Here is a 49,303-nt window from a genome sequence, read left to right on the forward strand (position 1 = left end):
GTAAATCAGTAATTGCCGCAACCCAGGTTTGTGTTAAGCGTCCGGCGGGATTATAATCTCCAAATAAAACATCGGCCAAAGCAGTTCCGGTTTCCTGACTGTTTTGCGTCATATGTACAATTGCCGGAACGTGTTCTTGTGTCCAATTTATGGTATATGGAAAACTGCTTATCAATGCTACAACTGTTTTAGGATTTGCCTGATAGACTATTTTAATCAAATCTTCCTGCTCTAAAGTCAGCGATTGGCGATCTACAGATTCCTTACCTTCGCTTGGCACGGGACAATTTGCCCAGCCTGCGTTACAAACCGGATGATTTCCTACGATGACAATAACTGCATCTGCTTTTTTGGCTATTTCAGCCGCTTTGCCGTCTATATTATTTTTGGCGTAAAGTATTTCGACGTTATTGCCTAGTTTATTTTTAATTCCCTGCAAAGGTGTAATTGTATAGGGAGGAGTTCCGCTGTACCAATCTAAAAGCACTTCATCCGCACGATTTCCTATTATGGCAATCGTTTTTAATTTATCTTTTTGTAAAGGCAAAAAATTAGCATCATTTTTAAGCAAAACAATAGATTTTTGTGTTGCTTCCAAAGCGATTTTTTTATGCGCTTCTGTTCTCCATGGGTCAATTGTATCTTTTCCTGTTCCGATTTTTGCATACGGATTTTCATCCGAAACATCCAACATTCCCAGTTGAATCATTACCCGATAATCGCCACGAATCACGGCATCAATATCTTTTTCTTTTAAATATCCATGCGAAAGTGCTCCATAAACTGCTTCTGTATATTCATCCAAAAACTGATTAATTCCTGCTTTTATGGCCGCTGCAGCTCCCAGATATTTATCAGCATAATATTTATGATCTGAAAGCAACAATTTGAATGCGCCTCCATCGGTACAAATAATGCCGTTTTGTCCCCATTCTTTTTGGGTAATGTTTTTGAGCATCGGGTGTACCATTGCCGGAATGCCGTTTACTTTATTGTAAGCCGCCATATAAGCACGGGATCCACCCTCGACAACACCCATTTGAAAAGGCAAAGCATAATATTCTCTCCATAATCTTTCATCAAAATCAGATGAAGTATACGTTCTGCCATCTTCGTTGCTATTGGCCAGAAAATGTTTCATTAATGAAGCTGTTTGCCAATATTTTGGATTATTTCCCTGCAATCCTTTTACGAATGCAACGGTCATTGTTCCATTAAAAAAAGCATCTTCTCCGTAACTTTCTTCCGTACGACCCCAACGCGGATCTCTTGCAATGTCTGCATTTGGAGCCCGAACGACTAATCCGCCACGATGGTATTTTTGAAAAGCATAGCGCGCTTCATAACCTTCAACCTGTGCCACTTTCTGAAGTAAATCAACATCCCACGTTTCTCCTAATCCGTAAGCCTGAGGAAAAGTAGTTGTTGTTACTGGCAATTTATTTTTTCCACCCCATTCACCCGGTCCGCCAAGTGCCAAACCGTGCAAACCTTCTACATGACCTGTTCCTGTAACGCCTAATCTTTTTATCGACGGATTTGTGCTCAAAGCCTGAACTTTTTCATCGAGTGTCATCAACGAAAGCAAATTATCAATACGCTTTTCAGTATCTAATTTAGAATCCTGAAAAGGATATTGTTTTTGCTGCGACAACATCAAATTGACCGACAAAAGAAAAACGATATGCAGAATGAGATTTTTCATTTAAAAAGTCGTGGTTATTTAAACCTGACAGGTTTTAAAAACCTGTCAGGTTTGACAATCTATATCTATATTTCTAAAATTATAGTTTCTTGAATCTAATTGCTGTTCCGCCAGCGCCTCCTAAATGTAATTTTAGTGAATCTGAAGCCTTAACGGTTTTCTTAGAAATTGCGATTTCAGCAGGATTATGTGTTTCATCAGTTCCTACTGCATCAGCATAAATCTGCGCTTCGTAAGTTGCATTTGGATCTAAAAATGATAAAGCAACATTTACGTCTCTTGCGTTTTCGTTTGTGATTGTTCCTAAATACCAATCGGCACTGTTTCTGTCTTTACGAACAGTTGTAATATATTGCCCAATTGATCCTTCTAATACTTTTGTATCTTCCCAATCTGTTGGAACATCTTTTAAGAATTGTAAAGCCGGTTTTCCTTCGTAGTTTTCAGGTAAATCTGCCATCATTTGGATTGGCGCATAAATTGTAACATACAATGCCAATTGCTGCGCTGCTGTTCCGTGCACTCTTTTTCCAGGGAAACCTTGTTTTACCTCAACATCAAAAATTCCGGGCGTAAAGTCCATTGGCCCTGAAAGCAATCTTGTAAATGGAATAATCGTTAAGTGATTTGGCGGATTTCCTTCGCTCCAAGCGTTGTATTCTTGTCCACGCGCTGCTTCTCTCGAAACCATGTTCGGGAAAGTTCTTCTTTCTCCGGTATCTTTTATTGATTCATGGTATAAAACAGCTAAATCATATTGCGCTGCTTTTTCTAAAATATATCTGAAATAATTTACTCCAAATTGTCCAAAGTGGTTCTCTTTCATGTTCAGTTTAGAACCTACGTGACCAATTTTAACCGAGTGCATTCCAAGTTTTTTATATAATGCAAATCCTTCATCAACTTCTTTTAAGTAATTAATTAAGTTGGAACCTGTTTCATGATAACCAATAAGTGCAACGCCTTTTTTGTTTCCGTAATCCACCACTTTTTCTAAGTCGAAATTGTCGGCACTTTTTGTGAAACTAAACATGTGCATGTGGTTTTCATACCAAGCCGGTGTCCAGCCTTTGTTCCATCCTTCGATCAACAAATGATGAAATCCTTCTTTTGCTGTAAAATCGATATATTCTTCGGCATGTTTGGTTGTTGCGCCTTGTTTGTCGCTTTCCCAAAATGTATATTTCCCGATGTGCATTCCCCACCAGATTCCGAAATATTTGTATGGTTTGAAATAGCTTGTGTTTTTTAATTTATTTGGATCATTTAGATTTAAAATTAAATAAGAAGTAATTAATTCTGATGGATTTTCTCCAATTTGAATCGTTCTCCAAGAAGAAGTGAATGTATCTTTTACACGAACTTTTATACCATCTGCCCACGGCACTAAATCTGATTTCAGTTGCGTTCCGGTTGTATTAACCAAAGTCATACTCGCAAAATCTACCAAATTTGCTTCGTGAAAACTTAATGCTAATCCGCTTTTGCTTTCGATTGTAAGTGGAGTCAAAACAGTATCAAGGGTACTTACTGCTGCATCTTTAAAAAGATATTCGTCGCGGTTTTCTCTGTTTGCCGGAATCCACCATGCTTTTCCATCTTCTTTTAAGTTAAAAGTCGTTTTTTCATCCATAATGAAAATACTGTCTTTTACATTTTGTTTTGGATACACATATCTAAAAGCAACTCCGTCATCAAACGCACGAAATTGAATTTCTAATTTTCGTTTGTTTCCGCTTTTTTGCTGTAACTGAACAGAAAGCTGATTGTAATGGTTTCTGATGTTTTTCTTCTCGCCCCAAACTTGTTCCCAGGTTTCATCAAAAGAAGTATTTTTTACACTTTTTACTTCAAAGTCAGAACTTAAATTTTCATTTCCTTTTAATAAAAATCCCATGTCAGATGGTGTAATCACTTCGGTTTTTCCGTGTGATACAGCATATTTTGGAGCATTTTTTACTAACTCAAATTTGATTTTATTCTGCCCGTTTGGCGAAGCCAATTCATAAGCATTTTTATTTTTCTGACTGTATCCAATCGTAACAGAAAGTAATACGGCGGAAAGAACTAGGTTTTTTTTCATGATATTTTTTCTTGAATTCTCAAATAAATCGAATGAAGCGCTCAAAACTTCATCCGATTTAAAAACTAAACTAAAACTTATTTTTTATCCTGTTGGGGATGTTTTTTTTTGCCACTCCCGATAGCTATCGGGATAAAAGATTTAAAAATGATTTTCTTTAAAATTCTTTGCCTGTTTTTCACGCAGATTTTGCAGATTCAGCAGATTTTTAATTTTTAATTCTTGTAATCTGTTCATTAAATTTTTTAAACACATAGAATCAAAGTTCATTGGAAACTTAAAAAGGCGTTCCACTAGTTTAAACAAACATAGACTATGTGTGAGAAACTAGTTTCTTTTTACTTTCTTTTACTCACTAACAAAAAACCTATGTTTCTATGTGTTAATATTTTTTTGCCACGAATTTCACGAATTATCCCGAATTTAATTTGTGCAAATTCGTGCAATTCGTGGCAAATTTTTTTATTTTATCCACTCTGTTTTTAGAGTTGTTTTTCCTTGAAATGGGTTTGAAGTTACATCAAAATTGTTTCCGTTTTTGTTTACTGTAATTTCCTGAACGGCGTCTCCGTCCGGTAAAAATACTTTGGCTTTCGCCGAAGTTGTTTTGTCGCTCGCGTAAACTTTCAACGTTAATTTGCTCCAATCCATATCTTTTGTAGATTGTGCTAAACCGATGTGTGGCAATGCAGTTCCGTCTTTTACTAAAACTACAATTGGCACTTCGCCTGCTTTGATTTTATGCCATCCTGATTGGTATACTTTTTTAGTTTGGTAATCAATCCATGTTCCTTCCGGAAGATAAACATCTCTTTCTGTAACTTCTTCAAAAAGTGGTGCTACCAGCATGCTTGAACCAAATAAATATTCATTATCAACCAACCAAGCTCCCGGATCATTTGGATATTCTACAAATAAAGCACGCATCATTGGCAATCCTTTTTGAGAACTTTCTTTGGCCTGAGCATAGATATATGGCATTAATTCGTAACGCATGTTATCTGCTTTTCTAAATCCTTCCAGGAAATCTTTGCTGTACAACCAAGGCTCGCGCGGAGGCTCACCATGGCTTCTTACATGTGAAGTAAACATTCCGAAAGGCGCCCATCTTCTGTATAAATTCTCTGGAGATTTTGTTGCAAATCCTCCCACGTCATGACTCCAGAAACTGAATCCACTTAATCCTAATGAAAGTCCGCCACGTAATTCTGCCGACATTGCGCCGTTTGTTGTTTCAGCATCTCCACCCCAATGTAATGGATAACGCTGAGATCCAGCCCACGTACTTCTCGCCCAGATTAAAGTATAACCTTTTTCTTTTTGGGTAATTTCGGCAACAGCCTTATTATATCTCAATGGATATAAATTGTGTTCATAAAAACCTGTTCTTCCAGAATGGTAAATTCCGTCTGGCGGAGCAGCTTCTCCAAAATCTACTTTGAAAACCGCAACGCCCTGATCGAATAAATGTTTCAGTTTTCCCTGATACCAGGTTACGGTTTCAGGATTTGAGAAATCCAGAACGGCATCTTCATACGGAAGATTTCCTTTGCGGTCTCTTACGGCTAAATTCTTGTCCATGATTTCGTTAAACAACGTATTCTTTGGCGTGAAATAAGGCAATTGCCATAAACAAACCTGGAAACCGTCTTTTTTCAAATCGGTCATCATTTTTTGTGCATCCGGGAAACGGGCTTTTGCAAACTCGTAATTGTTTCTCCAGTCTACATCAAACCAGCCTGTATCAAAGTGTATTACATCTGTTGGAATTTTATATTTACGTAAATCTCTTGCTACGTCTCGTCCTTCTTTTTCAGAAAAATAAGTAATACGGCTCATCCAAAAACCAAACGACCAAAGTGGTGGCATTGCAGCTTTTCCGGTTAAATCTGTATATTGATCTAAAACGTCTTTTGGTTCTCCGATGAAGAAAAACAAATCGGCTTCGTCGTCTCCAATATACATTTCATTGGCACTTGAATAATATCTTCCAAAGTCAACTGTAATTGGTGTTGAGTGATGCATAAAAACTCCGTATCCGCGGCTGCTCATGTAAAACGGAACAGGTTTGTACATGGTTTCATTTTGGATTCCGTTGGCGTCATCTGCCCACAGAACTACTTTTTGTCCACGTTTATTGAATTGTGTAAAAGATTCTCCACAACCAAATATTTTTTCGTCCGGCTCTAAGCTAAAAGCCGCGCCCATACTTCTTGAATAATCGCTGTTTCTACGAACGTAAGAAAACGGAAGTGTTGGCGTATACGTGTTTTTAAAATCGGTATCGTGAAGCGTGCTTGTCAGCAGTTTTCCCTTTTCATCATAAATCTTTACGTGCCAAGGCTTTACTAAGATTTCTACAACTCCGTGTTTGCTGGTGTATTTATGGCCGCCCTCGATTTTAGAATATTTCCATAATTCCGGGTGATTTGGTGCAACACCATTTACCAGCATCAAAGATTCTTTTTGCGGATGAAATTGCGGTCCTGAAGTTGTTTTTATTCTGATAGTTCTATCAGAAATAAACTGAATCTCAAACGGCAATAAAGGCGAAGCTTCGTATTCTGTTGCAGGAAATTCGTTTGCAGCAACAGAATCCGGCTTCATCATCATATTGTTGAAAGCCTGACGTGTTTTATAATTGTATCGCAAATATTTTATTGTCCCTTTTCCTGTAGCAGGATCAAACGCTTTTAGTTCATCGGCAAAATAAAAGGTGTTCAGGTAATTCTGAAAATCTTTGCTGATATCTATCGGAGCATTTAGCACATCGGCATTTTGAATTTGCGCCGACGCTTTTGGCGAAAGCAATCCAAAACCCATGAATAGAGATAATGAGGCTATCTTTATTTTTTTCATTGTGTGTTTTTTAGTTAGTTTGTTTATAGTGGTTATTCTGCTGTAATTACAATTGTCGAAGGTTTTAATCCATTCGCTTTAGCGGTTAATTCTAATCGTCCTGTTTTATCTCCAGATTGAACAATTACCAGACATTTTCCGTTAAGCGCTGTATGTTTTGAACCTTTGTACGATTCGTGACTTACAGGATCTCCGCTTGAAACCCCAACGATTTTTCCATTTCCTTTTAAAGAGAAGTTGATTTCGTTATTGGCATTTGGTGACAAAGTTCCTTTTTCGTCTAAAATATCTACGGTTACAAATGATAAATCATTTCCGTCTGCTTTAATAGTACTTCTGTCTGCTGTCAATTTTAAATTTGATGGATTTCCGGCAGTTTTGATTTCTTTTTCTAAAACCACTTTTCCGTTTTTACGAGAAACAGCTTTTAGAGTTCCCGGCTGATATGGAATTCTCCACATTACGTGTAAATCATCTCCTTTTTTGCTTCTGATTCCAACTGATTTTCCGTTAAGAAAAAGTTCCACCTCATCGGCTTTATTATAATAGGCCCAAACATCTACGGTTTGTCCGATTTTCCAATTCCAATGTGGAAAAATATGAAGCACGGTTTTGTCTGTCCATTCGCTTTGGTACATATAATATACGTCTTTCGCGAAACCGGCTAAATCTACAATTCCGAAATAAGAACTGATCGACGGCCATTCGTACGGAGTTGGTTCTCCGATATAATCGAAGCCTGTCCAGATGTACATACCAGAAAGATAATCGTATTTTTTAATTATTTTCCAGGTCGCTTCATGCGTTGAACCCCAAGGCGCCTGAACCTGATCGTAAGCCGAAACCGTGTTTCCTGGATTTCCACCAGTAAATTTAAGGTCCCATCTTACCGGCCATTTTTTAATGGTGTCTGAAACGGCATCATAATAACCGCGGGTTTGTAAACCTGAAGTTGTTTCTGTAGCGATAAAAGGAATTCCCGGGAAATTCTTTTTATGATGTTCATACGTTTGATGCGCATAATTGTATCCGATAAGGTCTAAAACTCCAGATTTTGCGATGGCATTAAACTGAACATTCTTTTTTTCGAATTGTAAAGTTACGGCATCAATATTCATGTTTACCGGCGGATTCATCGCTGCGGTTAACGGGCGTGTTTTGTCGTATTGACGTGTAATGGCTGCTAATTCTTTGGCAATTTCAACCCCTTTTTCATTCCATTGTTCGGGAATTTCATTTCCGATACTCCAAACAAAAATACTTGGGTGATTTCGGTCGCGCAGCAATTGATCTATTAAATCTTTCTTGTGCCATTTGTCCCAATCATTACCATAATCGTATTTGGTTTTGGTTTGTTTCCACATATCAAATGCTTCATCCATGACAATGAAACCCATTTTATCACAAAGGTCCAAAAGTTCCGGAGCAGGCGGATTATGAGAAGTTCTGATTCCGTTTACGCCCATTTCTTTCAGGATTTCCAACTGGCGTTCGATCGCGCGCGTATTGATTGCAGCACCCAAAGGCCCTAAATCATGATGCATACAAACTCCTTTTATTTTGACCTGTTTTCCGTTAAGGATAAAACCTTTATCAACATCAAACTTAAAATCTCTGATTCCGAAATTGGTTTTGTATTGATCTACAATTTTATCGTCTACCGAAATTTCTGTAACTGCTGTATACAATTCAGGTTTTTCAACTGACCATAAAACTGGTGTTTCAACCTGAGTTTCCTGTTTGATAGTTTGATTGGCATTTGCACCAATGGTTATATTTTGTGTAACGGATGTTACTTTGGTATCTTCTTTAAAAATAGTAGTTGTTACTGTTGCCTTTTTTGAAGCTGAATATTTGTTTTGAATGGTAGTTTCAAATTGTACCGAAGCTTTTTCGGCAGTTACTTTTGGAGTTGTAACATAAGTTCCCCAATTTGCAACATGTAATTTATCTGTGGTTTCGATCCAGACATTTCTAAAAATTCCTGATCCTGAATACCAGCGTGAATTGGGTTGTTTTGAATTGTCAACCTTTACAATAATTTCATTGCTTTTTTCCCCATAATTTAAATAGGGAGACATGTCATATTGAAAGCCAATATAACCGTTTGGACGTTTTCCTAAAAAATGTCCGTTTATCCAGACTTCGCTGTTTCTATAAACACCATCAAAGGTAATTGATATAACTTTACTACTATCAGAAGTGTTTAATTTAAAAGTTTTCTTATACCATCCCAGACCTCCATTAAGCGCTCCGCCTCCATATCCGGCTGGACTTTTCTCATCAAATTTTCCTTCAATGCTCCAGTCATGTGGCACGTTTAAGGTTCGCCATTTGGTTGAAGTTCCAATGGTATCTTTATCAACTAAACTATCATTTAGATGAAAACTCCAATCTGAATTAAAAGAAACTTTGCGGTTAACAAAAGTGTCTTCTTTTTTGCTGCAAGAACCAAAAAGAAGTATTGTTACTAATGTTAATAAGGAAAGTAAACTGCTTAAATTCTTTCTTTTACGCATTGGTATTGTTTTTTGTTTGGAAATTGAAGTTAGAAATAAAAATGATTGTTTTATTTCTTAGAAAATAATTTAAGTCTCAGTTTTAGAGAACGTTACAAACGTTTTTAAAACTGAGACTATAGAATTAAATAATTATAGTGTATTTGTTTTAGCAATTAAGTGATAAGATAAATAACCTCCATCAGCTCTGATAGCTATAAAACTTAAAGTAGTTTCTGTTAACTCAACCAGTCTTACATTTGTAAAACTAAATGAAGAACTAAAATATGTAGCATCATTTGGGTGTAGCATTTCGAGTCCGCCATTAAAAATTAACCTGTCATTTTTTGACTGATCTGAAAATGAAAAGTTGAATGTTCCAGTTTTAGTCGTTTTTTCTGTACTTCCTAAAGTTGGATTAGTTTGTGTTACTGATACATTATAACCTCCTTTAAGGTCGAAAGTAATTTCTCCCCAATCTTTATTCTCTAAGTTTGCCCAAGGAATTTCTGAAAGCAATGGCCACCAGCCTGCAGGGCTAAGTGTACTGTTTACGTATTTTGCATCAACAAATTCAAGAGGTTTTACCATGTTTAATACCCATGTTTTTCCTTCTGTTCTGTTGGCAAGAAGTCCCCATCTTTCATCACTGAAATAAGCTTCGTCATTTTCTGCTACTGTAACTGTTACCGGAGCTGCTTCAACTGCACCACCTCTTGTATAAGCAGTATAAAAAATCTTATACGTTCCGCCAAAAGGCAAAATGATTTTATCATCACCTTTGTTAGAGTGTCCTAACTCATTTCCTTTACTGTCGATATAATGCCAATAAGGAATTACATTTGGATCTTCATTTTTAATCGCTACTTCGTGATCGTTCGCAGGATTTTGAACAATCGAAAATTTAGTATTAGCCGGCGTTAATGTAATGGCATCTAAACTTTCGCGGTCTTCTACAGGCTCACATGAAAATAAAAATGAGCTTATGGTTATTGCTGCTAGTAATATATATAATATACGTTTCATAATCATTTGTTTTTTAGTTATTACCAACCTGGATTTTGTTTGATAGTGCCATTAGAAAGTACAATTTGAGATTGTGGTAATGGGAACCAGCCTAAAGTTTCTGGTCTAAAAGTTACAGCAAAATCAGATCCACCATCAGTATTGTCAATTGCAGCTTTAGCAACAGTCATATCCTGTCTGATTAAGTCAAAATAACGTTGCCCTTCTAATGCCAATTCTAATTGACGCTCTGTCATAATAGTTTCTTTAGAAACAACAACTCTGTTAGTAGTACTTTTAAAAGCTCTGTCACGAACTTTATCTAAATCTGCTTGTGCTAACCCTAGATTTGAAGCTAAATTCAATTCTGCAGCCATCAGCAATACATCAGCATAGCGAATCATTGCAAGATCCTGATAGTTGTCAATTTGAAAATTTCCACCATTTGTTTCAACAATTGCTGTACCTGCTGCGTCGGTAATAGGGCAATATTTTTTCCACGAATATCCTGTATACTGACGTTGTTCTCTTGCTTCTGCATCAAAACTTAAACTTTCTTCTGCATAAGCAATAATAGTTGCATCTCTACGAGTATCTCCTCCCTCATATGCTTCATATAATTTAGGGTTAACGGTTGCTCCTCCCCATCCTGTAGCATATTTATTATTAACACTTCCACCACGTGGTGCAATGTTTACCTGGAAACGGTTTCCTTCATGTAAGTCCCAATTTCCTTTTCCAGAACTATTAAAACGAACAGCCCAAACCATTTCTGTATTATCTTCTCCTGCAAAGTTTGCGAAAGAAGCTGCTAACCAAAGATTAGCAAAATCCGGAACCAATTCGTGTCCGCTATTGCTTACTACATCATTTATGTATGTAATCGCCTGATCTTTGGTAACAACACCAGCTAAGTCAGGTTTTTCATAATAATCTGTGTAGAATAAAAAAGTTCTTGCCAAATAAGCTTCTGCTGCCCATTTTGTGATACGTCCGAAGTTTGCATTTCCTTTTTTAGAATAATTCTCAGGGCCTAAATTATCTGCAGCAAATTTTAAATCGTTAGCAATTAAGGCATAAGTAACCTCTGCCGCCTGTCTTGGTAATTGAAATTCGCTTGTAGTCACGGTGTGATCTAACGGAACAATTTCTCCAAACATTTTAGCAGCCTGAAAGTGAAAGTGCGCTCTTAAAAAACGAGCTTCAGCTTCGTATTGTGTTTTCAGGGCAGTTTGAGATCCCCAATTTACTTTATCAAGATTTTCTAATAAAATATTAGCTCTGTAAATTCCTAAATAAGAGTTGGTCCAGATAAGTGCATTCATATCTTTATCTGTCGTATACTGAAAGCGATCCCATTGTAAATCTGTTGTTGGATCTGCAATACCAAATCCTCCAAAACAATCATCAGATGCCTGTTCGCTCACAATCAATTGTGTTCCGTATGCTTCTCTTTGCAACACATCATAAACAGCAACTAATCCTTCAAAAGCGTCAGATGGCGTTTTATAAAAATTGTCTGTTACCTTATCTGTATAAGGTTCGTTTTCTAAAAAATCTTCCGAACAAGCTCCTAAAACCAATAAGCTTGAAAGCGCAAATAATTTTATATATGTTTTCATCGTTTTCATAAATTAAAAGTTAACATTAAGACCCATCATATACGTTCTTGGCTGTGGATAAAATCCAACATCAATTCCTCTTGCCCATTCTTGTCCTACAGTAGTATTTCCGAAACCAATTTCCGGGTCCATACCTTTATATTTTGTGAAAGTGTAAAGGTTATTAGCAGCAACATACAATCTGAATTTGCTAAAGAAATTTAACTTGTTTGTTAATTTTGTCAAATCACATCCGATAGTAATATTCTTAATTCTGAAGAAATCAGAATCCTGAACATATAAATCCGAGAATTTAGTATAGTTTCCATTAGGATCTGTTCCGTAAGTTACTCTTGGTGTTGTGTTAGAAGTTCCTTCAGAAGTCCATCTGTTTAAAACTTCAGTTGTGTTATTTGTATAAGCACGGGTATAATCATGAATTCCAAAAACGTTTTGACCACCTGCAGATCCGTAAGTATTAACCGTTAAGTCAAATGCTTTGTACGATAAATCAAAATTAACGCCATACGTATAATCAGGATTTGGGTTACCAACTTCTGTTTTATCATTAGCATCAATTTGTCCGTCTTTGTTTAAATCAACAAAACGAACGTCTCCTGGTTGTGCATTTGGCTGAACTCCCGCTGCAACTTCTGCTGCATTTTGAAAAATACCAGCTGTTTTTAAACCGTAGAAATATCCCATTGGTTTTCCAACTTCAACACGGTTCATCTCGTCTAAACCTTGAAACAATAAGTTAGATTCTCCGTGAATGATTCCTTCGTTGTTTGCAATTCTAAGTACTTCATTTTTGTTATGAGAAACGTTTGCATTGATACCAAAATTCCAGTTTCCGAAACTTTTACGGTATCCTACTGCAACCTCAAAACCTTTGTTACTTACATCTCCACCATTAACATAAGGTGCAGAAGCTCCTGCATAAGTTGGAATAGAAGCCAATACTAACCAGTCTTTTGTTTTTTTATCGTAGTAATCAAATGTCAAACTAAAATTAGTAAACAATGTAGCATCAAAACCAAAATCTAATTGCTCTGAAGTTTCCCATTTTAAGTTAGGATCTGAAAGCTGATCAGGGCTTGAACCTACTAGTAAAGTTTCGTCTCCTGTGCCAAAATGATATGTTTTGTCTTTTGAGCTAATGGTTGACATGTAAGCAAATCTTCTTGAGAATTGATCGTTACCATTTTGTCCCCAGCTCGCTCTAAGTTTAAATGTGTTTACAACTGCATTTTCTTTAAAGAAAGCTTCGCGGTCTAAATTCCAACCTGCAGAAAATGAAGGGAAAATTGCATATTTGTTATTTGGTCCAAATTCTGAAGATCCATCTCTACGTACTGTTGCAGAGAATAAATATTTGTTGTTGTAGTCGTATAACATACGTCCAAAGTAAGATTGGATTGCATAATCTGTACGATTCCCTTTCACCACATTTGATGTTGGATCTTTAGCATTATCCAAATAAGCATGTTCGAAATCAGTAAAAATTAAATTTCTACCCTGACCTTCCATATAATCTGCAGTATTCTTTTTTGCAGAAGTACCTACCAAAAAGTCAAAATTATGTGCGCCAGCAATTGTAGTTTTATATTGAAGTGTGTTTTCAAAAATCCATCCTGAACTTTTTGTTCCACTTTGTGTAACACTTGAAACTGTATTGTTATCACTTGAAGATAAAGAATAAACAGGTCTGAAAGAACGATAGTTACTATCTGTCATATCGACACCAAAACTAGTTCTGAAAGTAAAATCTTTAAGGAATTTTAATTCTGCAAAAATATTCCCAACATAACGGTTAACCTTTGTTTGGTTGAAGTTATTGTAATAAAGTGAACCAACCGGGTTACTTACGTCTGCAGAAATAGTTGATTTAGCAAAATTTCCATCAGCATCATAAGCCGCGTCAATTGGAGCCGCGTTTAAGAAACTTCTAATTCCGTTGCTGTAAATACCATCATCTGCAACTCCACTGGATTTTGTATTTGACAAAGTGAAGTTTTCTCCAATTTTCAAATGATTTTCAATTACTTCTGATGTTGAGTTCACACTAAAAGTAATACGATCGTATTGAGACTGGCTGTTTGCACCACCAATCATACCTTCCTGACCATAGTATGAAACACCTGTAGCAATAGTTGATTTTTTATCACCGCCTGTAATTAAAAGAGAGTGATTTTGTTTCATTGCTCCTTCATTAAACAAATCATCCTGCCAATCGTGATTTGGCAATGCTGCAACCTGAGCTGGCGTGTATAATGGCGTAAGTCCAGAGTTTACACGAGCTTCATTCATGATTGTAGTATACTCTTGCGTATTCATCAAATCAAGTTTTTTAGCAACTTGCTGAAAACCTGTATAAGAATTAAATGACACATTCATTTTTCCGTCTTTACCTTTTTTAGTTGTAACTAAGATAACCCCGTTGGCCGCTCTTGCTCCATAGATAGAAGCCGCAGAAGCATCTTTAAGTACATCGACCCTTTCGATAACCGAAGGATCAAGATAGGAGATACCGTTATCAACAACAACACCGTCTACTACATAAAGCGGATCACTTTTTCCTGCTGTACCGGCTCCACGAATGTTAACCACCATGTTAGCACCAGGCTGTCCTGAAGATGAAGTAACATTTACCCCAGATGCCTGACCTTGCAAAGCATTTGTAACATCAAGACTCGCAACTTGCTGAATATCTTTTCCAGATACAAGTGAAGTTGCAGCAGTGTTAACCTTTTTCTTTTGTGTACCGTAACCAATAACTACAATTTCTTTTAGTTCTGCAGTTTCAGCCTGCATCGTTACGTTTATTTTTTTATTTTCTCCAACAGTGATTTTTTGTGTTTTATATCCCATAAAACTAAATACCAGTACATCACCGGTCTTTGCTTCAATTTTGTATAATCCATCAAAATCAGTAGCAGTACTTGTCTTTGTTCCCTGTACCAGAATAGTGGCACCCGGAACTCCCATGTTATCATCTGCCGAAATAACATTTCCGGTTACAAACTTGGATTGCTCTTGGGCAAAACCAGATTGTATCATAAATAAGCTAAGCAATAGTGCCATATAATATGGCAGCATTGTTGTTTTTATACAATATTTGCTTTTCATAATAATTAAGAATTGGTTTAAATTTATAGTTAGTTACCTGTAATTATTTAATACGCATTCGAAATAATCTGTTCGAATAATTCTTGTCTGCCGCTTAATGGCTGAGGCTCTCCGCTTGCACGTGCAATTTTGCTTAAGTCTTCCAGAGACAATTCTCCGTTTTCAAACTTAGCTCCGTTACCACTGTCAAACGAACTGTAACGCTGTGTGCGTAATTTTCTGTAATCTGTATTTTGTAGTATATGATCTGCGCAGATTAATCCTCTTGCAAAAACATCCATTCCTGAAATGTGTGCAATGAATTTGTCTTCTAAATCGATTGAATTTCTTCTCACTTTAGCATCGAAGTTTACACCTCCACCCTGAATTCCTCCACCTTCAAGGATAACCAACATAGCTTGTGTTACTTCTTGAAGATTGATTGGGAATTGATCTGTATCCCAACCGTTTTGGTAATCACCACGATTCGCATCAATGCTTCCTAACATTCCGGCATCAACAGCAACTTGTAATTCATGTTCGAAAGAATGTCCCGCAAGTGTTGCGTGGTTTACTTCAAGGTTTAATTTGAAATCATTTTGAAGTCCGTATTTATTAATGAAACCTAAAGAAGTCGCCGCATCAAAATCGTACTGATGTTTGGTTGGTTCCATTGGTTTTGGTTCGATTAAAAAGTTTCCTTTAAAACCTTCTTTACGGGCATAATCTTTACAAGTATTTAAGAATCTTCCCAAATGGTCTAATTCTCTTTTCATGTCTGTGTTTAACAAACTCATATATCCTTCACGACCTCCCCAGAAAACATAATTTTCTCCACCAAGCGCAATAGTAGCATCGATCGCGATTTTTGCCTGAGCTCCGGCGTAAGCCAAGACGTCAAAGTTTGGATTTGTCGCAGCACCGTTCATGTAACGTGGATTGCTGAATAAATTTGAAGTTCCCCACAACAATTTAATTCCGGATTCCTGTTGTTTTTGTTTCGCATATTCAACCATTGTTTGAATACGAGTTTCAAATTCTGCCAAAGTTGGCGCATCATCCACAACATCAACATCATGAAAACAATAATATGGCAAACCTAATTTTGTCATGAATTCAAAAGCCGCGTCCATTTTGTCTTTAGCTCTTAAAATAGCATTTTCATTTTTATCCCATGCAAAAGTTTCAGTCGAAGCTCCAAACGGATCTCCACCTGTATTACATAGCGTATGCCAGTAAGCCATTGAAAAACGCAAATGTTCTTTCAAAGTTTTTCCTGCAACGACACGATTTTCATCGTACCATTTAAAAGCTAACGGATTGTCACTTTCTCTGCCTTCGAACTTAATTGTATCGATGTTTTTAAAATATTGATTGGTTGTGCTCATTATTATTGTTCTATTTTAATTTGATTTTTCCATTCCTGATAGAAATCCTGATATTGTGATGTCAGGATTTTGTTGGGTTCAATTCGGTCTAAACACTGCAATCCTGAAAAAGCTTCGTCAAGCGAATTGTAATATCCTAATCCGTAAGCGGCGCCTCTTGCAGCTCCTTCTGCTCCCGAAGTATTGTATAATTCTAAAGTAGTTTGGGTTGTATTGGTGAAGATTTCCCTGAAAACCGGACTTAAAAATAAGTTTGAATTTCCTGCTCTAACTACAGTTCCGGAGACACCAACTTCTTTCATCACATCAAAACCATAATTCATGGCAAACACAATTCCTTCGCAGGCGGCGCGCACCAAATGTGATGGTTGGTGAATATTGAAGTTTAAATTCTGAATTCCTGATGTTGCATTTTTATTATTGAAAATACGTTCAACACCATTTCCGAAAGGATAAAAACGAAGTCCGTTGCTTCCCGCCTCAACTTTTGCAGCTTCGGCATTTAATTTTTCGTAGGCAATTAAATCAGCTCTGTCAACAGACATGATTTTACGCAGCCATTGATATAAAATTCCAGAACCGTTGATGCACAGCATTACGCCATTTTTCTTTTCGGTTTCTGTATTGTTAACATGTAAAAAAGTATTGATTCTGTTTTGTTTGTCGTAAGCATCCTGATCGCTTACTGCATATATAACTGCAGACGTTCCGGCTGTTGTAGCAATTTCGCCTGGTTTCAAAACATTTAACGACAATGCATTATTGGGTTGATCTCCCGAACGATATGTAATTTTTGCATCAGGATTTAATCCTAATTCCTGAGCAATTTCAGAATGAATTGTAGCCTGAATTCCAAAGTTTGAAACAATTTCAGGAACGATATCTGATGACAATCCCATTTGAGAAAGGATTTCAGTTGCCAATTTTCCTTCTGAAAAATTCCATAAAGCTGCTTCTGATAATCCCGAAGTACTAATTTGAGCTACTTTTGATAATTTCGCAGCAATAAAATCGCCAGGAAGCATCATATATTTTGCTTTTGCAAAAACTTCAGGCTGGTTCTCTTTTACCCATTTTAGTTTTGAAGCCGTAAAATTTCCCGGACTTCCCAAAATTTGTTTTTGGCAGTTTTCGGCACCAATTTGAGCATAAACGGCATCACCAATAATAGCAGCGCGGCTATCGCACCAAATTATCGAAGAACGAACCGGATTCAAATTTTCATCGGTTAAAACCAAACCATGCATTTGATAGGCAATCCCGATTCCTGCAATTTTCTTTAAATCAATATTAGATTTAGCTCCCAATTGTTTAATTCCGTCTTTTACATATTGCCACCAGGACTCAGGATCTTGTTCTGCCCAGCCAAATTGTTGCGCGATAATGGGCATTTCAAAATCTGGAACGCTTACTGCACCAATAGTCGTTCCTTTCTCAGGATCGAAAACTGATAATTTTATTGAAGAGCTTCCTAAATCAATTCCTAAAAAAAACATTTGTGGTACTTTTTAATTAGTTATAGATTTGTCCTTTTTTCAACTTATAGTCAAACTGAACTTATCTTATGGTTATTTTGACTACAAGTGTAAAACATTTTTTCTATATTAACAAAATATTAGATGTTTTTTTTGGCAATTCAGATAAATTGATGTTCATTTTTACAGATACAACAAAAAACGAAATAAAAGTGAAATAAAAATTGCCAAAAAAATAGCAAATTATGAATTTGACAATCAGACATTTAAGAATCAAAATTTGAAAGTGAAAAAATTATCAATAAAATAATACACTGATTATCAGAAAATTGTTACGTTAAAAAAAATATAAAGCTTTTACGAAGGCAGTTATTCATTTTATTTATTTAATTTGTCAAAATTTTAATAGCATATGGTTAAAAATGTAGAGGATAATTCAGTTTTGAAGGAACAAACTGCAATGAATGCAATCACGATTGACTGTGTAATATTTGGTTTTGATAAAGGAAGTTTAGAAGTACTTTTGGTACAGCACGGAGAAGGGATTAGCAAAGGAAAATGGGGGCTTCCGGGAGGATGGATTTATAAAAAAGAAAGTACAGACAACGCCGCACATCGTTTATTGAATGAACTTACCGGTCTTGATAATATTTACCTTGAGCAGTTAAAAGCATTTGGCGACCCCGATCGTTTCCCGCTTCGACGCGTTATTACGATTGGTTATTATGCTTTGGTAAAACGCGAAGATTACAATATTAAAGCAGGTTTTACGGCATCTGATGCCAAATGGTATAAAATAAATAATATTCCGGATTTGATTTATGATCATAATGAAATCCTGGCCTATAGTTTAAAACATCTTCAAAACAGAGTTCGTCAGGCTCCGCTTGGATTTAATTTATTGCCTGAAAAATTTACTTTACTGCAATTAATGCATTTGTATGAAGAAATTTTAGGAATCGAAATGGATAAATCTAATTTTCGCCGAAAAATTCTTCACATGAAATTATTGGTTGCTTTAGATGAAAAACAACAAGATGTGTCACACAGAGCCGCAAAATTGTATAAGTTTGATCCTGATATTTATAAAAAACTGACTGAAAAAGGATTTAACTTTGAATTTTAATGGCCTCTTCTTCTTCTCAAAATATTTCTGAAACGAATACCAATATAACTGTAGCTAAAAAAACAGTTATACATGGCATCACGATTGACTGTGTTATTTTTTCTTTCGATAAAAAAAACCTTGAAGTGCTTTTGGTACAACATGCCGGAGGAGCAAGTGTTGGAAAATGGGGGCTTCTGGGTGGAGATTTATATTTAGACGAAAGTATTGATGATGCTGCCCTTCGAATAGTATATGAATTGACCAGTCTTGACAACATTTATCTGGAACAGCTAAAAGCTTTTACGGATCCGGATCGTGTAAAAAGCACAAGAGTTATAACCGTTGGTTATTATACTTTATTAAATAGGGAAGATTATGATATTAAAGCCAGCATTTCTGTAATTGAAGCCAAATGGTATAAAATTAAAGATATTCCGGATTTGATTTTTGACCACAACGAAATTCTCGAATTTAGTTTGATGCAATTGCGTAATCGTGTTCGCCAGGCGCCAATTGGTTTTAATCTTTTGCCGGAGAAATTCACTCTTTTGCAGCTAATGCATCTTTATGAAGAAATACTAGGAATTGAATTAGACAAATCCAACTTTCGCAGAAAAATTTTGCACATGAAGTTATTAGTTGCACTCGACGAAAAGCAACAAGATGTCTCGCACAGAGCAGCAAAACTATATAAATTCGATCCTGAAATTTACAAAAAACTGACTGAAAAAGGTTTTAATTTTGAATTCTAAAAAAATGCCCGAAGAATCTTCGGGCATTTAAGTTTTTTAAGGCATACAGACAATTATTACATTACAGTAACCTTCTACAATACCTTGAAATTGACTCGGGTCCTGATCTCCTGAATTGGCTGCAATTCCTCGTCCGCTTGCACAAATAGAAGTAGGAACATCTCTGGGACCGCAAACGGTTCCTATATTACCACCTTTAATTCCTTTTAATTCTTCTTTTGAAAGTCTGCCGAATTTTTCAGCAAGTTTCATGGTTTGCTTTTCCATAATTTGTTGGTTTAATTAATTAGTAAAAATAGAAACCATAATTGATTAGCCTTATGGTCATAATGAATACAAGTATAATTATATTTTCTGTAACCGACAATTATTCGTACAAAAAATAGCGATTTATCACTTAAAACTAATTTCTGATTTTTATTTGGCAAACATTCAATCAATTAGATACCCAAATAAAAACATTCCTTAAGATTTTGTTGCGTATCACATTCCTGATAATGGTTATTTAAGATTCTAAAAGACAACTTTATAGCCTTAAAATTCAAAATCGAAGAACTACATTCCAGAATCCAAAACTTTCCGCTATCTTTGCCCCTTAATTACATGCTCTAAACGCAATTGCTGCAGAGTAAATTTATACCCGAAATACTTAAAAACTCGTATAGAGAATTGACATTATAAAATGAAGAAGATACGTAACTTTTGCATTATTGCACACATTGACCACGGTAAAAGTACATTGGCAGACAGACTATTGGGCGCCACACAAACCGTTACAGCTCGTGAAGAAAAAGCACAATTGCTTGACAACATGGATCTGGAGCGCGAGCGTGGAATTACCATTAAAAGTCACGCCATTCAAATGGAATATACTTATAAGGGAGAAGAATATATTTTAAATTTAATTGACACTCCTGGTCACGTTGACTTTTCATACGAAGTTTCTCGTTCAATTGCTGCCTGTGAAGGTGCGCTTTTGATTGTTGATGCTGCACAAAGTATTCAGGCACAAACGATTTCTAACTTATATCTTGCTTTAGAAAATGATCTGGAAATTATTCCGGTTTTGAATAAAGTAGATTTACCAAGTGCTAATCCTGAAGAAGTTAGTGATGATATTATCGATTTACTAGGTTGCAAATTAGAAGATATTATTCATGCTTCGGGAAAAACAGGTTTTGGTGTTGAAAATATTTTGGCTGCCATTATCGAAAAAATTCCTGCTCCAAAAGGAAATAAAGACGAACCATTACAGGCTTTAATTTTTGACTCGGTTTACAACCCGTTTCGTGGAATCGAAGTTATTTTTAGAGTTGTAAATGGTGAAATCAAAAAAGGACAGAAAATTAAATTCATGGCCACTGGAAATGAATATTTTGCTGACGAAATTGGAACATTGAAATTAAATCAGGTTCCAAAAAATGTCATTTCTGTTGGAGATGTTGGATATTTGATTTCCGGAATTAAAGAAGCAAAAGAAGTAAAAGTTGGTGATACCTTAACGGACGCAAAAACACCAACCACAAATATGATTACAGGTTTTGAGGATGTAAAACCAATGGTTTTCGCCGGTATTTATCCTGTTGATACTGAAGATTATGAAGATTTGCGTTCTTCGATGGAGAAATTGCAACTGAATGATGCTTCGTTAGTTTTTACACCTGAAAGTTCTGCAGCGTTAGGATTTGGTTTCCGTTGCGGATTCCTAGGAATGCTTCACATGGAAATTATCCAGGAACGTTTAGAGCGTGAGTTTGATATGACTGTAATTACTACAGTTCCTAACGTTTCGTATTTGGCTTATACCAAAAAAGATCCTGAAACTCCATTCGTTGTAAATAATCCTTCTGATTTACCTGAACCTTCTCGTTTAGACAGAGTTGAAGAACCTTATATTAAAGCAACAATTATTACAAAAGCTGATTTCGTAGGAAACGTAATGAGTTTGTGTATAGAAAAACGTGGTCAAATCACCAACCAAACATATTTAACAACAGAACGTGTTGAATTAACTTTTGATATGCCTCTTGCCGAAATTGTATTCGATTTTTACGATCGTTTAAAAACAGTTTCTAAAGGCTATGCTTCTTTTGACTACTCTCCTATCGGAATGAGAACTTCGAAATTAGTAAAACTGGACGTTCTTTTGAATGCCCAAACAGTTGATGCACTTTCAGCTTTGATTCACGAAGACAACGCTTACAACATCGGTAAAAAAATGACCGAGAAATTGCGCGAATTGATTCCGAGACAACAGTTTGATATTCCGATTCAGGCTGCGATTGGAGCCAAAATTATCGCTCGTGAAACGATTAAAGCACTTCGTAAAGACGTTACCGCAAAATGTTACGGTGGAGATATTTCGCGTAAGCGTAAACTTTTGGAGAAACAGAAAAAAGGTAAAAAACGTATGAGACAAGTTGGAAACGTTGAGATTCCGCAAGAAGCTTTTATGGCTGTTTTGAAATTGAACGACTAGTCTTTTAGAAGAAAGAATAAAGAGAATAATATAGATGAACCCGATGACGAAAGTTGTTGGGTTTTTTGTTTGTTTTTTTAAAGATTCTCTCAGTAATACAATTGCAGAAACTGAACCGCTGCGGGACTTTCCTTGAAATATAAATTATAAAACACTTATAAAAAGCAGATTTTTCGCAACAAAAAACCATCAGTAAATACTTATAAAAAAAGCAATTTTTAACTCTATTGCTTTGAATATTAATTCATATGATCGTGATTGAGAAATGTTTTAAGATAAAAAATATAACTTTAATCTTACAAACATTAAAAGCTTTTATTATGAAAACGAAATTTTTATTTATTTTATCATTGTTGACTTTTTCATTTGCAAATGCACAACAAGTCGAAGCTGACGAAGAAATGAATTCGGCAAAAGGTGTCACTTTTCAAAATGGTGATATGTTTCTCGAAGGTTCAATTAAAATTAGTACCGGAGGAGATGAAGATTATTATGGCTTTAGTCCAAAATTTGGTTACTTTCTAAATGACAAAGTAGCGATTGGAGCTAAATTAAATTATGAAAGCAGTAAAACAGAATCAACTGACACCAAAATCAATGTATTTGGCGTTGGAGCCTTTGCGCGTTACTATTTTCTTGAATTGGACAAAAAACGTTTTAAAGCATTTGGAGAAGCCGGATTAGGTTTTGGAAGCAATAAAACTGAATTTGAAGGAGTAGAAGACACGGATAATAGTATTACGGCAGATCTTAATATTGGTCTGAATTATTTTATCACCAAAAACATTGCAGTAACCTTTACATTGGCAAATGTTTTGTCATACAACAGTGTTTCTCCAGAAAACGGACCTTCATCAGATACTTTCAATTTGAACATCAATTTATTTAAAAACATTTTTGATCAGCCAGAATTTGGATTATTGTACAGATTTTAATGATTAATTAGTTTCGGATATTAAGCATAATCATGAAGATGTAAAACATTCAAACAAAAAACCCCGATAATTCGTTATCGGGTTTTTTGTTGCAATTTTTAGAACATAATATGATCCACAAAGCAGATTGTAGAGACGCACACGTTGTGGATAAAATGTTCTATTTTTAAAATGCATTCAAATTGCTGATAATTTTTAACAGTAAATCTGTCCTAATTTGGAACAGATTTTTTATTTCTTAAACTCTGAAGCTTTGTATCTTTGAAGCTTTACAAAAACTCAGCAACTTAGAACCTTAGTAACTTAGCATCTTAAAAAAATGGACGAAACCCCAAAACGATTTGATCGAATTGTTGCTATTCTGATTCAGTTACAATCTAAAAAAATTGTAAAAGCTCAGGAATTAGCAGATCGTTTTGACTGTAGTTTGAGAACGATTTACAGAGATATTCGAACTTTGGAAGCATCGGGAGTTCCTATTTATAGTGAAGCCGGAGTTGGTTATGCTTTGATGGAAGGTTACAGATTACCACCCGTTATGTTTACGCGTGAAGAAGTAAGCAGTTTTATTGCTGCCGAAAAACTGATGCAAAAATTCACGGATCCATCTTTGGGAAATCATTACGCATCGGCGATGTATAAACTGAAATCGGTTTTGAGAAGTAATGACAAAGACTGGCTTTCGAATATTGAATCGAGGGTTGTGATGCAAACTGCAGAACCCATGTTTAATGATAATTCGCCTAATACGCTGGCGCTTCTTTTTGAAAGTATTGCCGAGAAAAAGCAAATTTTGTTATCCTATAAAACCTTTGATAAAGAAGAAGTAACGCAGCGAAATATTGAACCTGTCGGCGTTTTTCACGACCATAACAATTGGTATTTTCTGGGTTATTGTCATTTAAGAAAAGATTACAGGCAATTTCGAACCGACAGAATTCAAGCAATAAAAAAAACAGACTGTGATTTTACGATCGAACATGATTCATTAGAAACATACTTAAATAAAACAGAAACAATTCCAACGACTAAAGTTCGAATTTTGATCGAAAAGAAAATCGCAAGATATCTTGTAACCGAAAAAAAATATCACGGTTTTGTTTCAGAAAAAGAAGTCGACGGAAAAATTGAAATGACTTTTATGTCCAGCAGTGTCGACAATGGTTTTCCGCGGTGGTTTTTAATGTTTGGAGATTATGCTACAATATTAGAGCCCGAAAGCCTTAAAACTAGAACTTTAGAATTATTAGAAGTCAACAGAAAAAGACTTTTATAAAAAAACTCCCGAGAAAATATCTTCGGGAGTTTTTTATTTTATTGCTGAGTTTTCACAACATTATAAAAATTATAATCTGTATTTGAGGCATCTGTAATTCCGATGTTTCTTCCAATTGTTACAATCTGACCTCTGTGATAAGTGCCATGATTGATAACCTGAAGTAAATAGTCAGAAATTGGAAGCTCGCATTCAAACCAGGGATTAATGATTTTAACTTTTTTTACAAAATCTTCTTCTGACAATGAATTAATAAAATTGGCCAATTTTTTAGATGAATTTAATAAACCTGAAAGTATTTCTTCTTTAGACAATTCACTTTCCAATTTCTTTTCTAATAGAGAAGTTTCAGAAATAACAGAAAGCCAATATTCTTCTGTCGACCAAATATGATCGAGTGTTTTCATAATAGTCGAAAAACTCGAAGGTACTTCTGCATAAAGCAGTTCATCAGATTTCGGCGAAAGCCAATTCACGAATTGTTGATTTACCCATAAATTGTAATCTGCATAATTGGACATTATATTTTTTAAGCTCATGGTCACTAATTTTAGATTCTTCAATAAAGTTATAATATAAAATTTGATTATCTTTCCCAGAAAAAAGGAGGTTCAATTCCTAAAGCTCTCAGGTACACATAACCTTGTCCGCGATGATGTACTTCATTATCAATAAAATATAGAATATTCTGAATTACCGGAAATTCATATTGACCAAAAAGATTAAAGGTTTCATTAAAATCCTCAATAGAAAGTTTTTGCCAGTACTCATTAATTTCGGCAGTTGCTTCGTCCCATTTTTCAAGGTATTGTGCTTTAAAAACCAATTTTTCTGAATCCTCTGCAAAGGGTTTTGTTTCTTTAGTCACGATTCCCTTTAAACCCGGAACCGCAATGGCTAAAAGTTCATCGGCTAATTTTGCAAAAGGTCGCATTCCCGCAATAGAAAATTCAAAAAAGTCTTTTTCAGGAAACGCTTCAATTACACGACGCGTTAAGGCGCGGTGACCTTGCCAATGTTTCAATAAATCTTCCGGAGTAATTACCTGGGCTGCTAATGTTTTCATGATTTTAAAGTTTTAATTATTTAATACTTCAAAATTATTGAGGGTTGGTGACAACGGTTTGTCAACAGGAAATAAAAAAATAGAAAATTTTTCTATTTTTTTATTTCCGTAGAGACGCATTTGTAGAGACGCACAGCAGTGCGTGTACATAACGTGACCCCATTTTATTCCGTTACGCCAAACCTGACAGGTTTTAAAAACCTGTCAGGTTTAGTATTGCATTTACGATGTGTATATAAATTGTGGTTACTGCGCGGGAGATGCACTGCTGTGCGTCTCTACGATAGATCGACGATTTAGATGGGCGATATAGATTGTGGAGAATATCTGTTTCTTTAAATATTATTATTGAAAATCTATTTATCTGGCGGCGAAACCCGACAGGTTTTAAAAACCTGTCGGGTTTTGTATTGTGGTTACGATGTGTAAATAATTGTGGTTACTGGGTGTGAGACGCACTGCTGTGCGTCTCTACGATTAAGATTGTGTGAAATATTATAATTAAAAATCTATTTATTCTCTCTGCCAAACGAAACTCATAATTCATAACTAATAACTTATAACTAAAATTACCTATTCTTCAACCATTCAAATAAACGGTTGGCATCTTCAAATTTAAATAATTGTGTTCCTTCATTCATTGTCGCGGCAGATCCGCAGGCAACTCCCCAGCGAATTACTTCTTTTAGGCTTTTATTTTGAGATAATGCCCAAACCATTCCGCCTACCATACTATCTCCTGCTCCAACGGTACTTTTTTTGGCCACATTTGGTGCGGGAACAAATTCACAATTGTCTTTTGTAACCAAAACTGCGCCTTGTGGCCCGAGTGATACCACTACAATTTCGGCTCCGCCTTTTGCAATGATCTTTTTTGCGGCATCATCAACTTCTTCCATTTCCAGACGTTCGACGCCTATTAATTTTGCCAGTTCACCAACATTTGGTTTTATAAGATAAGCTCCAGTTTCTAAAACTTTCTTTAATGCTTCGCCAGAAGTATCTACAACTAATTTTGAATTTGAGGCTTTTGCTATTTCTGCTACTTTTTGATAAAAATCATCAGACAACCCTTCATTTAAACTTCCACTTGCAACGAGAAATTTTGGCTTTAAATTCGAAATTGTTTCTAAAATCTTCTCAACTTCTGAATTTTCTAAAACATCACCCGAAAATCCAAAGCGATATTGCGAGTTTGTATGATCATCAACAGCAATAAAATTTTCTCTTGTTGCTGTTTTGGTTTCGATTACTTCAAAATCTATCTTTTCTTCTGTAACCAAATCTTTTAGCATTTCTCCAACTGGCCCGCCCGCTGTAAAAACGGCTAATGAATTTCCGCGTAAGCGAGAAATTGCTTTAGAAACATTTATTCCGCCACCGCCCGCATCAAATTGAGGGTCTTTGCATCTTATTTTCTGCTCAGCAATCAACCCCGAAAAATGAGTGCTTTTATCAACCGAAGGATTTACGGTTAGTGTAACTATATCAAATGATTTCATGTTTTTACTTTTTATTTTATTTTTAAAGATCTCAAAAAACATCAATTTAGTATTCTATTATTAATGAAACTAAAGGGATTTTTATTAAAATTAGACAAAACCTTTACAACTTTGTACCTTTGTAACATAAAAACATTGGAACTTAGAAAAAATGATCGAAGATAAAAATCCGCAACGTACCAGTTTAGCGCAATTAGGCGAGTTTGGCCTGATTGAACATTTAACCAAAAATTTTGATGTTACACAAGAATCTACTCTAAAAAGTATAGGCGATGATGCCGCGGTTCTTGATTTTAAAGATAAAAAAGTAGTTATTTCTACCGATTTATTAATTGAAGGCGTACATTTTGATTTGGCATATATGCCATTAAAACACTTAGGTTACAAATCTGTCGTGGTAAATGTGTCTGACATTTGTGCGATGAATGCCAAACCAACGCAAATAACGGTTTCTGTAGCTGTTTCTAATCGTTTTCCACTTGAAGCCCTTGAAGAATTATTTGAAGGCATTACACACGCTGCAAAAGAGTATAAAGTTGATGTTATTGGCGGAGACACAACCTCATCTCAAAAAGGATTAATTATTAGCATTACTGCTATTGGTGAAGCTAATGAAGATGAAATTGTTTATAGAAATGGAGCCAAAAAAACTGATTTACTTGTTGTAACTGGTGATATTGGAGCTGCCTATATGGGATTGCAGGTTTTGGAGCGCGAAAAACAGGTTTTTCAGGTTAATCCAAACAGCCAGCCGGATTTAGATCCTTATACTTATTTAGTAGAACGTCAATTAAAGCCGGAAGCCCGAAAAGATGTTCGTACTTTATTGCATGCTCTTGAAATTAAGCCAACTTCGATGATTGATATTTCTGATGGATTATCTTCAGAAATTATTCATTTGTGCAAACAATCAAAAGTGGGCTGTAATTTATATGAAGATAAATTGCCGCTTGATCCGCAATTTATTTCGACTTGTGAAGAATTTAATATTGACAGCACAACGGTTGCGATCAATGGCGGAGAGGATTATGAATTGTTGTTTACGATTGACATTAATGATTTTGACAAAATAAAAGGAAATCCAAACTTTTCGATCATTGGCCATATGGCTGATGAAAGTGAAGGAATAAATTTGGTTACACGTGCCAATACTCAAATTCCTTTAAAAGCTCGTGGCTGGGATGCTTTAAGCGAATAAACTTTTAAATTCCAAAATAGAAAATTCCAAATTCCAACGATAATGAGTATCAATTGGAATTTGGAATTTTTTTATTGGAATTTTTATTCTAAAAAAGCCCTTTACTCTTGGCTTCTTTGACCAATTCTTCGTCAAGGCCGGATTTTATTTTTAATAGTTCTTTTAAATTGATTTTTCGTTTCTCGATTGCGTTTAATGAAATCGGAATATATTGCGGCATTTCGTGTGTTGGAGTGCCTTTTGATAAATGAAATAATATTTGTTTATCAAATTCGTCAATTTCAATAGAATTATGAGGCGACTGATTCAGCATTTTTTGAACGGACTGACTGTAATATTTATCGTTTTTCATTACTTTATCAAAAGCAAAAAGCAATTCATCAAACGTAAGGTCGTTTTTAATTATTAAACCATTTGGGTTTATGGTTCTGATTATGGTTTTAATTTTCAGTAATTCTGTATACATCGTAAGCAGGATAACGCTGCAATTGGGCATTTTTTTTAGAATTAACTTTGCCAAATCTTCACCAGAATAAAGATCTTTTTCTTCATAAGCCGGCATACTAATGTCTAAAAAAGCAACATCGAAATTCGGAATGGCTTCATTCTCGATTAAATCATAAGCAGATCTGCAATCATAAGCCTGCGAAATAACAAAATCATATTTCTTAGGCTGGTATCGTGTAATAGCATTTTTGTATCCTTCAATAATAAAAGGATGATCATCAACTATTAATACATTACGTCTAATTAATTGAGAAACTGGGGGGTTTTGTTCAATTGTCATTATTTTGCAGGTTAATTTTTTGATCTATTGGCACTTTTACAACCAGTAAAGTTCCTTCTCCCTGAACAGATTTTATTGACATACTTCCTTTACATTCTGCGGCTCTGTACTCAATATTATGCAAACCTATTCCGTTTTTTGTTCTCTTGGTATTAAACCCAATCCCATCATCGTAAATTGACAAAATCAGATAGTTTATTTCACTTTTAAATTCAACCGTAATTTTTTCTGCATTAGCATATTTATTACAGTTTTGAAGTGCTTCCTGAACAATTCTGTACAAATTAATCTTTACGGCATTGCTCACTAATTCCCACTTTATTTGGGGGTCAATAGATGTAATCAATTCCGAAGCATATGTGTTTTGTTGGTTTTCAAACAATTTGTTTAAAATTAGGACAAAATTATTAATTAGTTCGGATTTTTCTCTATTTAAATCATGTGAAATTTCACGTATATCTTCTTCAATATTTTTAAGTTCCGTTAAATATTTTCTTCTTTTTGGCAATGCTTCGTCTTCATCCATTTGTTCCAGGCTGTCAAGGCTTATTCTAATGCCAAACATTCTGCCCAAAACTCCGTCGTGCAGCTCCTGGGCAACCTTTTTCTTTTCTTTTATACGTGTTAATTCGATATCATTTTGCTGAGAAATCAACAAATTATAAATATCTTCATTGGCAACCTGCTGCTGCTGTTTAAAAAGCAATTCTCTATTTCTGGCTTGTTGGGTTTTATAAACGTAGAAAAACAACCCCACCAAAGTACAAATACTAAAAACATAAACTAAGGTTTTGTTCTTTTCCTGTAAGTTGGAGTTTTGATCTTTAATTTCATTAGTTTCGTATTCAATACGCGAAAATTTTTCCCCCATATTACGTTCAGCCTTCAACATCTTATCATTAAGATGAATATATTCTTTTGAATAAGTAGAAGCGTTTTTTGGGTCAACTATTGCAATTTGTTTAAGAGCAATTAAAGTATTAATTAATTTATCTGATGTACGAGCCTGCATTAAGGCTTGCTTTGAAAATTGTATAGCTTTAAATGTATCTTTTTTAAAAGCAAAATACTCAGACAAATGAATTTTGGTGGCTATTATTTCTGCCTTAAGCTTTAAACTATCTCTAATTTTTAAAGACTGGTAAAACAAGTCAGGCAATTGATCTGATTCTTTTAATTTAAATTTAGCGTAAGCCAAATTATCCAATAGTATAGCATATAAAGTTGGCTTGTTCTTAAAGAGATTTGTTTGTTCTAATCCTTCTCTAAAAAAAACTTTTGCCTTTTTATAATTATAGGTCTTTAAATAAACATATCCTATATTATTTAATGAGGTTGCTTTATATTGAAATTCTAATGGTATTGATTTATCTTCTAATACCAATAATGCTTTGTTTTGAAACTCAAGTGCCTTGTCATATTCTTCCCTTTCATTATATAATATTCCCAAAAGATTATAACTCTCATAAAAAAGATCGTTTACATTTTTTTGTTTTTTTAAACTACTTAAGGCCTTAAAGACATTAATTTCACTCTCAAAAAAATCACCTTCATTATATTGAAGACTTGCTTTATTTAAAAACGTTTTAGCGATATGATATTCATCTTTTAGTCTTAAATAAAATTTTTCAGCCTTATAGTAATTCATAAAAGCACTATCAGCAAGAGATTTTACTACATAATAATCTCCTAAATATGAATAGGCTTTAGCAATATTGGACGAGTCATTAGATTTTTTTGATCGATCCAAAATTAATCTGGTAGTTTCGGTGTAGCCTTTCCAATCGCTCATATTGTAATATCGATTGGCAACTTTAAAAAGATTTACCTTATTTATTGAATCATCTTTTTGATTTAAAATAATAGACAAGGCTTTTCTATTATAATCTTGCTTAAAATTTAAAGGTAATTTTTCTTCATTAGCTAATGAAAGATAAGTTGGAAGACTGTCTGAGGAAGAAATTATATTTTTATCTGAATTTGTTTTTTTAGAACAAGCTCCAAAAACAAAAATTAAAAATAATAGTATGAGAAATTTTCTTTTCAACGTTATCAATTTCATCAAAAATACTAAAACTATACATACAAAAAAAGGCTGCCAAAATTTTGGCAGCCTTAAATATTATCTGGTAAATTAATTTAAATTAATCTTGCTTTTTGTTTAAGCCTAAAGATTGATTAACAGCTGTAAAATCTAAGCTGTTGTTTATATCGACAGATTGTTCAGTTGGCATTACTGCATCAACTTTTCTAGTTTGACTACCTGTTGCACCGCCTCTGGGATCAACAGATTTTTCAAAATAGGTGTTTTTATTTAAAGTATTTTCTTCCATTTCTGGCGCGGTAAATGAAGTTGTTACTACTACTAAAGAAAATAATCCGATTGTTAAAGCTGCTTTTTTCATGTTTTTGAGGTGTTTAGTTTTTGATTTATTTTTGGGGCTTATGATTGCTTTTGGTGGCAAATCATGGGACAAATCTAAGACCAGGACTTAAAAAAATTGTGCAAAAAAATCAGTTTATGGTAAAACATGCCCAATTGATAGTCAATGAACGTCAAATTGATGTAAATACTTAGTTTTTAGACTTCTAAGTAATTTCCTGCAGAAAAATTAGCAATAATTAAATCAACATTTGATTTATAGGTTTTTGAAAAAGGAATTTTTTTCGGAGAATTTTTAATGTAACAAACTGAGTGTCCGCTATGAATTCTGGAAATATAGTCTTGATTGATAATAAAACTATTGTGAATTCTTACAAATGGGTGTGACAAAACAAACTCAAAATGTTTTAAGGTTTTAAAAGCCGTTATCATTTCGCCGGAACTCAAATAAATATCGGTAGAATTATTATCGGCTTGAAAATAACAAATATCGTCTGTAGATATATAACGATAATCACCATATGATTTAATGCATAAAATAAGCGGCTTATCTACAATTTGTGCAGGTTGCGAAGCTGGAATTACCGAAGTATTAATTCTATTTTTAATTTTAGCAGAATTCGTTTCTAAAGTTGTTTTATCCAGCTTTAGAATAATTTTAAGCAAATCAATCTCTAAAACAGGTTTCAGGATATAATCAAAAACATTGTATTGAATAGCATCAAAAGCAAGCTCTTTTGCAGAAGTGGTAACAATTATTTTAGGAACTTCTGTAAGATATCGATGTAACTCGCTAATAAAGGAAAGCGATAAATTACTGGACAATTCTGTGGGATCAATTTCTAAAAAAATAAAAGAAGGTTTATGTTCTAAAACCAAATTCAATCCGTCCTGATAATTGGTAGCTGTTGCAATACAAGTAAGTTCTGAAAACTCTTCAGCCAGCGCGTGAGTTTTCAAAATATCTTCAGCGTTATCATCAATAATAATATAAGAATACTTTTTCAATATTATTTTTAAAAATGGTTTGTAGACTTGTATGCGCATCTAATTTACGTAATTCCGTTAATCAAACATTTCATTGTTGATAAGTATAAACGAATGTTAAAATAATAAGATAAAACAGACCTTTACAAAATTAAAAAATCCCAAACTCCGATTGGAATTTGGGATTTATATATTGATTTTTAAAAAAAATTACATTTTCATCAACCAGTTTTTCATAGAAACTTCGTTTTCGATAATATCTTTCAACTCAGAAATTTTTACACGATCTTGTTTCATTGTATCTCTATGACGAATTGTTACCGTTTCATCATCAATTGTTTGATGATCTACAGTAACACAAAACGGAGTTCCAAGTGCATCTTGTCTTCTGTAACGACGGCCTACTGCATCTTTTTCATCATAAGCTACACTAAAATCCCATTTCAAATCTTCGATTATTTTTTTAGAAATTTCAGGCAAACCGTCTCTTTTAATTAATGGCAAAATAGCAACTTTTGTTGGTGCCAAAACTGATGGTAATTTTAAAACTGTTCTTGTTGAACCATCTTCTAAAGCTTCTTCTTGTAATGAAGTTGCAAAAACAGCCAGGAACATACGATCTAAACCTACTGAAGTTTCGACTACATACGGCACGTAGTTTTCATTTAGTTCAGGATCAAAATATTGTAATTTTCTACCAGAATATTGTTCGTGTGCTTTTAAATCAAAATCTGTACGAGAGTGAATTCCTTCTAATTCTTTAAATCCGAATGGGAAATTAAACTCAATATCTGCGGCAGCATTAGCGTAATGTGCCAATTTTTCGTGATCATGAAAACGGTAATTCTCTTTTCCTAATCCCAAAGATAAATGCCAGTTTAAACGGGCTTCTTTCCAATGATGATACCATTTCATTTCTTCTCCCGGACGAACGAAAAATTGCATTTCCATTTGTTCGAATTCACGCATACGGAAAATGAATTGTCTTGCAACGATTTCATTTCTAAACGCTTTACCAGTTTGTGCAATTCCAAAAGGAATTTTCATACGGCCAGATTTCTGAACATTCAGGAAATTCACAAAAATACCCTGAGCTGTTTCCGGACGTAAATATAAATCCATTGCAGAATCTGCAGAAGCTCCTAATTTTGTTCCGAACATTAGGTTGAATTGCTTAACATCTGTCCAGTTTCTTGAACCGGTTTCAGGATCAGCAATTTCTAATTCTTCGATTAAAGCTTTTACATCCTGAAGATCTTCGCTCATCCCTTTTGCAAGTCTTGATAAAATTTCTTTATATTTCGAAAGATATTCTACAACACGAGCATTTGTGGTAACAAATTCTTCTTCATTAAAAGCATCTCCAAAACGAGCTTTTGCTTTTTCAATTTCTTTTTGAGCTTTTTGATTTAGCTTTTCAGCATAATCTTCTACTAAAACATCAGCTCTATATCTTTTTTTCGAATCTTTATTATCAATTAACGGATCATTGAAAGCATCAACGTGGCCTGAAGCCTTCCAGGTTGTTGGATGCATCAATATCGCAGCATCAAGGCCGACAATATTTTCATTCATCTGAACCATTGATTTCCACCAATATTCACGGATATTCTTTTTTAATTCGACTCCATTTTGTGCATAATCATACACTGCACTTAATCCATCGTATACTTCGCTTGACGGAAAAATAAATCCGTACTCTTTTGCGTGCGAAACCACATTCTTAAATATATCTTCTTGTTTTGCCATAGTGATGCAAAAATATAAAAAGTACGTTTAAAAAAAAGAAAAAATATAAAGATTGAAGCATTGATTTGGTTATTTTTGTAACTAAATTCTGTCTATTTGTGTTTAATTCGCTTCTTAACCTGTTTTTCCCTAAAGTTTGTGCCGGATGCCGTAAACTTTTATTAGCAACCGAAAATGTTTTATGTACAAATTGTCGTCATGAAATGCCTCTGACTCAATATCATTTGAACAGCAAAAATGAGGCTGTCAAAAAATTTTACGGCAAGATTGAAATCGAATATGCATCTGCATTTTTATATTTTAATAAAAAAGGAATAGTCCAGGAACTTATTCATAATCTAAAATACAAAGGACAGGAAGAAATTGGTACTATTTTAGGAAACTGGTATGTAGAGGATTTGAAAGAATTAAAATTAGAAACTCCTTTTGATATTATAATTCCGGTACCATTGCACAAAAGAAAATTTAAGGAACGGGGTTATAATCAGGTTACAACCTTTGGAAAAACTTTGGCACAAGGCTTAGAAATTGCTTATGATGATACTGTTTTATACCGAAAAAAATATTCTAAAACACAATCCAAAAAAAATCTCTTGGGAAGATCAGAAAATATCGAAAATATATTTGATGTTCATTCTATAGAAAAGCATCAAAACAAGCATTTATTAATTATTGATGATGTACTTACTACAGGCGCCACGCTTGAAGCCTGTTCACGCGCTTTACTAAAAATTCCCGGAATTAAAATAAGCATTGTGTGTATGGCGATGGCGAACTCTTAAATTTCAATTTTTTAAATACCAAATTCCAAAAAACAACATATTAAACTGGAATTTGGTATTGAATATTGAATTTTAATAAACTATTATCTTCTTCACGGTTCTTTTATCTCCAACAATAACTGTTACAAAATACATACCTGCCGATACATCAGATAATTGAATGTCCTGGATAAAGTTAGTTTCACCTTTAAAAGAATTTGTATAAACATTTTTACCCAAGATATCATTTACAAAAACCTTTACAGTTTTGGTAGAATCACTTGAGAATTGAACCGTAAAATTTCCTTTATTAGGATTTGGATAAAGAACGAAAGCAATATTTTCAAAGTCAGGTGTTCCTAAAGTAAATGTCTGACTGCAAATATTTATCGATGCAGAATTTATACTTCCAGAGCTTCCTGAAGCTGCATCACGCACTCTTAGAGTCCAGTTTCCTTGCGGGTTTTCTCCATTAAATGCAGCCAATGCATCTACCGGAAGTACAATTTGAGTTGTTGTTTTTGCACAATCTAATGCAACACCCGAATCATCAAACTGCAATGACATGGTCGCATTTGTATTTGCACACCCATTATTAAACAATCGGGCAACTGTACCACTTGGGCTAACTATTTCAATTTCTAAATCAGAAAATCTTGCATGTGTTACATTTATGTTGACACTTACATTTGATATTGTAGATGTTGATGAAGGAACAGTGATAGTTCTTGTTGTATAAGTACTTGAAGTTGGAATATTGAATGAACTCCCAAAACTATACAAATTACATGTTGTTGATGCTATATAGCCAATTGCAAATGATTTGCTATTTACAGCATAATAAATATTATCTGTTGGCTCAATTAAAACCCTGCAATTTGTTGAAATCAAACTTGTTGGAATCAGCACAGTTTCAGAACCATCGTTTGGTACATTAGCGGCTAAAATTACAGGAAATGTTAAACCTCCATCTGTAGATAATTTAATATTTACATTTGAAGATCCCTGCAAAGTATTCGTATTATTAACACTCCAGGCAATTGTTTGATAAGATCCTGGCGCCCAACTTATACTAGTCGTGTTTTGAGAAGTAACTGCAAATGGCCCAGCTAAAGAAGATACGTTTACAGTCATTGCATCAGTATTCGTTTGAGCTGTTCCTAAAGTCCCATTATCTCTGCCTGTAAAAGTAAAATGCAATGTTCTTGCAATAGACGACACAGATTCCCAGGTTGTTGTTAATCTATTTTGAAGAACAGAATTAAGACTTGGCATATATCGAACGAGTGAACTACCAGGCGCTGCAGATCTAAATAATGGTCCATCTGGTTTAATGGCATATGCAATACTGTTACCTCCCGAAGTTGTTGTTGCATTATCATTTTCTTCCCAATTATAGGTAGTTAGACTGCCTTCAACATTTGAACCTGTACCGGTTAAAACGAAAGCTGTACTAATTGGGATCGTGTAATCTGGACCCGCACCAATTGTTGGTGGATTATTTGTCAATGCTGTACTAACAGGACAGCTTTTTCCTGCAAGATTATTTTGAATTTGCAAAATACTAACATAAGCAAAATAGTCATCAGAATTGTTTTGAACATTATAATCTGTTATTCCGGCATATCCCATAATAGTAGAGCCACTTCCCGGTTCTACATTTACGCTGGTTCTTTCTCCGGCATCATATGAAAAAGTATGATTTGCACCTAATTGATGTCCTATTTCGTGAACCACAAAATCAATATCAAATGTATCACCCTCTGGTTTTCCGTCTGATGGTGAGGTGTAAGCACTTCCTTTTTCAGAATTTACACAAACACAGCCAATACAATTTGCATTACCTCCACCTCCAGATGCACCAAATAAATGTCCAATATCATAATTAGCTTCTCCAATTACACTGGTTAAAGTAGATTGTACTTGTGTATTCCACGAGCCTTTTACTCCATCAGTTGCATTCGCATAAGGATCCGTTGAAGAATTTGTATAAATTACGGCATCATTATTTGCAATTAAAATTAGTTGCACAGCGAGGTCTTTATTTAAAATCCCGTTAACTCTGGATAAGGTAGCATTCATTCCTGCAAGTGCCCCTACTTTTGTACCTCCAAAATAAGCCGTGTATTCACCTGTGCAGGACAGTGCCAAACGCATCGTTTTGAATACTTTGTTATTTGAAATTGTTTTTGCAGTTTTTCCTGAAACATCAGTATCAGACTTTGTATCAATAGTTTTACAAATTAACTTCGAACTTTCTCTTTTATTTGAAGTAAATAAAATATATTCTGATTTATCATCCGGATTTTGCTCTATAAATTCAGCAGGTTTATCGGCACGAATTACCATGGTTTGCATACCAATTGGTGAAACGCTAAAGTGTATTTTTGCTGATTTATCGTCTATTCCACGGCCTTCGTAAGCTCTAATTTCAGGATATTTTGCCTGTAATTCAGGATCAAAATTTGAAAATTCCCAAACTGAAAATCTTTCCAAAACACCTTCCGAATTAGGAATTGTAATTTCTGAAGTACTATTTTTTGAACTTTTATTGGTTGCCGGTGAAAGTTTTGCTTTCAGAAAATCTGAATTTAATTTATAATACAATTTATCTGAATCAGACGAATTTATATTTTTATTCAAAACTGAACCAGAACTCCTTTGCCATAAATCATCATTTTGAGCATGAATTTTGACACAACAAAAAATAAGTAATAAAAATAGTAGCTGTTTATTCATACTCAAGGGATTTAGAAAAATCAAAATTAAGTGAATTAAATTAAATTCTTACATATATACGACAATTAATGGTTTTTTATCGACCAGCGAACCCATTATGCCAAAAAGTGACTTTATTATCTTAAAAAATCAATTAATGTTAGTGTCAAATTTAAAATAGATAGCATAAATTTGCACCATCCTAAACAATTTGCTTTGAAGCTCTTTCATTCTATAAACGATTTTCAATCAACCAAGAAAACTATTCTAACTCTTGGTACCTTTGATGGCGTACATATTGGTCATAAAAAAATTTTAGAACGAATTACCCAAAATACTGAAAACGGAAAATACGAAAGTTTAGTGCTTACTTTTTTTCCGCATCCGCGAATGGTGTTACAGGAAAAATCAGAAATAAAACTTTTAAATACGATTGCCGAAAAATCGAAACTACTCGAAGAAACCGGAATCGAAAACCTTGTTATTCATCCGTTTAACGAAAGTTTTTCGAGATTAACAGCCGAAGAATTTGTTCATTCTATCTTAGTTGATCAGTTTCATATTCAAAAGATAATTATTGGACATGATCACCGTTTTGGAAGAAACAGAACGGCTAATATTGATGATTTAATTGCTTTTGGTACTGAATATGGTTTTGAAGTTGAGCAAATTTCGGCACAGGAAATTCAGGATGTTTCGGTAAGTTCTACCAAAATCAGAAAAGCTTTGGATGAAGGAAATATAACTTTGGCCAATGATTATTTGGGTTATGCTTATTTTTTAAGCGGCGAAGTTGTGAAAGGAAAACAATTAGGAAGAACAATTGGTTTTCCAACGGCCAATATCCAAATTGAAGAAGATTATAAAAAGATCCCTAAAAACGGCGTTTATATCGTGAAAACCTTTATTGATAACGCAGCCATTTTCGGAATGATGAATATTGGCTTTAATCCAACTGTAAATGGACAAAAGCAAACTATCGAGGTCAATCTTTTTGATTTTGATGCTGATATTTATGGTCAGAAATTAGAAATTTCTTTATTGGAATATATTCGTGAAGAGCAAAAATTCGGCTCTGTCGATTTACTTAAAGAACAATTAAATCAGGATAAAAAGACTGCCTTAGACTTTGTGGGACAACTTTAGAAGTTATTTTTCCATTCATTTTTTATAAATATTTTTCTGCCAATTATAATATGTGTAGTCCCTACGGGACAAAATTGCATTATGTAATGTTTTTTTTCTACAAATAGATAATCTCTCCGAGATATTTTAAGATTTTGCATGCCGAGACAAATCCGAGATCTAACTATATTTTCTATCAATCTCTACAAGATATTTTTAACGTTTGAACATTCTGCGAAATATTCCGTTAGGAGTTACATATTGGTAAAAAACGAACACAATCCTCAAAAATGTCCTGTAGAGACTACATTTAGACATAATGTATTTATGCTGTCTATAGTTTGTGCCATTAAAAAAACTTTGTACTTCTTTTTTTAGTAAATTTGATATACAACTCTGTTTGTCAACAATTTACTATTAACCTCTTTAAAAATAACCACTATGAAATTACCTAAAGAAATACGCAACGGTTTTTTAATTTTCCTGGGAATTGGCATTTATTTTTTATTGATGAATGTATTAGGATTAGCTGATTTGTTTTATTTACGAACCTTAAACGTACTGTTTATATTTTATGGTGTAAACAGGACAATGCAAATGAATCTTAATGAAGGAGAAAGTGATTTTGTGTCAAACGCAGTTTCTGCCATCACAACATCTGTAGTTGGTGTATCTATGAGTGTTTTTGGCTTGTTAGTTTACAGTTATGCACGAGGTGGTGATGCCTATGTAAAAACATTGTCTGAAGCATTTATGTTTGGAGGAAATCCATCTGTACCAACTTATTGTATTTGTTTATTATTTGAAGGACTTGCCTCTTCTGTTATTGTAACTTTAATGATGATGTTGTATTGGAACAATAAATATGCAGCCGATTAATTTTTTAGAATAAAATATATAATTTAAACACTCTAAAATCATAAAAAGATATAATTATATGATTTTAGAGTGTTTCTTTTTTGAAAATAACTGTCAATTGTTCATTTACAGAATTCGGCATTGGTTGATTAGAACAATTTCGTTACTTTTGAAGCTTCAAAAACAATGTACCTAATGAGTATTACAAAACACAACTGGACAAAAGACGAGATAATCGCCATATATAATAAACCAATGATGGACTTGCTGTATGAAGCAGCAACAATTCACAGACAAAAACATGATCCGAACGTAGTTCAGGTATCTACATTACTATCTATTAAAACCGGAGGCTGTCCTGAGGATTGTGGTTATTGCCCACAAGCTGCACGCTACAACACAGGTGTGGAAGGAAACGACTTAATGAGTGTAAGTCAGGTAAAAGCTCAGGCTTTGCGTGCAAAATCAAGCGGATCTTCCCGCGTTTGTATGGGAGCTGCCTGGAGAAATGTAAAAGATGGTGAAGAATTTGATCAGGTTCTTGAAATGGTTCGTACCATCAACAAACTAGATATGGAGGTTTGTTGTACTTTGGGTATGATTACTGAAAATCAGGCGCAACGTTTGGCAGAAGCAGGTTTATATGCTTACAACCACAACTTAGATACTTCTGAAGAATATTATAAAGATGTAATTTCAACGCGTGGTTTTGAAGACCGTTTGCAAACTATCGAAAATGTTCGTAAAACGAATGTGACGGTTTGTAGTGGTGGAATTATTGGAATGGGAGAAAGTATCGAAGACAGAGCAGGAATGCTTGTAGCGCTTTCGACTTTAAATCCACAACCAGAATCTGTGCCAATTAATGCTTTGGTTGCTGTTGAAGGAACTCCGATGGAAGAAGAAAAGCCAGTTGAAATCTGGGAAATGATTCGTATGGTGGCTACTACAAGAATTGTAATGCCGGATACACAAGTTCGTTTATCTGCAGGAAGAACAAATATGAGCCGCGAAGGACAAGCAATGTGCTTTTTTGCAGGTGCTAATTCTATCTTTGCAGGGGACAAATTACTTACAACACCAAATCCGGATGTACACGAAGACATGAAAATGTTTGAAATGTTAGGATTAATTCCGCAAAAGCCATTTACAAAAGTTTCGCAGCCAAAAACAGTTGAAGCAGAAGATTCTCAATTTGCTCCTTTAGGCGAAAAACCAAAATGGTCAAGACCGGGACATACAATTGAAAGAAACCTTGAGGCTTCGATCAAAGCAAAAATTTAAGTTATTGAGTTAATAAATCTCAAAAAATATTTTTAAATTGCTTATAACAAGTGTTATAAGCAATTTTTTTATTTAACAGAGATGAATTTAAAACAAATCGAAAGGGTAAAAAAAATCTCAAAATCTGATTTTATTTCCCAATACGTAAAAAACCAAATTCCCGTTGTGATCGAAGAGCTGACTGAAGACTGGCCGGCTTATTCTAAATGGAAATTATCATATATGAAAGAAATCGCAGGCGAAACTATCGTTCCTTTATACGATAACCGACCTGTAAACCACGAAGATGGCTTTAATGAAGCGCATACTAAAATGAAGATGAGCGACTACATTGATCTTTTAGAATCCAAGCCAACAAACTACCGCATTTTCCTTTATAATTTAATGAAAGAAATACCAACATTAAAAGACGACTTTTTATGGCCTGATATTGGCTTAAAATTAGTGAAGCAAATGCCTATGTTATTTTTTGGAGGAGAAAATTCAAAAGTTTTTATGCATTATGATATTGATTATTCTAATATTTTGCATTTTCATTTTCATGGAGAAAAACAATGTATGCTTTTTGCCCCGGATCAGTCCAAATATATGTACAAAGTTCCGCACGCTCTAATTTCGAGAGAAGACATTGATTTTGATGATCCTGATTATGAAAAATGGCCGGCTCTTAAAAATGCTGAAGGTTACATTACCAATCTTAAACATGGCGAAGTATTGTACATGCCAGAAGGATATTGGCATTATATGAAATATTTAACTCCCGGTTTTTCTATGAGTCTGCGTGCTTTCCCAAAAAATATTGCTAATTTATCAAAGGCAGCTTATAATGTATTTATTATGCGGCATTTTGATGTTTTGATGCGAAAATTTAAAGGTCAAAAATGGATTGACTATAAAAACGAAAAAGCAATTCAGAACACAAATGAAAATTTGGCAAAGTCTGCCTGATATGCATAAAAAAGCCGTTGTGAACTTAAAGGTTTACAACGGCTTTTTTTATAAAACCACCATCAGAATACCATTTTTGTAGTCGTTACATTTCCATTATCCAAAATTGTTTTCACCAACAAAACCTGATTAGATTGTAAATTGGATATCTGCAATTCTGTACTATCTATTTTCTTTTTATTATAAATCAATTTTCCGGTAACATCAAAAATAAAAACCTCTGTAATATTTTCTTTAGTTGATGTTACTTTGATGATTTTCTCTTTTGCTGAAACCAAAATTTTCTGTTCTATATCTTCAATAGCAAAGTTTTTCAATGTTTTATTATTATAACGCAATACAAAACGACCATCAAAAGTACCTGTTGAAGTTGTAAACGTATAATTGCCGGTTCTTAAATCATGAATTGAATTGGCTGTTTTGTCTTCCAAATAAATAGCCTGATTAACCAAATTACCATCAACCTGATCTATAGAAATAGTAAAATTGCCGGCAATTGTACTTCTATATCCCAGCGGTACTATATCAGTATCAGAAAAAGGTACGGCGCGTCCCTGAATTACAAGTTTGTGGCCATTATTTACACTATAAAAATCCAAATATGGATTACCATCAATTGTTTGACCGTCATATCTGGTTTCATAATCATTTGTGGCTCCTTCAATATAACCAATCAAAATTTGTTTAAAAGCACCACCTTCATTAGTCATATTAAGCCATAACCGATTTTTTTCAAGTGCAGTTTTTGAAGTTTTAGCTGGTTTAAAAAACTGGCTGTTTGAGCCAAAACGCATCATATTTGTAAAAGTTACTGTGCCAGATGAGCTTGTTTCAGTAAAAAAACCTTGTCCGGCTGCTATTTTACCAGCTGGTATTTCACTATTATTTCCCGATGCTGCGGTTGCTGTTTTGGCTGCAACGCCCCCAGTCAAATTATAACTTGCGTAATCATCTGCATTGTATTTATAAGAAGTTCCAAATACTACAGGTGTGTTGTGTGTCCAGAAATATAAGGTTCCGGTTAAAATAGGATTATCCAAAATAAATTGATCGGCATCTATTGCTGAAGGATAAGGGTTTCCCAGCAAATAAAATTTTCCGCTATCTAATGTCGTACTGGTTACATTTCCATTATTAGGAACTCCAATAAAAGAAGCAATGTAATCGGCCCTGGTGGTATTAGAATAATTTTGCGGACCCCGAATTATATAGCCTTCTCCAACAACCATAGTCGTACTTTTGTTTGTGATTATCCAATTAGTTCCGCTATATCTAAAATATTTATCTCCCAGAGTTAATGGCGAAACATCAACTAGTTTTTGAGGGTTTACGGGAGTTGACCAATACACAAAATCGGCTTGGCGAATTTGCGGGGCTATTCGTTTGTAGATAATATTTCCCGTATTAATTACATTGTTACGCTGTATTAAACTTGCATTATTCTCGAATATTAATTTTGCTCCTGTTCCAGATTCTACCGTAAGCGCATTGTCAATAAATAATGTATGTGCACTGTTTATTGTCACTTCTTTTCCCGCTTTTACTCTACAAGAGCAACCGCTTAAATCTGCTGTTGACTGATAGTTTTCGGCAAATTCAATGATATCAGAAGATATTGGTGCACTTCCTTTTGACCATCCTGTTCCATTCCATGTATTAATATCCGGCGCTTTTATTACAATACTAACTGTTGGTAATGAAGTGCAATTTACACCATCCTGTGCGGTAAAAGTGTATGTGCCGGGAGCTAAATTAGCAATGGTATAATTAGAGCTCGAAACTGAATAAGCTTGTGTTGATGAGCCGCTTTGGTTAATTTGTCCATTTGTTGCAGGCGCAAATCCGTTAAGTTCTACACTTCCTGTTGGGATAACACAAGTTGGTTGTGTAATAGCAACAATATTGGGTGTGGGTAATGTAGAGTTAACGGTAACAGTAGTGACTGAAGAGGAAAGACTTTGACATCCTGCGGCATTTGTTACCTGAACAGAATAATTTCCAGATGTTGTGACCACTATACTTTTTGTAGTTGCACCCGTTGACCATAAATAACTTGCTCCTGTAATGGAAGTCAAGGTAACATTTCCGCCATTACAAAATGTTGTAGCCCCGCTTGCGGATATTGTGGGAACAGCAGGTCTGGCATTAACCGTTGCAAAAATAGTTTTAGAACTGGTGTAAACAGATCCTCCATAAGTAGTAGTATAGGTAAGATTGGCTTCATAAGAACCTGATATAGCATTTGTAAAAGATACAACTGATTGTTTATCAGGATAGTTTACAAATGATGCCGCACCGGGAAGTTTTATCGACCAATGCCAGTTCAATGTAGCTCCATCTGCTCCATCTTTTGCTGCTGTAAAATTAAGAGTACTCCCTTCACAAACTGGCGCATTACTTGCAGGCTTTGATTGCAAAGTTCCTCCTAAATTATTAAGCTGCTCAAAAGTATATTCAGCATTGCCACTTCCTACACAGACTGCAAATTTTACCGTACCGATATATAATGCAACCTGATTTGAACATCCTCCACCTGTGTCATCAATTCTTCCTGGCGGATTGATATCTACGATTGTCCCGGCAGGAAAACGAATAGAACTCTGATTTGTATTAAAATCCAGTACTCCATTAATAGTAACAACCAGAATATTTCCTGCAGAAGTTGATACTATTGGATCTCCGGAAGCCAATAATGTTCCGTTTATCGTTAACGATTTTATTGAAACATTTGTACTAAGTGTTATGGTTGATCCGGAAGCAATAATAACATCATCATTAATAGTAGGTACTATTCCGCCAATCCATGATGTTGTAGCAGTCCAATTTCCCGTTCCCGTACTTGTTATGGTAGCTCCATTTGAAAATCCAAAACAAAATAACATTGAAAAAATAAAAAGTAATTTTCGGTTCATCTCACGTGGTATTTAAATTTAACAATAGATCTTTTTTAGTAAATTATTTTCCAAAAAAAGCTCTTAAGAATTTTGCTTTTTTTTAGTCCATCCCTGAGGAAATTTTAAGGTCTTTTTTATCACCTGTTTTTTCCTCAAAACACCCTAAACAATTTACAATTTTCTATTCATTAAGATTAAATTAATACCCTGAATTTCAGTCAATTAAACTCGGTTTTGCTATTCTAAGTTATTTCTCATAAATATATTTTTTTTAAGTAATTCATCATATGAAAAATGCAAATCATCTGATTTTATAAATATGCATTTTTCATTATTTTTCAAAAATTATAATAATTTGAAAAAAAATTATGTTAAAAATAAATTTAACCCCAAAAAAAACGTCTGGAAAACAATATTGCGTCGAATTTTTATTTAAAAAATAGTCCCTCTTTAAACACAAAATGACCACTCAGAATGGAAGGTGAAAACCTATTAAAATAAAAATTTACGGGTTGAATGACATCCGTTTTTCAACGATATTTTTAGTAGTAAAATTTGATTTTTGGTGGATAAATTTTCAATAGTAAATCTGGAGTTTTCTATCTTAGTTTTTCTGTAGATTTGTTTACCCGAAATGTCAAAAATTGTAATATCCTTAATATCATTTTTGTTTGCGTCGACAATTATATTATTGTTGTTTACAAAAACTGATAGTTGATTGATTTCTCTCTCCGGATTATCTGTTTTTAAATCTTTACTACTGAAATTCAACTCAAAACGTTCATTAAAACTTCCCTTTTTTGTAGAAAATGAATAGGGAGATTCTTTCAGATCATGTTTAATTTTCAAGTCCTTATCTTCAATAAAAACATTTAGATCACTAAACAGTCCATCATCATGGTCAATACTAATACTCAATTCGCCCTCTATAGTGCTTGAATAGCCTAACAAAATAGAATCATTATCTACGAAAGGCAAACCTCTCCCCTGAATTACTAATTTTTTATTTTCAACAACACTATAAAAATCTACAAATTGATTTCCATTAAAGGATTCTGCGTCATAACTTTCATCGTACAAATTGGTTGCCCCATTGATATATCCCAACAAAATTTGTTTAAAAACGCCTTCATTATTTTTAAGATTCAACCAAATTCTATGTTTTTCGACAAAATTTTCTTTTGTTTTGGCTTGCTTAAAAAAAGCCGAATTTCGACCAGCAATGCGCATGCTATTATTGAATTCAGCAATTTCAGAATTTTTACTGATTACAAAAAATGCTTGTCCTGAGGCAATAGTTCCATCGGGAATATTTTCATTTATACCTAATGAAACTGCTCCACGTGTACCAATACCTCCCAGCAAATTGTAAGCAGCATAATCATCAGATGTGTATTTATTATTAATTATTGGTGTATTATGTGTCCAGAAATAAAGAGTTCCTGAAATATTTGACGCATTATTAGTCAAAAAAGCATCGGCACTTATTGCAGATGGATATGGATTACCAATTAAATTAAAGCTGTTTTGTTTTTTCAAACTCACCTCTACTTTTCCATTAGCCGGAACACCTTTAAATGTAGCTTCAAATTTTGAAGGTTTTGTGGTAGAAAAATGCTGCGGACCACGAATACTATATCCTTTGCCGGGAATCATAATATTTGATGCATTTTCTATCTTCCACTTATCCAGAACCGCATCATAAGAAAAAAACTTATCCAGCAATGTATCTGGCGAAACATTAATTAGTTTTTCATTATAAACAGGCGAAGACCAATAAGTATAATCGAATTTTAATATTGGTGAAGATTCTCTTTTGACATTAGCAATACCAGTATTTACAATATCATTGTCCCGTTGATATAAACTTGCTGTATTTTCTAAAACTAAAGTACCCAAACCTGAATAGTCGAACTCGATTGCTAAAGTGTTTCCGCTTAAAAGTGTTACCATTTTGCCTTCTTTAATATAACAGCTGCAAATATTTGAAGAAGTTAAGGCGGGATAATCATCTTGAAAATAGATTTGCTTTCCGCCCGACGGTAAACCATTTGACCAGCTGTGGCCATTCCAAATTGATGAATCTAAACAAAGGTTCAAACGTGCAATTCTGTGTTTGGATATTCCTGATACAGAATTGAAATCTCCCCCAATCATTAATTTAAAATCTGATGTGAGGGCCATCGTGTATAATTTACTATTTAAACGGGCATCAAAAGAAACATCATAATCTCCTGTTTTTAAAAGCCTTATCAATCGTAACGAAATGGCATTTTTATAAGTTCCCGAAAAAGTTCCACCCACCACAATACGATCATCTGGCTGTACTAAAATACTTCGAACATCTCCTTTACTAAAACCTGTGCCAGAATCAAAGCTAGTATCTAAACTTCCATTGGTATTTAACCTAAGTATTCGCTTTTGGGAAATACCATTGTAAAATAAAAAACTTCCTCCAACAATAATTTTTCCGTCAGACTGCAATGCCATTGCGTAAATGTAGTTGTCAAAACCTGCACCAACATTGAAACTGGAATCAATACTCCCATCCAGATTTAACCTCACCAGTCTTGAAAGAGAATTTCCATTAAAATTATTAAACCTTCCACCAAGCAATATTTTTCCATCTGGCTGAATCAAAATAACTTCAATAATACCATCAGCACCATGACCAACATTAAAACTTAGATCCCGAGTTCCATCAGGCAATAATCTTACTATTCGAGTTGCGGGATTGGCAGCACCATTGTAATTTGTAAAACTCCCCGCCGCAATTATTTTCCCATCAGACTGAGTTGCCAAAGCATAAACCTGACTATTAAAACCGGAACCGATATTAAATGATTGATCAACTGATCCGTCAGGCAAAATTCTAATTATCCGATTACTAGCTGTCTCGTTATATTTTGTGAAATTTCCGCTAAGAATAATTTTTCCATCAGGTTGCAAAACGGCTGTTTTAATTAAATTATTAGCACCTGATTGCATCAAATTAAAACTTTCATCATAAGTTCCATCTTCTGAAAGCCGAACAATTCTTGAAGCCTGTTCGCCATTAAACTTTTTAAAATTTCCAAATACCATTGTTTGTTTATTTTCCAGTGGAATCACTTTATAAACAGAATTATCAAGACCAATTCCTGCCGATAGATAGGCTGTATCATATTCTCCTCCCGGATTAATTTTTGCCAATCGACCTTGATTTAATCCGTCGAAAACAGAAAATGAACCACCCACATACCAAGATCCTTCTGCATCATTTTCTAATGCTAGAACTGATGCTGTTGCAGGTCCTGAACCAAAATCCACATCAGTTCTAAGAGTTCCGTCGCTATTTAAAATACAAACCCGATTGACGTCTGTTCCATTATAGAAACCGGTAAAAGATCCTCCAATCATTATATTACCAGTAGTATCTGTTTTTATAACCTGTACTGCGCCTCCATTAAATCCCGATCCTGATAAAAAAGTTGAATCTAAGCTTCCATCTTCATTTATTCGAATAATTCTATTTGCCAGGATTTCATTATAACTGGTAAATTTTCCGCCTAATAGCACTTTTCCATCCGATTGTATAGACATCGCATTTACATCATCGTTAAACCCTGTTCCGATATTAAAACTTTCATCAACTCTTCCTTCCGGAAATAGTTTTACTACCTTATTAGAAGAGAGTCCATTGAATGCTGTAAAATTGCCCGACAAGAGTATTTTTCCATCAAATAAAACTTCGACGTTTGTAATGTTTGATGTTGTGCCGGTTCCTGTATTAAAAGTGGTATCGAGCGCACCATTGGGTAAAATACGTGCAATTCTATTTACTGTGATACCATTGTATTTTGTAAAACTGCCCACAATGATAATTTTTCCATCAGCCTGTTCGCAAATATCATAGATAATTCCGGTTGTTGCTCCAATCATGGTATTAAATGAAGCATCATAAGAACCATCTGAATTTAATCTCACAAGTCTTCCCGAGTTATTTCCATTATAAGATGTAAAGCTTCCGCCAACAACTATCTTTCCGTCTCTTTGAATGTGTGAAGTATAAACTTTACCGTTGAACCCCGTGCCAACACGAAAATTTTCATCAATTATACCATCTGGATTTAAGCGGGCAAAATAAGGAGAAGAGATTCCGTTAATATTCAGATAGTCTCCGCCAACAATTAGGTATTGATTAGATTGTATTGATAATGTTCGAACTGTATTATCAAAACCATCTCCGTTTAGTCCATCATCGATGGTATTAAAATAAGTATCTACTTTGCCTTGCTGAGCTAAAAGTTCCAGACTAATAAAAGGTAAAAAGAGGATCAGGGAAAAAAGTATTTTTTTTATCAAAATGTAAATAAATTTAGTCAGTAATTAATTTGTAAGAATCGGACTAAAATTATGATTCGTTTTGAAACCCTGCAATACCCACTTACCGTGATTTTTCAGGTGATTTTTTGTGGTAAGTTTGATACCAAAAAACAAAAAGACGCACTATTTTGTGCGTCTTTTTGAAATAAACTAATTTATATTTTAATTAAAAATGATCTTCTTAGTTGCTGTAAAGTCATTATCTAGAGTAACTTTTACAAGCAATACCTGATTGGATGATTGCAGGTTTTGTATTTGAAGCTCTGTTGTGCCTGCTTTCTTTTTATTGTAAAGTAGTTTTCCTGAAATATCAAAAACCGTTACCTCTTTTATGTTTTCTGCCGAAGAAGTTACCTTGATGGTTTTATCTTTTACAGAAACCAGAAGCCCGTTTTCAACATTTTCA

General features: G+C 34.4%; 33 protein-coding genes (1 of these 33 cut by a window edge). 11 read left to right on the forward strand and 22 right to left on the reverse strand.

Translation table 11 applies throughout. The features are described from left to right. The 9 genes from SD960_RS14930 to SD960_RS14970 form a co-directional block, all read right to left on the reverse strand. Nucleotides 1-1,705: the 5' portion of a glycoside hydrolase family 3 C-terminal domain-containing protein gene (locus SD960_RS14930; RefSeq protein WP_318804370.1), read on the reverse strand. It extends 452 nt beyond the left edge of the window; 1,705 of the gene's 2,157 nt are visible here — the first part of the coding sequence; it begins with the start codon at nt 1,703-1,705; its stop codon lies off the left edge, out of view. A gap of 79 nt (nt 1,706-1,784) precedes the next feature. Beyond that, on the reverse strand, nt 1,785-3,788 hold the full coding sequence (locus SD960_RS14935; protein ID WP_318804372.1) for a glycoside hydrolase family 97 protein: 2,004 nt from the start codon (nt 3,786-3,788) through the stop codon (nt 1,785-1,787). A gap of 462 nt (nt 3,789-4,250) precedes the next feature. Beyond that, nucleotides 4,251-6,647, reverse strand: coding sequence for an alpha-xylosidase (locus SD960_RS14940; RefSeq protein WP_318804373.1), 2,397 nt, complete (start codon nt 6,645-6,647; stop codon nt 4,251-4,253). Between the two features lie 32 nt (nt 6,648-6,679). Next, on the reverse strand, nt 6,680-9,166 hold the full coding sequence (galB, locus tag SD960_RS14945) for a beta-galactosidase GalB (protein ID WP_318804374.1): 2,487 nt from the start codon (nt 9,164-9,166) through the stop codon (nt 6,680-6,682). A gap of 132 nt (nt 9,167-9,298) precedes the next feature. Next, nucleotides 9,299-10,171, reverse strand: a complete 873-nt coding sequence (locus tag SD960_RS14950) for a hypothetical protein (protein ID WP_318804376.1) — start codon at nt 10,169-10,171, stop codon at nt 9,299-9,301. A gap of 20 nt (nt 10,172-10,191) precedes the next feature. After that, on the reverse strand, nt 10,192-11,772 hold the full coding sequence (locus SD960_RS14955; RefSeq protein ID WP_318804378.1) for a RagB/SusD family nutrient uptake outer membrane protein: 1,581 nt from the start codon (nt 11,770-11,772) through the stop codon (nt 10,192-10,194). Nucleotides 11,773-11,784: 12 nt separating this feature from the next. Next, a complete protein-coding gene (locus SD960_RS14960) occupies nt 11,785-14,880 on the reverse strand; it encodes a TonB-dependent receptor (RefSeq protein WP_318804380.1) in 3,096 nt (1,031 codons plus the stop codon). A gap of 47 nt (nt 14,881-14,927) precedes the next feature. After that, nucleotides 14,928-16,247: a xylose isomerase gene (gene xylA / locus SD960_RS14965; RefSeq protein ID WP_318804382.1), complete on the reverse strand. Its 1,320-nt coding sequence runs from the start codon at nt 16,245-16,247 to the stop codon at nt 14,928-14,930. A gap of 2 nt (nt 16,248-16,249) precedes the next feature. Beyond that, nucleotides 16,250-17,743, reverse strand: coding sequence for a xylulokinase (locus SD960_RS14970; RefSeq protein WP_318804384.1), 1,494 nt, complete (start codon nt 17,741-17,743; stop codon nt 16,250-16,252). 391 nt (nt 17,744-18,134) lie between these two features. Between SD960_RS14970 and SD960_RS14975 the strand changes: the two genes are divergently transcribed. Both SD960_RS14975 and SD960_RS14980 read left to right on the forward strand, forming a co-directional pair. Next, nucleotides 18,135-18,848, forward strand: a complete 714-nt coding sequence (locus SD960_RS14975) for an NUDIX hydrolase (RefSeq protein WP_318804386.1) — start codon at nt 18,135-18,137, stop codon at nt 18,846-18,848. Further along, a complete protein-coding gene (locus tag SD960_RS14980) occupies nt 18,848-19,582 on the forward strand; it encodes an NUDIX hydrolase (protein WP_318804387.1) in 735 nt (244 codons plus the stop codon). The genes SD960_RS14975 and SD960_RS14980 overlap by 1 nt, the downstream gene beginning before the upstream one ends. Nucleotides 19,583-19,618: 36 nt before the next feature. Here SD960_RS14980 and SD960_RS14985 read toward each other — a convergent pair whose 3' ends face one another. Then, nucleotides 19,619-19,849, reverse strand: coding sequence for a hypothetical protein (locus tag SD960_RS14985; RefSeq protein ID WP_318804388.1), 231 nt, complete (start codon nt 19,847-19,849; stop codon nt 19,619-19,621). A 415-nt stretch (nt 19,850-20,264) separates the two neighbouring features. Between SD960_RS14985 and lepA the strand changes: the two genes are divergently transcribed. The 3 genes from lepA (at nt 20,265) to SD960_RS15000 (ending at nt 24,272) form a co-directional block, all read left to right on the forward strand. Then, the gene (lepA, locus tag SD960_RS14990) at nt 20,265-22,061 is read left to right on the forward strand and encodes a translation elongation factor 4 (protein ID WP_318804389.1); all 1,797 of its coding nucleotides are present in this window, start codon (nt 20,265-20,267) and stop codon (nt 22,059-22,061) included. A gap of 320 nt (nt 22,062-22,381) precedes the next feature. Beyond that, nucleotides 22,382-22,996 carry an outer membrane beta-barrel protein gene (locus tag SD960_RS14995; protein WP_318804390.1) on the forward strand — a complete coding sequence of 205 codons (615 nt, stop codon included), beginning with the start codon at nt 22,382-22,384 and terminating at the stop codon, nt 22,994-22,996. 319 nt (nt 22,997-23,315) lie between these two features. After that, entirely contained in the window at nt 23,316-24,272 is a 957-nt protein-coding gene (locus SD960_RS15000) for a YafY family protein (RefSeq protein ID WP_318804392.1), read from the forward strand. 38 nt (nt 24,273-24,310) lie between these two features. On the opposite strand, the gene SD960_RS15005 is transcribed toward SD960_RS15000, so the two are convergent. The 3 genes from SD960_RS15005 to SD960_RS15015 form a co-directional block, all read right to left on the reverse strand. Further along, nucleotides 24,311-24,811 (reverse strand): DinB family protein, encoded by a 501-nt coding sequence (locus SD960_RS15005; protein ID WP_318804394.1) that lies wholly within the window; start codon nt 24,809-24,811, stop codon nt 24,311-24,313. Nucleotides 24,812-24,858: 47 nt separating this feature from the next. After that, nucleotides 24,859-25,338, reverse strand: a complete 480-nt coding sequence (locus SD960_RS15010; RefSeq protein ID WP_042562956.1) for a DinB family protein — start codon at nt 25,336-25,338, stop codon at nt 24,859-24,861. A gap of 569 nt (nt 25,339-25,907) precedes the next feature. Further along, entirely contained in the window at nt 25,908-26,840 is a 933-nt protein-coding gene (locus tag SD960_RS15015; RefSeq protein ID WP_318804396.1) for a 1-phosphofructokinase family hexose kinase, read from the reverse strand. A gap of 151 nt (nt 26,841-26,991) precedes the next feature. On the opposite strand from SD960_RS15015, the gene thiL reads away from it, so the two are divergent. Further along, on the forward strand, nt 26,992-28,038 hold the full coding sequence (thiL, locus tag SD960_RS15020; protein ID WP_318804397.1) for a thiamine-phosphate kinase: 1,047 nt from the start codon (nt 26,992-26,994) through the stop codon (nt 28,036-28,038). 88 nt (nt 28,039-28,126) lie between these two features. On the opposite strand, the gene SD960_RS15025 is transcribed toward thiL, so the two are convergent. The 5 genes from SD960_RS15025 to SD960_RS15045 form a co-directional block, all read right to left on the reverse strand. After that, nucleotides 28,127-28,825: a response regulator transcription factor gene (locus SD960_RS15025; protein ID WP_318804398.1), complete on the reverse strand. Its 699-nt coding sequence runs from the start codon at nt 28,823-28,825 to the stop codon at nt 28,127-28,129. Further along, the gene (locus SD960_RS15030; protein WP_318804400.1) at nt 28,815-30,872 is read right to left on the reverse strand and encodes an ATP-binding protein; all 2,058 of its coding nucleotides are present in this window, start codon (nt 30,870-30,872) and stop codon (nt 28,815-28,817) included. Before SD960_RS15030 ends, SD960_RS15025 begins: the two co-directional genes overlap by 11 nt. 97 nt (nt 30,873-30,969) lie before the next feature. Beyond that, complete coding sequence (locus tag SD960_RS15035) at nt 30,970-31,230, reverse strand: hypothetical protein (protein WP_318804402.1); 261 nt, start codon at nt 31,228-31,230, stop codon at nt 30,970-30,972. A 176-nt stretch (nt 31,231-31,406) separates the two neighbouring features. Next, nucleotides 31,407-32,216, reverse strand: coding sequence for a LytR/AlgR family response regulator transcription factor (locus SD960_RS15040; RefSeq protein ID WP_318804404.1), 810 nt, complete (start codon nt 32,214-32,216; stop codon nt 31,407-31,409). A gap of 189 nt (nt 32,217-32,405) precedes the next feature. Further along, complete coding sequence (locus SD960_RS15045; RefSeq protein ID WP_318804405.1) at nt 32,406-33,944, reverse strand: glycine--tRNA ligase; 1,539 nt, start codon at nt 33,942-33,944, stop codon at nt 32,406-32,408. Nucleotides 33,945-34,042: 98 nt separating this feature from the next. Between SD960_RS15045 and SD960_RS15050 the strand changes: the two genes are divergently transcribed. After that, nucleotides 34,043-34,726: a ComF family protein gene (locus tag SD960_RS15050; RefSeq protein WP_318804407.1), complete on the forward strand. Its 684-nt coding sequence runs from the start codon at nt 34,043-34,045 to the stop codon at nt 34,724-34,726. 72 nt (nt 34,727-34,798) lie between these two features. Here SD960_RS15050 and SD960_RS15055 read toward each other — a convergent pair whose 3' ends face one another. Then, nucleotides 34,799-37,444 carry a reprolysin-like metallopeptidase gene (locus tag SD960_RS15055; RefSeq protein WP_318804409.1) on the reverse strand — a complete coding sequence of 882 codons (2,646 nt, stop codon included), beginning with the start codon at nt 37,442-37,444 and terminating at the stop codon, nt 34,799-34,801. Between the two features lie 195 nt (nt 37,445-37,639). Between SD960_RS15055 and SD960_RS15060 the strand changes: the two genes are divergently transcribed. The 4 genes from SD960_RS15060 to SD960_RS15075 all read left to right on the forward strand — a co-directional run bounded on the left by SD960_RS15060 (nt 37,640) and on the right by SD960_RS15075 (nt 41,638). Further along, a complete protein-coding gene (locus SD960_RS15060; protein ID WP_318804410.1) occupies nt 37,640-38,569 on the forward strand; it encodes a bifunctional riboflavin kinase/FAD synthetase in 930 nt (309 codons plus the stop codon). A gap of 420 nt (nt 38,570-38,989) precedes the next feature. Beyond that, nucleotides 38,990-39,427 (forward strand): hypothetical protein, encoded by a 438-nt coding sequence (locus tag SD960_RS15065; RefSeq protein ID WP_318804411.1) that lies wholly within the window; start codon nt 38,990-38,992, stop codon nt 39,425-39,427. Nucleotides 39,428-39,601: 174 nt separating this feature from the next. Continuing rightward, complete coding sequence (gene bioB / locus SD960_RS15070; protein WP_115847763.1) at nt 39,602-40,690, forward strand: biotin synthase BioB; 1,089 nt, start codon at nt 39,602-39,604, stop codon at nt 40,688-40,690. An 81-nt stretch (nt 40,691-40,771) separates the two neighbouring features. Next, entirely contained in the window at nt 40,772-41,638 is an 867-nt protein-coding gene (locus SD960_RS15075; RefSeq protein ID WP_318804412.1) for a cupin-like domain-containing protein, read from the forward strand. A 62-nt stretch (nt 41,639-41,700) separates the two neighbouring features. On the opposite strand, the gene SD960_RS15080 is transcribed toward SD960_RS15075, so the two are convergent. The 3 genes from SD960_RS15080 to SD960_RS15090 all read right to left on the reverse strand — a co-directional run. Beyond that, on the reverse strand, nt 41,701-44,550 hold the full coding sequence (locus SD960_RS15080; protein ID WP_318804413.1) for a T9SS sorting signal type C domain-containing protein: 2,850 nt from the start codon (nt 44,548-44,550) through the stop codon (nt 41,701-41,703). A 474-nt stretch (nt 44,551-45,024) separates the two neighbouring features. Further along, a complete protein-coding gene (locus SD960_RS15085; RefSeq protein WP_318804415.1) occupies nt 45,025-48,876 on the reverse strand; it encodes a T9SS sorting signal type C domain-containing protein in 3,852 nt (1,283 codons plus the stop codon). A gap of 183 nt (nt 48,877-49,059) precedes the next feature. Then, nucleotides 49,060-49,303 (reverse strand): T9SS sorting signal type C domain-containing protein (locus tag SD960_RS15090; RefSeq protein ID WP_318804417.1); only part of this gene is annotated, 244 nt, incomplete at its 5' end.

The organism is Flavobacterium sp. MMLR14_040, assembly GCF_033657265.1.
GTDB lineage: Bacteria > Bacteroidota > Bacteroidia > Flavobacteriales > Flavobacteriaceae > Flavobacterium.

Excerpts from the sequence above, each read along its gene's own strand:
- SD960_RS15075 (WP_318804412.1), top strand. The coding sequence starts at position 40,772 with ATGAATTTAAAACAAATCGAAAGGGTAAAAAAAATCTCAAAATCTGAT.
- SD960_RS15015 (WP_318804396.1), bottom strand. The coding sequence starts at position 26,840 with ATGAAATCATTTGATATAGTTACACTAACCGTAAATCCTTCGGTTGAT.
- bioB (WP_115847763.1), top strand. The coding sequence starts at position 39,602 with ATGAGTATTACAAAACACAACTGGACAAAAGACGAGATAATCGCCATA.
- galB (WP_318804374.1), bottom strand. The coding sequence starts at position 9,166 with ATGCGTAAAAGAAAGAATTTAAGCAGTTTACTTTCCTTATTAACATTA.
- SD960_RS15025 (WP_318804398.1), bottom strand. The coding sequence starts at position 28,825 with ATGACAATTGAACAAAACCCCCCAGTTTCTCAATTAATTAGACGTAAT.
- lepA (WP_318804389.1), top strand. The coding sequence starts at position 20,265 with ATGAAGAAGATACGTAACTTTTGCATTATTGCACACATTGACCACGGT.
- SD960_RS14940 (WP_318804373.1), bottom strand. The coding sequence starts at position 6,647 with ATGAAAAAAATAAAGATAGCCTCATTATCTCTATTCATGGGTTTTGGA.
- SD960_RS14975 (WP_318804386.1), top strand. The coding sequence starts at position 18,135 with ATGGTTAAAAATGTAGAGGATAATTCAGTTTTGAAGGAACAAACTGCA.
- SD960_RS14985 (WP_318804388.1), bottom strand. The coding sequence starts at position 19,849 with ATGGAAAAGCAAACCATGAAACTTGCTGAAAAATTCGGCAGACTTTCA.
- SD960_RS15080 (WP_318804413.1), bottom strand. The coding sequence starts at position 44,550 with ATGAACCGAAAATTACTTTTTATTTTTTCAATGTTATTTTGTTTTGGA.
- SD960_RS14970 (WP_318804384.1), bottom strand. The coding sequence starts at position 17,743 with ATGTTTTTTTTAGGAATTGATTTAGGAAGCTCTTCAATAAAATTATCA.
- SD960_RS15055 (WP_318804409.1), bottom strand. The coding sequence starts at position 37,444 with ATGAATAAACAGCTACTATTTTTATTACTTATTTTTTGTTGTGTCAAA.
- SD960_RS15000 (WP_318804392.1), top strand. The coding sequence starts at position 23,316 with ATGGACGAAACCCCAAAACGATTTGATCGAATTGTTGCTATTCTGATT.
- SD960_RS14960 (WP_318804380.1), bottom strand. The coding sequence starts at position 14,880 with ATGAAAAGCAAATATTGTATAAAAACAACAATGCTGCCATATTATATG.
- SD960_RS15045 (WP_318804405.1), bottom strand. The coding sequence starts at position 33,944 with ATGGCAAAACAAGAAGATATATTTAAGAATGTGGTTTCGCACGCAAAA.
- SD960_RS14935 (WP_318804372.1), bottom strand. The coding sequence starts at position 3,788 with ATGAAAAAAAACCTAGTTCTTTCCGCCGTATTACTTTCTGTTACGATT.
- SD960_RS14980 (WP_318804387.1), top strand. The coding sequence starts at position 18,848 with ATGGCCTCTTCTTCTTCTCAAAATATTTCTGAAACGAATACCAATATA.
- thiL (WP_318804397.1), top strand. The coding sequence starts at position 26,992 with ATGATCGAAGATAAAAATCCGCAACGTACCAGTTTAGCGCAATTAGGC.
- xylA (WP_318804382.1), bottom strand. The coding sequence starts at position 16,247 with ATGAGCACAACCAATCAATATTTTAAAAACATCGATACAATTAAGTTC.
- SD960_RS14950 (WP_318804376.1), bottom strand. The coding sequence starts at position 10,171 with ATGAAACGTATATTATATATATTACTAGCAGCAATAACCATAAGCTCA.
- SD960_RS15035 (WP_318804402.1), bottom strand. The coding sequence starts at position 31,230 with ATGAAAAAAGCAGCTTTAACAATCGGATTATTTTCTTTAGTAGTAGTA.
- SD960_RS14995 (WP_318804390.1), top strand. The coding sequence starts at position 22,382 with ATGAAAACGAAATTTTTATTTATTTTATCATTGTTGACTTTTTCATTT.
- SD960_RS15005 (WP_318804394.1), bottom strand. The coding sequence starts at position 24,811 with ATGAGCTTAAAAAATATAATGTCCAATTATGCAGATTACAATTTATGG.
- SD960_RS15065 (WP_318804411.1), top strand. The coding sequence starts at position 38,990 with ATGAAATTACCTAAAGAAATACGCAACGGTTTTTTAATTTTCCTGGGA.
- SD960_RS15010 (WP_042562956.1), bottom strand. The coding sequence starts at position 25,338 with ATGAAAACATTAGCAGCCCAGGTAATTACTCCGGAAGATTTATTGAAA.
- SD960_RS14955 (WP_318804378.1), bottom strand. The coding sequence starts at position 11,772 with ATGAAAACATATATAAAATTATTTGCGCTTTCAAGCTTATTGGTTTTA.